A 54,749-nucleotide genomic window follows, 5' to 3' on the forward strand; every position below is an offset into this window, starting at 1 on the left:
GTGGGATGGTCGGCTGAAGGGCATAGAGGCAAGCGCAGCGCCATCGAGCGGGAGCAGCGTGTGGCGCCGAAACGCGACGATGGCCGCCTCCTCAGCCTCCGTGGGGACCGTCGAACGTGGCTCCTTTGGGCCGGTCTTGAGATCATCCACCGTCTGCCGTTTGCGCCACTTTGCAACCGTCCTGGGATTGATCCCCAGCTTCCGGCTCAGCGTCGCGCTCGAAGCTTGCGATCATTCGGGCAGGCCCTCGGACCGGTGGCGGGCCGCCCTCACTATTGCTGCTCTGACGGCGTGCGTGGTCGTGGCGCTTCCATGATGAACTTGTCCCAGAGGGCATCCTTCCGCTGTTGAGAAAGGATCGCACAATCAAACCGTAGGATCAAACAACTACGCGGCTTTTAACCATGCCTTAACCATCCGGCCTTAGCATTCCCCGAAACCTTGGGGAACAGAATGGTCGCCACCGCCTATACCGTCGCCTTCGAAGGCGTCGATGCCCGCCTGGTCGAGGTTCAGTGCTCCGTTGCGGCCGGTCTGCCGGGATTCTCGATCGTGGGCCTGCCCAACAAGGCGGTGTCCGAGGCGAAGGAGCGTGTCCGCGCGGCCTTTGGCGCAATGTCCATCGCCCTGCCCAGCAAGCGGCTGACTGTGAACCTCTCGCCCGCGGACCTGCCGAAGGAGGGGTCGCATTTCGATCTGCCCATCGCGCTGGCGATCCTGGCCGCGCTGAAGGTCGTCCCCCCCGAGGATGTCGCGCGCTGCGTCTCCCTGGGCGAGCTGTCGCTGGACGGACGGCTGGTCCCCGTGGCGGGCGCCCTGCCCGCTGCCGTCGCCGCGTCCGAGGATGACCGCAGCCTGATCTGTCCCGCCGCCTGCGGCCCCGAGGCGGCGTGGATCCAGACCGTTCCCGTCTTCGGCGCGACGACGCTGCGATCCGTCGTCGATCACTTGAGCGACCGCAAGCCGCTTTCCCCCGCCCAGCCCGGCATGCTGCGAGAGGACCCGGCGCGCGGATGCCTCTCCGAGGTGCGCGGCCAGGAACGCGCCAAGCGCGCGCTGGAAATCGCCGCCGCGGGGCGCCACCACCTGCTGATGGTCGGCCCGCCCGGCGCGGGCAAGTCGATGCTGGCGTCGCGCCTGCCGGGCCTCATGCCCCCGCTGACCCCGTCCGAGGCGCTGGCCACATCCATGATCCATTCGGTCGCGGGCATCCTGCCTGCGGGCGGCATCTCTCGTCAGCCGCCGTTCCTGGAACCGCATCACACCGCGTCCCCGGCGGCCATCGTGGGCGGCGGGCGGTCCGCGCGGCCCGGACAGATCAGCCTTGCCCATCACGGCGTCCTGTTCATGGACGAGCTGCCCGAATACCCCCGCCAGGTGCTGGAAAGCCTGCGCCAACCCATTGAGACGGGCGAGGTCATGGTCGCCCGCGCCGCCCGTCACGTCAGCTATCCCTGCCGGTTCCTGCTGGTGGCTGCCGCCAATCCCTGCCGCTGCGGGCACTTGGCGGATGCCGCGCGGGCCTGCCCCAAGGCCGCGACCTGCGGGCAGGATTACCTCTCGCGCATATCCGGCCCGCTGATGGACCGTTTCGACCTGCGGATCGAGGTTCCCGCAACGCGGATCGATGACCTGGAAGGCGGCGCGGATGGCGACAGTTCGGTCGTGATCGCGGATCGGGTCGCGCAGGCGCGGCTGGTCCAGGCGGAACGCTATGCCGCCGAGCCGGGCGTCTCGGTCAATGCCGAGGCCACAGGCGCGATCCTGGAACAGGTCGCGCGCCCGGATGCCGAGGGCCAGGCGCTGATCCGCAAGGCAGCCGACCGGCTGGGGCTGACGGCGCGCGGATACCACCGCATCCTGCGCACCGCGCGCACCATCGCGGATCTGGACGGCGCCGAGGCCGTCCGCACCCCGCATCTGGCCGAGGCCATCAGCTATCGCCTGCCATTCGCGGCAGGCTGAGGGCTCAGCGTTCGGACAGGCGACGCTCGATCGCCTCCCAGATCGCGGCGGATGCGTTGATCCCGTCGAAACGCTCCAGCTCTTGCAGGCCGGTCGGAGAGGTCACGTTGATCTCGGTCAGCCAGCCGTCGATCACGTCGATGCCGGTGAAGATCAGGCCCTTCTCGCGCAGGGTCGGGCCGATGATCTTGCAGATCTCGTATTCGCGCTCGGTCAGGCCGATCTTCTCGGCGCGGCCGCCGACATGCATGTTGGAACGTGCCTCGCCCTCTTGCGGGACGCGGTTGATCGCGCCGACGGGCTCGCCGTCGACCAGGATGATCCGCTTGTCGCCCTTGACCACGGCGGGCAGGTATTTCTGCGCGATCATCGGTTCGCGGTTGATGCCGGCAAAGGTCTCCAGCAGCGAGGACAGGTTCGGATCGCCGGGCTTGAGGTGGAACACGCCCGCGCCCCCGTTGCCATAAAGCGGCTTGACGATGATCTCTCCGTGGCGTTCGCGGAAGGCGCGGAAGGCTGCCGGATCGCGCGCGATCATGGTCGGCGGGGTCAGGTCGGGGAAGTCCAGGACCATCAGCTTCTCGGGGCAGTTGCGCACCCAGAACGGGTCGTTCACGACCAGCGTCTTCGGATGCACCCGGTCCAGAAGGTGGGTCGAGGTGACATAGGCCATGTCGAAGGGCGGGTCCTGCCGCAGCCAGACCACGTCGAACTCGGTCACGTCCACCTCGGCCCATTCGCCGAAGGTCACATGATCGCCCTGCTTGCGGCGCAGCGTGATCGGGCGACCGCGCGCGATCACGCGCCCCTGGTCATAGCGCAGCTGGTCGGCGGTGTACTGGAACAGACGGTGCCCGCGGGCCTCGGCCTCGAGGCCGATGCGGAAGGTGCTGTCGGCATCGATCGACACGGCCTCGACCGGGTCCATCTGAAGGGCGACGTAAAGGCTCATGCTGCGCTCCTGATCATTCGGGGTGACATTTGGCGCTCGGGCGGGCGGGATGCAAGATTGCGGGGTCAGAAAGCCGCGAACGCGTCGGGAAGGATCGCGACGCGGCCCGTGGCATCGACCAGCGCCGCGTCGAAGCGCATCTCGGTCGCAAGCGGCCTGCCGGTGGCGGCCAGGTATTCCTCGGCGGCGCCCATGATGCGGCGGGCCTGTGTGGGTCGGATGCGTTCGGCGGCGGCGTCATGGGTCGCGGCGGATTTCACCTCGACGAAGATCAGGGCCGCGTCCGCCTGCAGGATCAGGTCGATCTCTCCGCTGCGCCCGCGCCAGCGGCGGGCCAGCAGTTCGGCCCCCTGACCGCGATATTCGCGCAGCACCGCATCCTCGGCCATGGCGCCCGACAAGTTCGCGGTCGTCCCGCGCGCCGAGCGCATCATTCGTCGCGCGACAGGGCCAGAGCGCGCTGATAGACGTCGCGCTTGGCCATGCCCAGGCTATCGGCAACCTCCTTGGCGGCGTCCTTGACGGACATGCGGCCCATGCGGTCGCGCAGGGCGTCGTCCAGCGTCTCTTCGCTGATCTCGACCTCGCCGGGACGGTCGATCAGCATCACGACCTCACCCTTGAGGCTGTCCATGCGGGGATCCTGCGACAGGTCGGAGGCGGTGCCGCGGATGACCTCCTCGAACTTCTTGGTCAGCTCTCGCGCGATGACGATGGCGCGGTCGGGATCCTGCAAGGCCAGCTCGGCCAGGGTGCGCGACACGCGGCGCGGGCTTTCGTACAGGATCAGCGTCGCGTCGGTCGCCAGCCATGTCCGCAGCCATGTCCGACGCGCAGCCTCGGTCGAGGGCGGGAAGCCCAGGAACAGGAACCGGTCCGAGGGCAGCCCCGACAGGCTGAGCGCGGCCAGCGCGGCAGACGGCCCCGGCAGCGCATGGACCCGCGCGCCCGCCTCGGTCGCGTCCAGCGCCAGGCGGTATCCGGGATCGGCCACCAGCGGCGTCCCCGCGTCCGAACAATAGGCGACGCTTGCGCCTTCCTTCAGCGCGCCGATCAGCGCGGGACGCGCGCGCGCGCCGTTATGGTCGTGATAGGCGATCAGCCGCCGACCGCGCAGGGGGATGCCGTGGATCTCCATCAGGTGGCGCAGCACGCGCGTATCCTCGGCCGCAAGGATGTCAGCGCTGTTCAGCACGTCCAGCGCGCGCAGCGTGATGTCGCGCGCGGCTCCGATGGGCGTCGCGACCAGGTGCAGGCCGGGGTCGATGCGCGCGACCTCGATCCGGGCGGCGATGGGGCGGGCGCCTTCGGGCTGGGCTGAACGTTCCATGACATCTTTCCTTCGTCTTGGCCCCGCGTGGGTGCCGTGCCGTTGCCATCGGCACGCACCGGACATAGTCTGCGCCCGAGGACTTGCAAAACCAATAGTTCAACGGGGGAAGTTTCACATGTTCGCATCCACCACAAGCCGGACCGCCACGGGTGGGCTGCGCAGGGGCCTGACCCGCGCGGGCGCCGTGATCTCGGCCCTGTTCCTTGCCGCCTGCGAACCCGGCGCGATGACCGAACAGGCATCCGGCCCCGAAACCGGCCAGCTGATCGACCCGTCGCAGCCGGTGCGCGTGGCGCTGCTGGCCCCTGCGGGCACCGGCTCGGCCGACCTCGAATGGCTGGCGCGCAGCCTCAAGAACTCGGCCCGGATGGCGGCGGCGGATGCGCAGGGCGCCTCGATCGACCTGCGCATTTATGACACCGGCGCCTCGACCGAGGCCGCGGTGGCGCAGGCGAATGCCGCCGTCGATGCGGGCGCGCAGATCATCCTGGGCCCGCTGTTCGCCGAGGGCGCGAACGCGGTCGGCAACGCGATGGCCCCGCGCAACGTGAACGTGCTGACATTCTCGAACAACACGCAGGTCGCAGGCGGGAACGTCTTCATCCTGGGCAACAGCTTCGAGAATATCGCGGACCGCCTGGTCGGCTATGGCGTCAAGCAGGGTAAGCGCAACGTCCTGATCGTCGCCGAGGATGACGTCGCGGGCCAGCTGGGCGGCGCCGCGATCGAGACCGCCGCCGCGCGCAACGGCGCACGCGTCGCGGGCCGGATCAACCATCCGGTCTCGGTGACCGGGATCGACGCCGTGGTCCCGCGCGTGGCCGAGGCCGCGAAGTCGGGCAACGTGGATTCGGTCTTCATGACCGCGAACCACCAGGCCGTCCTGCCCTATCTGACCCAGCAGCTGGCCGATGCCGGCGTGCGTTCGCCCGTGACCCAGATGATGGGCCTGACCCGGTGGGACCAGCCCGCCAGCCGCCTTTCGGAAGCCCAGCTGGCCGAGGGCTGGTTCGCGATCCCCGACCAGGGCCTGATGCGCCAGTTCGAGGCCCGCTATGCCCAGACCCACGGCGAACAGCCCCATCCGCTGGCCTCGCTGTCCTATGACGGCGTGGCGGCCATCGCGTCGCTTGCACGCAGCGGGCGCCGCAACGCGCTGACCTCGACCTCGCTGACGCAGCGCGCGGGCTTTGCGGGCGTGGGCGGCATCTTCCGGCTGAAGGGCGACCGGACCATCCAGCGCGGCCTGTCGGTCGCGACCATCCGCAACGGCCAGCTGGTCGTGCTGGACCCCGCCCCGCAGACCGCGCGCGGCTTCGGGTCGTAACAACAGGACCAGACCGCCAAGATGACAGCCAAGCCCGACGCAGACGACGCCCCGGTTCCGACCGGGGCGTCCGACCTGTTCGACACCCCGACCGTCCTGTCCCGGCTGGATGCCGAGCTGGCGGATGTTCCCGAACCCAAGCAGATCCGCGCCCGCACGGTCGCGCTTCTGAGCCAGCTGCGCCAGGACGGCATGGCCCTGGTCGAGGCGGGCTTCCTGTCCCACCCCCGCGCCGCCCGAGAGACGGTGCGCGCCACGGCCGAGCTGACGGACGTGATCGTCACCGCCGTCCACCACGTCGCAACGACGTGCCTGCATCCCCTGCACACCCCCTCCGAGGCCGAGAAGCTGGCGATCCTTGCGGTCGGCGGCTATGGCCGCGCCGAGATGGCGCCCGCCTCGGATGTGGACCTGCTGTTCCTGACCCCCTGGAAGATCACCGCCTGGGCCGAGAGCGTGGTCGAATCCATGCTGTACATGCTGTGGGACCTGAAGCTGAAGATCGGCCATTCGATCCGCAGCGTGGACGACTGCCTGCGGCTGGGCGAAGGCGACATGACCATCCGCACCTCGCTGGTGGAGCACCGCCTGGTGACTGGCCACGCCCCCCTGGCCGAGGAACTGCGCCACCGCCTGTGGTCCGAGCTGTTCGAACGCACCATCCCCGAATTCATCGAGGCCAAGCTGGACGAACGCGCCGCGCGCCACACGCGCCAGGGCGGCCAGCGATACGTCCTCGAACCCAACGTCAAGGAGGGCAAGGGCGGCCTGCGCGACCTGCAGACCCTGTACTGGATCGCGAAATACATCCACCGCGTCGATCGCGCGGTCGAGCTGGTCGATCTGGGCGTCTTCTCGCGCGATGAGCACCTGGCCTTCTGGCAGGCCGAGGATTTCCTCTGGGCCGTGCGCTGCCACCTGCACCTGATCGCGGGCCGTCCGGTCGATGTGCTGTCCTTCGACATGCAGGTCGAGGTCGCCCGCCGCATGGGCTATGCCGACACCGCCGCGCGTCGGGGCGTCGAGTATTTCATGCAGGACTATTTCCGCCACGCGACCGGCGTGGGCGAGCTGACGCGCGTCTTCCTGACGGCGCTGGAAAACCAGCATGTCCGCACCGCGCCGATCTTTGGCAGGCTGTTCCGCAGGCGCCGCAAGATGCGCGCGGGCTTTGCTGACGTTCAGGGCCGCATCTCTTTCTCGACCGAGGCCGAGTTCCTGTCGGATCCGCTGAACCTGCTGCGCCTGTTCGAGGAGGCGCTGCGCACCGGCACCCTGATCCATCCCGACGCGATGCGCCTCGTGGCCGCGAACCTGCATCTGCTGGACGAGAAGGTGCAGGCCGATCCCGAGGCCATCTCGATCTTCATGGACATGCTGCTGAAGCACGGGAACCCCGAACGCGCCCTGCGTCGCATGAACGAGCTGGGCGTGCTGGCCGCCTTCATCCCGGAATTCGAACCGGTCGTGGCGATGATGCAGTTCAACGTCTATCACCACTATACCGTCGACGAACATTCGATCCAATGCGTCGCGGCCCTGGCCCAGATCGAGCGGGGCGAGCAGATCGAGGATCTGCCCCTGTCGTCGGAAATCATCGACGCAGGCGTGAACCGCCGCGTGCTGTACCTCGCCACGCTGCTGCACGACATCGGCAAGGGCCGGAACGAGGATCACTCGATCCTGGGCGCGCGCATCGCAAGGCGGGTCGCGGCGCGCTTCGGGTTCCAGCAGGACGATATCGACACGGTGGAATGGCTGGTGCGCAACCACCTGCTGATGTCCGACGTGGCGCAGAAGCGCGACATCGCCGACCCCCGCACGCTGCGCGACTTCGCCAAGGCGGTGAAGACGCGCAGGCGGCTGGACCTGCTGCTGGTGCTGACGGTCTGCGACATCCGCGGCGTCGGACCGGGGACCTGGAACAACTGGAAGGCCGCCCTGCTGCGCACGCTGCACCGCGAGACCGCGGCCGCGCTGGAAAACGGGCTGGAGGAGCTGAACCGCGACAAGCGCCTGGCCGAGGCCAAGCGTTCGCTCAAGCACATGCTGCTGGCCAAGGGCTGGGAGGCAAAGGCCATCCGCGCCGAGGCCGCCCGCCATTACGACGCCTATTGGCCGGGGCTGCCCACCCAGACCCACGCCGTCTTTGCGGAACTGCTGCGCGAGGTCGGCCCGGACGAGATCCGCATCGACCTGCAGGCCGATGCCGACCGCGACGCGACCCGCGCGGCCTTCGTGCTGGCCGACCATCCGGGCATCTTCTCGCGGCTGGCGGGGGCGCTGACCCTGACCGGGGCGAATGTCGTCGATGCGCGGACCTACACCACGCGCGACGGCTATGCGACGGCGGTCTTCTGGGTGCAGGATGCCGACGGCCATCCCTTTGCCGAGGATCGGCTGCCCAAGCTGCGCCAGACCATCCTGCGCACCCTGATGGGCGAGATCGTCGCCCGAGAGGCATTCGCCAGCCGCGACAAGCCCAAGAAGCGCAACCGGGAATTCAAGTTCCCGACCCATGTCACCTTCGACAACGAAGGCAGCGACATCTATACCATCATCGAGGTCGATACCCGCGACCGTCCGGGTCTGCTGTATGACCTGACGCGGACGCTGGCCTCGAACCACATCCAGATCGTCAGCGCAGTGATCGCCACCTATGGCGCGCAGGTCGTCGACAGCTTCTACGTCAAGGACATGTTCGGCCTGAAGCTGCACAGCGCGTCCAAGCGGGACGCCCTGGAAAAGAGACTGCGCGCCGCGATCATCGACGGCGTGAAACGGGCAGAGGCACCGAATACATGAAGACCGGACTTGTGCGCGGATTCCTGGCCGTGGGAATCTGGACGCTGATCTCGCGCGCATCGGGCTTCGTGCGCGACATCCTGATGGCCGCGTGGCTGGGCACGGGCGCCATGGCCGAGGCCTTCCTGATCGCGCTGTCGCTGCCCAACATGTTCCGCCGCTTCTTCGCCGAGGGCGCGTTCAACACCGCCTTCATCCCGATGTTCTCGAAGAAGCTCGAGGATCGGGACGAGGCGCAGCGCTTCGCGCAGCAGGCGTTCTCGGGGCTGTTCGCCGTGGTGCTGGTCCTGTCGGCGGTGGCGATGGTCCTGATGCCGGGGCTGGTGTGGCTGATGGCGTCGGGGTTCCAGGGGGACGAACGTTTCGACCTTGCGGTCGAATACGGGCGCATCACCTTCCCCTATATCCTGCTGATCTCGATGGCCTCGATGATCTCGGGGGTGCTGAACGCGAACGGGCGGTTCACGGCGGCAGCGGCCGCGCCCGTGCTGCTGAACCTGCTGTTCATCGTGGCGATGTATCTTGGCCGCTGGCAGGGCTGGGATCTGGGCCTGACGCTGGCATGGGCGACGCCCGTCACCGGCATCGCGCAACTGGCGCTGGTCTGGTGGGACGCGCACCGGACGGGCTGGACCTTCCGCCCGCGCCGCCCGCGCATGACCCCCGAGATGCGCCACCTGGTCGCCGTCGCCCTGCCCGCCGCCTTCGCGGGCGGCGTGGTGCAGATCAACCTGCTGATCGGGCGCCAGGTCGGGTCGCGGTTCGAGGGCGCGATCGGCTGGCTGTCCTATTCCGACCGGCTGTACCAGCTGCCGCTTGGCGTGGTCGGCGCGGCGGTCGCGGTCGTCCTGCTGCCCGAACTGGCGCGCAGGCTGCGCGCGGGCGATCACGCGGGCGGCCAGCAGGCGTTTTCCCGCGCGACCGAGTTCGGGCTGTTCCTCACCCTGCCCTCGGCCTTCGCGATCGCGGTGATCGCGGAGCCGATGGTCTCGACCCTGTTCGAACGCGGTGCCTTCAGCGCCTTCGACACGCAGCAGACAGCGGCGGCGCTGGTCGTCTATGCCCTCGGCCTGCCCGCCTTCGTGCTGCAGAAGATCCTGCAACCGCTGTATTTCGCGCGCGAGGATACGCGGACGCCCTTCCGCTTCGCCCTGTTTTCCATGGTGGTGAACGCGGCGGTGGCCTTCGGCCTGATGCCGCTGGTGGGATTCCTTGCGGCGGCACTGGGCACGACCATCGCGGCCTGGGTCATGGTGGGGCAGTTGTGGTGGGGCACCCGCGCGATGGGCCAGGCGGCCCGCGCGGATGCCAAGCTGGTCCGCGCCTTCCCCCGCCTTCTGGCCGCATCGGCGCTGATGGCGGGTGCGCTTTGGGTCATGCGCGCCTGGCTGGAGGCGGGTTCCCTGGGGCGCGCGGCGTCGCTTGCGATCCTCGTCTTCGGCGGCGCCGCGATCTATTTCGCGCTGGCCTTCGTCATCGCGGGCTATCGCCCGTCCGAGCTGAAGGCCGCGGTCCGGCGGGGTTAACGCCGCCGGATCTGCTGCAGGGCGCGGGCCATGCCGCCATCGACCAGCGCGAAGCTCAGCGCGAAGCCGGTGGCAAAGCCCGCAACCTCGGCGATCCAACCGAGGCCCGCGCCCCCGAAGACCAGCCCGAATGCCAGCTGGAAGACCAACAGCATGCCGATCAGCGAAAACGCCCGCATCCGGTTGGCGTTCACCGCGGCCAGCTTGGTCCACAGCAGGAAGGTGAACGCGCCCACAAGGCCATAGACCGCAGGGTAGCCCCCGATCAGCGGCGCGTTCTGCGGCCCCAACGCCGCCAGCAGCAGCGAATAGATGACCGCACCCCCGATGGCCGAACCGAAGAACAGCGCCACGACCGCCGCAGGGCGGAAGTTCCGCGCGACCAGGTTGCCAAGCGCAAGCGTGAAGACCGCGACGAACAGCGCATGCGTCAACGAGGCGTGCACGAAGGCATAGCTGAACAGGCGGTAGAACTCGGACGGGGCCTGCTGCAGGAATTGCGGTGCGCGCTGGATCAGCTCGGGCGGCAGGGCGGCCATACGGATGGCGGTCAGGCGCAGGCCCACCCCCTCGGCGCCGCCGATCAGCCCGATGCCGCCAAGCGCGAAGATCGCCTCGGTCGCGATGACGGGCAGGGTCAGCAGCCAGATCACCGGCGGCAAGGGGTTCAGCGGGGATTCGGTCAGTCCGGGACGCATTGAATTTCCTTGAAGGTTGCGGAAGGCCCAGCCAACGGCTAAGCCAGCGGCCAGGAAATTCCAAGGCAGGCCGGTCATGTCCGAACCCCAAAACAGCACCTTCCGCCCGCGCATCTTCTCGGGGATCCAGCCCTCGGGCGGGCTGACGCTCGGAAACTATCTTGGCGCGCTCAAGCGTTTCGCGGCCCTGCAGGGCGGCGAGGCCGAGACGATCTATTGCGTGGTGGACCTGCACGCCATCACGGTCTGGCAGGAACCCGAGCAGCTGCGGATGCGCATCCGCGAGGCTGCCGCGGCCTTCATGGCGGCGGGCGTCGATCCGGCGAAATCGGTCCTGTTCAACCAGAGCCAGGTCAGCGCGCATGCCGAAATGGCGTGGCTGTTCAACACGGTGGCCCGCGTCGGCTGGATGTACCGGATGACGCAGTTCAAGGACAAGGCCGGCAAGAACAGCGAGAACGCCTCGCTCGGGCTTCTGGCCTATCCGGCGCTGATGGCGGCCGACATCCTGACCTACCAGGCGACGGCGGTTCCCGTGGGCGAGGATCAGAAGCAGCACCTGGAACTGACGCGCGACATCGCCGCCAAGTTCAACCACGACTACAAGGTCGATCACTTCCCGATCACCCAGCCGCTGATCGAGGGCGTGGCCACGCGCGTCATGTCGCTGCGCGACGGGTCGAAGAAGATGTCGAAATCCGACCCCTCGGATGCCAGCCGGATCAACCTGACCGACGATGCGGATGCCATCGCGCAGAAGATCCGCAAGGCGCGGACCGATGCGGACCCCCTGCCCGGTTCGGCGGACGGGCTGAAGGACCGCCCCGAGGCGCGCAACCTGGTCAACATCTATGCCGCCCTGTCGGACGAGACGGTCGACCAGGTGCTGGCACGGTTCGAGGGTCAGGGCTTCGGCGCCTTCAAGCCCGCCCTGGCCGAGGTCGCGGTCGCGTCCATGGCGCCGATCACCAAGGCGATGTCGGATTACATGGCCGACCCGGCCGAGATCGACCGGGTTCTGGCCGACGGTGCCGACCGGGCCGAGGCCATCGCGCGTCCGATCCTGGACCGCACCAAGGACATCATGGGCCTTCTGCGCACGCGCTGAAGGCCCACGGGCCGCGACCGCTCAGCGGATCGTGGCCCGCCCCCGCCCCTCTCTCTTCGAGGCATAGAGCGCCTCGTCGGTCTGGTGCAGCAGATCGACCATGTCCTCGGTGTCGCCGGGACGCCAGATCACGACCCCAAGGCTGGCCGAAACGCGCAGCTCGCCCAGTTCGGGCGGCGACAGCGCCCTGATCGAGCCGATCAGCCGATCCGCGATCCGCCCTATATCGCCGTGATTCGTCATGCGTCGCAGGATCAGCACGAATTCGTCGCCCCCGATCCGCGCCGCGATATCGACCTTGCGCACGATGCCGCGCAGCACGACGCCGACATGGCGCAGTAGTTCGTCCCCCGCCTTGTGGCCCAGCCGGTCGTTCACCTGCTTGAAGTGATCCAGGTCCAGATGCACCAGCGCGAAGGCGCATTCCTCGGGGGACATGCCGACCTCGTGCGGACGCTTCAACGCGGCCTGCAGCGCAAGCTCCAACCCCCGGCGGTTCCCGAGGCCCGTCAACGGGTCGGTCTGCGCCTGCTGGATCGCAGCCTCTCGCGAGCGGGCCAGCTGGCTGTTGAAGCGCGCAAGCTCGCGCAGGACGCCAAGATTGGCCTCTTGCAGGAACAGGAACTCCATCGCCAGCTCCGAGGGCGCGAAATCGTCGTCCGTCAGGCCCGCCCTGCGGATCGCGGCCTTCAGATCCGCCCCAAACCCGAGGTTCAGAAGCATCGCCCCGCCTGCAAGCTCGACCGCATGGCCGCGCAGGACAAGGTCGTCGATCCCCGCGATGCGCAGGAACAGACGCTCTCCCGAGGCGACGGCATCGCTGCAGATCGCCAGCAGCGGACGGGTCTTGTCGCCACGCGCGGGCAGCAGCAGGTCCAGCCCCTGGGCCAATTGCGGCGCGATCTTGGACAGGGTCGGTCCAACCGACAGGACCGCCCCGTCGCGCGACACGACCAGATGCATCGGCAGCAGCGCCCCGAGCGAGGGCGCGGGCATCATCACCGGCATATTCATCGCGCCACCTCGGACGGTGCGACATCCAGCGAGAAGTCGCGGGCCTGCGCGAAGGACGTGTCCCAGACATCGACCCGGATCAGCGCCCCTTCCGTCGAGATCAGGCAGAGCGCCCCGTAATCGTCGGCCATCCCCCGCACGATACCGATCAGCAGATGCCGCCAGGCCGCATCCGGCGGCGACATGGTCAGGAAGATCGAATGACCGATGGCTTCGACCTGTATTGCCGGCAGATGCAGGTTCGGCAGCACCAGATGCGCCCGACCGGGCATCTCCTCCAGCCGCAGAAGGAAGTCGGTGAAATCACGCCCCGAGAAGCGCAGAAGGCGGCGGATGGCCTCGATCCGGGTCATCCATGCGCCCAGATCCTCCAGCATCTCGACCGTCGGCTTGACCAGCCGGAAAGCCGCGCGGTCCAGCATCCGCATGCCGTGGACGCGCCCCGGAACCGGATCGCTCTCCTCGGTCGTGGCCAGTTCGTCGGTGATCGTCCCGACAAGCCCCTCACCATAGGTCGCGCGAAGAAACTCCTCGACCGTGCGATTGATCAATGTGTCCATGCCCACCTCTTTTGGGCACAGCATTACCGCGCGCGGGTTAAGAAAAGGAAAAGCTCAGTCGGCTTCCCAGCCATAACTTCCCGGCCCCGAAAGAACGGTGCGGGCGGCCATGATGTCGCGCGGATCGCGCCCGATCCCTTCGGCGATCTCGAGCAGGCGGTCATCCTGTTCGACGATGTAATCCAGCAGGAACACGGCGATCTCGGGGCGCGAGGCGACCTGGCGCAGGGTCGAGGGTTCCAGCCCGCTGGTGCCCAGAAAGCCCGCAAGCTGCTCGGGGCGTTCGGCCAGCGCCAGAAGAATGTCCGTGGCAAGCTCCTGCGCGCCTTGCTGCGAAATAGCCATGTGCCGGTCCCCGATATGCGTCGATTGGTGAGGCGCGTGATGCGCGGAAATGATTTCTTAAGCTTTTCGGCGCAGAACATGAAGCAAGATAGGTAAGATTTTCAGGATCCAGAGATGACAGCACGCATCCTTGTGGCGGACGGATCGGCGACCGCACGCATCACGTTGAAGGTGCGTCTGGGTTCGGCCTGCCACGAGGTCGCGACCGCAGGCACCAGCGCCGAGGTTCTCGGCCTGCTGTCCCGAGGCTCGGTCGATCTGCTGATCCTGAATGGACCGCTTGCCGACATGAGCGCGGCCGCGGCATGCCAGTTGCTGCGCGGAACGCCCGCGACGGCCACCACGTCGATCGTCGTCATGGTGACCGGGCGCGAACGTCTGGCGGCGCTGTGCGCGGGGGCGACGGCGACGCTGGACCCCGCCGTCGAGGACGAGATCCTGCTGGCCCAGATCCGCCGTCTGCTGTCCGAGTCGCAGCAGGAAGGCCCGGTGAGCTTCGGCATGGCCGAGCTTCGGGCGCGCCCGAATTCCTGCGATGCGGCCTATGCGATCGTCACGGACGCCGGATCGCGCAACAGTTACGCGATCGCGCTGGACCTTGGCGCGGGCGAGGTGCTGGCAGACCCCTTCGCGGATGCGGGCGCGGCGGATGCCTCGGCCATCGCGCTGGACGGGCTGCTGGCACGCAAGTCGCGCAAGGACCGCAAGCGGGCAGAGACGCAGCGCCAGCTGGAGGAGGCAATCAAGGACCCGCTGACCGGTCTGTTTAATCGCCGCTATGCCGAACCGCGCATGCTGCAGATCGCGCGGAACGCCGCGCAGTCGGGGACTGGCTTCGCGATCCTTGCGCTGGATCTCGACCACTTCAAGTCGATCAACGACCAGCTGGGCCATGCGGCAGGCGATGCCGTTCTGGCCGAGGGGATCCGCGCCGCGATCTGTGGCCAGCCGATCCGCATCGGCGGGACGCGGCAGATCGGCGTCAGCCATGCGCATCCCCACGCGGCGCAGGATGCCGCCGGTGTTGTCACGGGCGTGATGCAGCGGGCGGATCTTGCGCTGATGGCGGCGAAGAAGGCCGGGCGGAACCGTGTCATCGCGTCGCATCCCGAACGCGCGGCCTGACGGAACCCGGACTGGTAAAGCGGGCGGCCAGGGCCTAGGTTCTTGGGACAGCCCACGGAGGTGCCAGGCATGGAAAGCACTGCGACATATCAGGATCGGCCCACGGGCCAGGCGATGACGCGCGGCGCCAAGCTGCGTTGCCCTGCCTGCGGCGAGGGACGGATGTTCACGAGCTATCTCAAGGTCGCGGACCACTGCCCCGATTGCGGCGAGGCGCTTCACCATCAGCGCGCCGATGACGGGCCGGCCTATCTGACGATCCTGCTGGTCTCGCACATCGCGGCGCCGATCCTGCTGGCATCCTATGTCGCATGGCGCCCAAGCGCGATCACCATGCTGATCGTCTTCAGCCTGGGAACGATCGTGTCGTCGCTGGTCCTGCTGCCGATCATCAAGGGCGGCTTCGTCGGCCTGCAATGGGCGCGGCGAATGCACGGGTTCGGCGAATGACCGACGCGCCCATCCGCCCCGCCGCGACCGTGCTGCTGCTGCGCCGCGACGGGTCCGAGCCGCGCGTCGTGATGGGGATGCGGGGTGCGAAGGCCGTGTTCATGCCGTCGAAATACGTCTTTCCCGGCGGTGCTGTCGATGCGACCGACGACGCGATCCCGCTTGCGTCGGGCCTTGCCCCTGCCTGCGCCGCCCGGCTGCGGGCCGAGGGTCAGAACCCCGACGCCATCGCGGCGGCAGCATTGCGCGAACTGGTCGAGGAAACCGGCCTCATGATCGGACGCCCCGGCGCACAGGCCACAACCCTTCCGGGATACGCCGATGCGGGCCTTCTGCCCGACGCCTCTGCGCTGACCTATTTCTTCCGCGCCATCACCCCACCCGGCAGGCCGCGCCGCTTCGACGCGCATTTCTTCCTTGCCGATGCGAACCGGCTGAGCGGCGATCCCGACGATTTCAGCGCCGCCTGCGACGAGCTTTCGCACCTGCACTGGGTCGCCCTGTCCGAGGCGCGGCAACTGGACCTGCCCTTCATCACCGAGGTGGTCCTGGCCGAACTGGCCTCGGTCGCGCGCGGTCTTGGCCCGGACGAGGCCATTCCCGGCCCGGCGACGGTTCCCTTCTTCGACAACCGGGGAACCGCCCCCGCCTTCCGCCAGATCGCCTAGCGTCCGGTAAAGTTCGGCTTGCGCTTCTGAAGGAACGCCCCGACCCCTTCGGTGAAGTCGCGGCTGTGCCCTGCCTTGCCCTGCAACTGCGCCTCGAGCGCGAGTTGTTCTTCCAGGTCGTTCCCGAAGCTTGCCGAAACCGCCTGCCTGATCGACAGGTAAGCACCCGTCGGCCCCTCGGACAGCTGGCGCGCGCGGTTGGCGACGACGGCCTCGAACTCCTCGTCGGGGACGGCCTGCCAGATCATGCCCCAATCGACCGCCTGCTGCGCCGAAACCGGTTCCGCGAACAGCATCGCACCCATCGCGCGCGCATGGCCGATCGCACGCGGGATATACCACGTGCCCCCCGCGTCGGGGATGAGGCCGATCCGCGTGAAGGCTTGGATGAAGCTGGCCGAGTTCGCGGCGATCACCACGTCGCAGACCAGCGCGACATTCGCCCCTGCCCCCGCGGCCACGCCGTTCACGGCGGCGATGACGGGCACGGCGCAGCCGGTGATCGCGCGCAGCATCGGCTCGTATTCCTCGCGCAGCGTCCGTTCCAGGTCGATCGCGGCACCGGCATCCGTCAGATCCTGCCCCGAGCAGAAGCCGCGCCCCTCGCCCGTCAGCACGACGCAGCGCACGCCCTCGGGCAGATCGCTCAGCGCGGCCGTGATCTCCTGGCGCATCGTCGCGTTCAGCGCGTTCATCATCTCAGGCCGGTTCATGACGACGCGCAGGACGGCGTCCTGGTGTTCAACCCGAATGGTCTGGAATTCCATCTGTTCCCCCCTTGGTTCAGGGGGATCATGGGCGGAAACCACGCCCCGCGAAAGCGCGACCCCGCGTCAGTCGCCGCGCATCAGATCTTCCAGCCGGCGACGCTCGGCCTCGTCCAGATCGTCGGGCATCGACTGGGTGCGGTCGCGCCCACGCAGAAAGCGCCAGGCTGCGAAGGCCGCGATCAGCGCCATGATCGGCCCCGCCAGCCACAGGACAAGGTTCGCGCCCGTCGCCCGGGGGCTGAACAGCACGAACTCTCCGAAGCGGTCCACAACGTGGTCGACCACCTGCGCGTCACTGTCGCCCGCGACCAGCCGTTCGCGCACATAGAGCCGCAGATCCCGGCTGATCGCGGCGTTCGAATCGTCGATATTCTCGCCCTGGCAGACCGGGCAGCGCAGATCGCGAGAGATCGCCCTTGCCCGTTCCTCCAGTCGCGGGTCGTCCAGAACCTCGTCGGGCTGGACGGCCATCGCCGGACCGCCAAGCAACAGCAGCAGAAGCAGCCCCCTCATGCGGATGCCCTCCGGGCGGCGGCCGCCACGCGATAGCGACGGTCGGACAGGCTGATCAGGCCGCCAAGCGCCATCAGGATCGCCCCGCCCCAGATCCAGTTCGCGAAGGGCTTGATATAGGACCGGACCGCCCAGCCGCCCTCGGGCTGTTCGTTCCCGATGACGACATAGAGGTCGCGGAAGAAGCCATAGTCGATCCCCGCCTCGGTCGTGGGCATGCCCTGCACCGGATAGACGCGCTTTTCGGGCCGCAGCGTGGCGACGCGGGAACCGCCGCGCGACACCTCGATCACGGCCATCTGCGACAGGTAGTTCGGGCCGCGAACCTGGTCGACCTGCCGAAGCGTCAGCTTATAGGAGCCAAGCGCGAAGGGCTCGTCGATCCTGGCGACGCGGATATCCTCGACCTCCCACGCCTGGATCAGGGCGACGGCGATGAAGGTGACGCCCAGACCCGCATGCGCGACGGCCTTGCCCCAGTCGGCGCGTGGCAGGCGGAACAGCCGCCGCCAGCCCGAATTGCCGGTACGCTGCCAAAGATCGACCGCGGATCCGGCGATCAGCCATGACCCGAGCGCCGCCCCGATCACCGCCAGCGCCGAATGCCCGGTGGACAGCGTGAAGACCAGCGCCGCGACTGCGGCAGACAGGATCGCGGCCCCCCGCAACGGGCGCAGGGTGCGTGCGATCCGCGCCCGCTTCCACGGCATGATTGCCCCGAAGGGCAACGCGATGGCCAGAACGATCATGAAGGGCGTGAACGCCTTGTCGAAGAAGGGCGGCCCGACGGACAGGACGCGGCCCCAGACCAGTTCCGCGACAAGGGGCCAGATCGTGCCGATGAAGACGACGAAGGCGCTGACGGCCAGCAGCACGTTGTTCAGCACCAGCGCCCCTTCGCGCGACAGGGGCGAGAACACGCCCTTGGCCGTCATCTGCGAGGCACGCGCCGCGAACAGCGTCAGCGCACCGCCGATGAACAGGACCAGGATGCCCAGGATGAAGACCCCGCGCTGCGGGTCGCTGGCAAAGCTGTGGACCGAGGTGATGACCCCCGACCGCACGATGAACGTCCCGATAAGCGAGAAGCCGAAGGCCATGATCGCCAGCAGGATCGTCCAGCTCTTGAGAGCCTCTCGCTTCTCGACGACGATGGCGGAATGCAGAAGCGCCGCCGACAGCAGCCAGGGCATGAAGCTGGCATTCTCGACCGGGTCCCAGAACCAGAAGCCGCCCCAGCCCAGCTCGTAATAGGCCCACCAAGACCCGAGCGCGATGCCGATGGTCAGGAACACCCATGCCGCCAGCGTCCAGGGACGCACCCACCGCGCCCATGCGGCATCGACGCTCCCCTCGATCAGCGCGGCGACGGCAAAGCTGAACGCCATCGAAAGCCCGACATACCCCAGATAGAGAAACGGCGGATGGAAGGCGAGGCCCGGGTCCTGCAGCAGCGGGTTCAGGTCGCGCCCGTCGAAAGGCGGATCGCCCAGGCGCCAGAACGGGTTCGACGTGAAGATGATGAAGGCGAGGAACGCCACGCTGATTGCACCCTGCACCGACAGCACCCTTGCGCGCAGCCGTGGCGGCAGGTTCGGACCGAAGATCGCCGCAGCCGCCCCGAACAGCGCGAGGATCAGCACCCACAGCAGCATCGACCCCTCGTGGTTCCCCCAGACACCGCTGATCTTGTACAGCATCGGCTTCGAGCTGTGGGAATTCTCGTAGACCAGCCGAAGCGAGAAGTCCGAGGTGACGAAGGCGACGGTCAGCGCGGTAAAGCTTGCCGCCAGCAGCAGAAGCTGCACGATCGCAGCCGATCGCGCCGTGTCCGCGACACCGGCCCAGCCGCGCGAAAGCCCCAGCATCGGCACCGTGCATTGAAAGATCGCGACCATGAACGCCATGATCAGCGACAGGTGGCCAAGCTCTGCGGTCATTCGACGGGTCCCCTTCTCGCGCCCGGGGACCATAGTTGCGGCGCGTCGCCTGCGAAAGACCCTGCGGCGACGCGCCCCGGTCACTTTCCTTGCGACCGCGCCCAGTCGCGCAGCGCGGCGTTGTCGGCAAAGTCGTCGGATGGCGCGGCGAAGGGCTGCGCGGTTTGCGGTTCGGGGGTTTCGGCGGTCGCAGGCACGGACCAGCCGCGATTGCGGAAGTGGTGCGCCTCTCGTGCGCCGAAATAGAACCCGACGATGGCGCCCATCAACCACCAGAGCGGCTCGGGAACGGCCTGAAGCCCCTGCATCCGCAGCCCGAAGCCCGCAGGCTCTATCATGGCATAGATGAACAGGCCCATCGTCCCCAGTGCCAGCAAGGGGCGCGGAAGGCGGTTCAACGCATTGACGAAACCGTCGAACCAGCCCTGTCGCGGGGCCGCGAACTCCTTGCCGTGCTGATCCAGCGCGCGGGCGAACGCCTCTTCGTCCAGTTCCATCCGGCGGGTGGCGTTGCGGGTGAACACCTCGGCCATTCCCGTGGCGGCGCTGCCCAATGCGCCGACGGCGGGGGCGACCCCGATGAAGCGGTCGATCATGCCCATGACGCGACCCTCGCCCGATGTTCGGCCTCGGTCAGGTGATAGCGGGCCGAGATGAACTCTTCGGCGCGCGTGATCCAGCCGCCCTTGCCGCCCGAATTGCTGCGCGCGTATTTGCGGCTGGCCGCCCGCTGATCCGCCAGTGCATAATAATAATTGCGCCGCGCGATCCCGTAGGCGTCGGCGATGTGGTCGGGGGCCACTGCCGCCGCGCCCGTGACCGCGGCGATGGTTCTGGGTCCGACGACCCCGTCATCGGCGGCGGCAAAGCCCATCCGGGTGACCAGCCGCTGCAGGATCTTCACCGCGTTGCTGCCCGCGTTCACATACATGTCGAACACGCTCGGCTGGACTGCGGCAGGCAGCTCGGCCAGGCGCGGCTTGTTGAAATAGTGCTGGACGAAGATCTGTTCGGCCTGCGCGCGCGTCAGGGCGCGGACATCCGCGGCATCCACCTTGCCGTCGCCCGTCAGGTCCATGCCGAGGCCCCGCATGGTGCCGATGGTCACGCCGTAATTCGTGGCCCCGCCCGGATCGTCCGGGTCGTTCACATATCCGCCCTCGCGTCGGACGATGTCCCGCGCGATCTGTTCGACTGTCTGCATGATGCGTCCCCGCTTGATCCCGAATGCCGGAATGCTGGGGAAACCGCGTTAACGGCCCGTTAACCGATCGCGCGTTGCACGGGTCAGGACGACGGCTCCTGATAGACGCCGGTCTCTTTCAACGTGTCGATGACCTCCCGCGGCATGTAGGTCTCGTCATGCTTGGCAAGGATCTCGCGGGCCTCGAAGCGCCCGTTGCGGAACCAGCCCTTGGCGATGGTTCCCTGCCCTTCGCCGAACAGATCGGGCCTCGGTTCGCGTCCGACATAGCTGACCGGGATCTCGGCGGCGCCATCCGTGATCACGAAGTCGAACGCCACACCCGCCCCGTCGCGGATCGAGCCGTCCTTGACCAGCCCGCCCAGCTGAAAGAACTCGTCCGCGTCGGGCGCGGCCTCGGCCACCTGGCTGGGCGAGCGATAGAGGTTGATGCCGTCGCTGAAACCGATCCCGATCAGGACCGACGCCGCCGTCAGCGCGACGGCAGCCGCCGCGACGATCTGGATACGGCGCTGTTTCTTCAACGATTTCATGGCGGCCCCTTATGCGGCTTCAAACTCGATCCGGCGGCGCAGGAACTGCGTGGCCTTGCCCGAGACGCGCACCGGATCGCCCGTGGTCAGGTAGCGCGAGCGCGTCCCCTCGCCCGTGAATTCCGGACGGCGCGCAAGATAGTCCGCAAGGCTGTCGGCCACCAGCCCCGCCTGGCTGTAGACCTGCACATCGGCCCCAAGCGCCTTCTGGAACGCGTCCTGCATCAGCGGGTAATGCGTGCAGCCCAGGATCGCGGCCTGCGGGTGCGGCATCCGGCGCATCAGCGCCTCGACATGGCTCGTGACCATCGCTTCGGCGAGGATCTCGTCGCCCATCTCGATCGCGTCGACCACGCCACCGCAGGGCTGCGCCTCGACATCGACACCGACGGCGCGGAAGGCAAGCTCGCGCTGGAAGGCGCGGCTTGCGACCGTGGCGGGGGTCGCGAACAGCGCGACATGCTTGACCGCGACCTCTCGTGGGGGGGAGTTGTCGCCCCATCGGCGTTCGGTCAGCGCCTCGATCATCGGGACAAAGACGCCCAGGACGCGCTTGTTCTCGGGCAGCCAGGTTTCCTGCATCCGCTTGAGCGCCGCCGCGCTTGCGGTGTTGCACGCCAGGATCACCAGGTCGCACCCTTCGGCCCACAGCCGTTCGACGCCGCGGCAGGTCAGATCGAAGATGTCGTCGGCGGTCCGCACCCCATAGGGCGCATGGGCGTTGTCGCCCAGATAGACCAGCGGCAGGTCGGGCAGCCGCGCGGCGATGGCCTGATGGACCGTCAGACCGCCAAGACCCGAATCGAAAACGCCTACCGCCATTGAAACTCTCCCGTTGCGCGTGGCGCCCTTCATAGGACGCCACGCGGCACTTGCAAACGGTTCGCCTTACTCGGCGGCTTCACGCATTGGTGCGCCGCCCGACCGGAACTGATCCAGCAGCTCGGCCCGGCGCTGCGCGGCCTCGGCTGCGGCCTTGGCCTTGACCGGGCCATAGCCCCGGACGGTCAGCGGAAGATCCGCCAGCTCGATCGCGATGGGCAGCGTGGCATCGGTCACGCCCGCGAAGATCTCGGCCATGTCGGCCTCGTATTCGCGGATCGCGCGGCGCTCCTCCCGCCGCTCGGACTGATATCCGAAGGGATCCAGCGGGGTGCCCCGCAGACCCTTCAGCGAGGCCAGCACCCGGAAGGCCCGCAGGATCCAAGGACCGAACTCGCGCTTCTTGGGCCGCCCGATGGCATCGGTGCCCGGCAGCATCGGCGGGGCAAGATGGAAGGTCAGGCGCGGCGCGTCCTCCCATTGTTCGGCGACGCGATCCGCGGTCTGCAGATGAAGACGCGCGACCTCGTATTCATCCTTGTACGCCAACAGCTTGTAGTAGCTTCTTGCGACGCTTTCGCGCAGTGCTTCGGGGGCCTTCCCGACCATAGCCCGATAGCGTTTCGCCAGCCGCCTGCCCTGATAGCCGACCAGCCGCTCGGCCCGATACTCGACCGGATCGGGCGGAAGCTCGGTCACCGTGGCGGGCGGGCGGACCTGGTCGGGGAAGGCCACGGCCCAACGCCCGATCTCGAACGCGCGCAGGTTCTCGTCGACCTTGGCGCCGTTCAGCCTGATGGCCTGTGCGATCGCATCATGGGTCAGCGGGATCAGGCCCTGCTGCCATGCGCCACCCAGCACCAGCATGTTGCTGTAGATCGAGTCCCCCAGCTTGCGCAGCGCAAGGTCGTTCGCGTCGAAGAACGCGACCCGATCCTTAAGTCGCGCCTGAAGCGACACCCGAAGCTGATCCGAGGGGATCTGGAAATCGCGGAAGCGCGTGAAATCGCCCGTGATGATCTCGTGGTCGTTCACCACGGCACCCGTGCGCCCCTGCGTCATCAGCCCAAGCGTCTTGGCGCCCGCGGACACAACAAGGTCGCCGCCGATGACGCAATCGGCCTCGCCGGTGGCCACGCGGATCGCGCTGATATCCTCGGGGCGGTCGGCAAGACGCAGGTGGATATGCACCGCGCCCCCCTTCTGGGCCAGGCCCGCCATCTCCATCATGCCCGCGCCCTTGCCGTCGATATGCGCGGCCTGCGCCAACACCGCGCCGATGGTCACGACGCCCGTGCCGCCCACGCCGGTGATGACGATGTTATGCGTCCCGTTGATCGCGGGAAGCACGGGTTCGGGAAGGTCCGGCAGGTCCAGCGCCTCGGCCTTGGGGCGGCGCAGCTTGCCGCCGCTGACCGAGACGAAGCTGGGGCAGAAGCCTTTCACGCAGCTGAAATCCTTGTTGCAGCTGGACTGGTCGATCTGCCGCTTGCGTCCCAGCTCGGTTTCCAGCGGCACGACCGACACGCAGTTCGACTGGACCGAACAATCGCCGCAGCCCTCGCAGACCTCGGGGTTGATCCAGACACGGCGGTCCGGGTCCGGGAAGGTGCCCTTCTTGCGACGGCGCCGCTTCTCGGCCGCGCAGGTCTGGATATAGAGGATCGCGCTGACGCCCTTCACGCCCTCCAGCTCTCGCTGGACGTTCATCATCTCGGCGCGTTCCTCGAAACGCATGCCGGACGGGAAGAGGCTGCGGTCGATCTCTTCCTTCTCGTCATAGACGGCGATGACGGGGTGCACGCCCATCGCCTGCAATTCCGCCGCGATCTGATGCGCGGACAGCCCGCCCTCGTTCGGCTGGCCGCCGGTCATCGCCACGGCGTCGTTATACAGGATCTTGTAGGTAATGTTGGTCCCGGCAGCCTGCGCCGCTCGGATCGCAAGGATCCCCGAATGGTTATAGGTTCCGTCCCCAAGATTCTGGAAAACATGATCTCTTTTGCTGAACGGCGCTTCGCCGATCCAGTTCGCGCCCTCGCCACCCATATGGGTGAAGCCCTCGGTGTCGCGTCCCATCCACTGCACCATGTAGTGGCAGCCGATCCCGGCATAGGCGCGGCTTCCCTCGGGCAGTTTGGTCGAGCTGTTATGCGGGCAGCCCGAACAGAACCACGGCGTGCGGGTCGCGACCTCGGGGGCGTTGTCCGCGCGACGCACCTCGACCAGGCGGGTCAGACCGGCACGGACATGCTCGGTCCCGCGCCCCTCCTCGATCAGGATGTTCCCGATCTTCTCGGCGATCATCACGGGGTCGAGCGCATAGCGCGTCGGGAACAGCTCCTCGCCCGTGCGGTCGTGCTTCCAGCCGTGGACGCGGCGCCCGCGACGCTTGTCGAAGATCGCCTCCTTCAGCTGCACCTCGATCAGCTTGCGCTTCTCCTCGACGCAGATGATCAGTTCCAGATCCTCGGACCATTCCTGGATGGACTTCATGTCCATCGGCCAGGTCTGCCCGACCTTGTAGGTGGTCAGGCCCAGCCGCTCGGCCTCGGCCTCGTCGATGCCCAGCAGCGACAGCGCGTGGACCAGGTCCAGCCAGTTCTTGCCTGCGGCGACGAAGCCGATCTTGGCGCCGGGCTTGCCCCAAACGCGCCTGTCGATGCGGTTCGCGCGGCTGAACGCCTCGGCGGCCCATCGCTTGTGGTCGATCATCCGCGCTTCCTGCAGCACGGGCGTATCGCCAAGCCGGATGTTCAGCCCGCCTTCGGGCAGCACGCGATCGGGCGTCACGAAGGACATGCGGTGCGGATCGCCATCGACGACGGCGGTCGCCTCGACCGTGTCCTTCATCGTCTTGAGGCCGGTCCACACGCCCGCATAGCGCGACAGCGCAAAGCCATAGAGGCCGTAATCCAGGATCTCCTGCACGCCTGCCGGCGACAGCACGGGGATATAGGCGTCGATCATCGCCCAGTCCGACTGGTGCAGCACGGTCGAGCTTTCGCCCGTATGGTCGTCGCCCATCGCCATGACGACGCCGCCATGTGGCGACGATCCCGCCATGTTGGCGTGCTTCATCACGTCGCCCGTGCGGTCCACGCCCGGACCCTTGCCGTACCACAGGCCGAAGACGCCGTCGAAGCGCCCCTCGCCGCGCAGTTCGGCCTGTTGCGCGCCCCAGATTGCCGTGGCGGCAAGATCCTCGTTCAGTCCCGGCTGGAACGTCACCCGGGCCTCGGCCAGACGCTTCCCCTCTCGCATCATGGCAAGGTCCACGCCCCCCAGGGGCGATCCGCGATACCCGGTGACCAACCCCGCCGTATTCAGCCCCGCGGCTTCGTCGCGTGCCGATTGCATGAGCATCAGCCGCACGAGTGCCTGCGTCCCGTTCAGCAGCACGTGACGTTTCGTCAGGTCGAAACGGTCCGAAAGTTTGAATTCCTGCTGGCTCATCCTGCTCTCCTCCCTCGCATGATGGCTTGCACCGGGGTCAGTATAGGTCAGCTTTGCTTACCAAAGAAGGAAAATCTTCACTTGACCTCGGGTTGCCTGTTTTGCAGGTGGGGGCTAGCCTTGCACTGGACGCATGGCTGACATGACGAGGCAGGAAACATGGACTGGGACAAGCTCAGAATCTTTCACGCGGTCGCCGATGCGGGCAGCCTGACCCATGCGGGCGACACGTTGCACCTGTCGCAATCCGCCGTCAGCCGCCAGATCCGCGCCCTGGAAGAGGCTTTGGGCACCACGCTGTTCCATCGCCACGCCCGCGGCCTGATCCTGACCGAACAGGGAGAGCTGCTGTTCCAGGCGACATCCTCGATGGCGCGCAAGCTCGAAAGCGCCTCGGCCCGCATCCGCGACAGCGAGGAGAATGTCTTCGGCGAGTTGAAGGTGACGACGCCTGTGGGCTTCGGCACCCTGTGGCTCGCCCCGCGGCTGGTCAAGCTCTATGAGAAATATCCCGACCTGCGCATCGACCTGCTGCTGGAGGAACGCGTCCTGGACCTGCCCATGCGAGAGGCCGACGTTGCCATCCGCATGAAGGAGCCCAGCCAGTCCGACCTGATCCGTCGCCGCCTGCTGAACATCCGCATGCGGCTCTATGCGACGCCGGAATATGTCGAACAGCACGGCAAGCCCGAGACGCTGGAGGAACTGACCAAGCATCGGCTGATCTGCCAGAAGCCCGACCAGCCGCAGGTCGCCTCGGGCGCCCGTCTGGTCGAAACGCTGATGGCGCAGAATGTCGGCTCGACGCTGACGGTCAACAACTACTTCGGGGTGCTGCAGGCGGTTCTGGCGAATCTGGGGATCGGGGTGCTGCCCGATTATCTGACCGCCGACCACCCCGAGCTGGTGCGCATCTTCCCCGATCTTGAATCGGGCGAAGTGCCGGTTTTCCTCGCCTATCCCGAGGAGCTGCGCCAGACGCGGCGCGTCGCCGTCTTCCGCGATTTCGTGCTGGAAGAGATCCAAGCCTATCGCCGCCACCAGTCCGAGGCTGGTCAATCGTAAGGCAACTGCCGAAATTTGGGGCAGTCTTTGCGCGAAAACCGCTGATCATGCGCGGTTTTCCACCCAAGGTTGCAGCTATTCTGCCACTGCATGGGTGATATGTTGCAGATGCAGCAAATCCGACCTTGCGAAGTTCACACACTGCACATAGATCGGGCTTCGAAGGCGATGTCAGGCTTACAAGCTCATCACCTTCTACCTCCCTGTTGGACTTAGGCCGGGCCTCGTGCCCGGCTTTTTTTGTCCCGCGTCAGGCGCCCCCTCGGCAGGGACTTCCCAAGGACCGTGACAAGCCCTACAAGGCGCGTGATTTCATGCGCAGGAAGGGCAATGGCATGCAGGAACCGACGATCACCCCCGAACTGATCGCCGCGCACGGGCTCAAACCCGAGGAATATGACAGCATCCTGCAGATCATCGGTCGCGAACCCAGCTTTACCGAGCTGGGGATCTTCAGCGCGATGTGGAACGAGCATTGCTCCTACAAGTCCTCGAAGAAATGGCTGCGCACGCTGCATACCGAGGGCCCGCAGGTCATCTGCGGCCCGGGCGAGAATGCGGGCATCGTCGATATCGGCGACGGGCAGGCCGTGGTCTTCAAGATGGAGAGCCACAACCACCCCAGCTATATCGAGCCGCACCAGGGCGCCGCGACCGGCGTTGGCGGCATCCTGCGCGACGTCTTCACCATGGGCGCCCGCCCCATCGCCGCGATGGACGCGCTGTCCTTCGGCATGCCGGACCATCCCAAGACCCCGCATCTGGTCAAGGGCGTGGTCGAGGGGATCGGCGCATATGGCAACGCCTTCGGCGTCCCGAACGTGGGCGGCGAGGTCCGCTTCCACCCCAGCTATAACGGCAACTGCCTGGTCAACGCCTTCGCGGCGGGCCTGGCGGATACGAACCGCATCTTCTACTCGGCGGCATCGGGCGTGGGCATGCCCGTCGTCTATCTGGGTGCCAAGACGGGCCGCGACGGCGTCGGCGGCGCGACCATGGCCAGCGCCGAATTCGACGACACGATCGAGGAAAAGCGCCCCACCGTTCAGGTCGGCGACCCCTTCACCGAGAAGAAGCTGCTCGAGGCCTGCCTGGAGCTGATGCAGACCGACAGCGTGATCTCGATCCAGGACATGGGCGCGGCGGGCCTGACCTGCTCGGCCGTGGAAATGGGCGACAAGGGCGGTCTGGGCATCAAGCTGATCCTGGACAACGTCCCGCAGCGCGAAGCCGCCATGACCGCCTACGAGATGATGCTGAGCGAGAGCCAGGAGCGCATGCTCATGGTCCTCAAGCCCGAGAAGGAGGCCGAGGCCCGCGCCATCTTCGAGAAGTGGGACCTGGACTTCGCCATCGTCGGCGAAACCATCGCCGAGGATCGATTCCTGATCGTCCACCGCGACCAGGTGATGGCCGACCTGCCGCTGTCCAAGCTGTCCTCCAGCGCGCCGGAATACGACCGCCCCTGGGTGGAAACGCCCGCCGCGGCCCCGGCCGAGGCCCTGCCCGCGATCGGTCCCATCGACGCGCTGCGCGCCCTGATCGGCAGCCCGAACCACGCCCACAAGGGTTGGGTCTGGGAACAGTACGACACGCAGGTCGGCGCCGATACCGTGCGCCGTCCGGGTCTGGGTGCCGGCGTCGTCCGCGTCCACGGCACGCAGAAGGCCATCGCCTTCACCAGCGACGTGACGCCCCGCTATGTCCGCGCGAACCCCTACGAGGGCGGCAAGCAGGCCGTGGCCGAAGCCTATCGCAACCTGTCCGCCGTGGGTGCGCTGCCGCTGGCCACGACCGACAACCTGAACTTCGGCAACCCCGAGAAGCCCGAGATCATGGGCCAGCTGGTCGGCGCCATCAAGGGCATCGGCGAGGCCTGCCGCGCGCTGGACTTCCCCATCGTGTCAGGCAACGTCTCGCTCTATAACGAGACCGACGGCAAGGGCATCCTGCCCACGCCCACCATCGGCGCGGTCGGCCTGATCGCGGACCTGTCCCAGATCATCGCGGGCCTGCCCGAGGATGGCGACGTGGCGCTGGTCATCGGCAAGACCGAAGGCCATCTTTCGCAGTCGGCCCTGGCATGGGAGGCATTCGGCCGCGAGGACGGCGACGCCCCGCATGTCGACCTGGCGACCGAGCGCAAGCATGGCGAGTTCCTGCGCGCGAACCGCAGCCACCTGCGCGCCGCGACCGACCTGTCCGAGGGCGGCCTGGCGCTGGCGGCCTTCGAGATGGCCGAGGGCGCGGGCATCGGTCTGCGGCTGACCAGCGATGACATCGCCCAGCTGTTCGGCGAGGATCAGGCCCGCTATCTCGTCGCCTGCGACGCGGATGGTGCCCAGGCGCTGATCGCTGCGGCGGCCGAGGCCGGCGTGCCCGTCGCGCAGGTCGGCACCTTCGGCGGCCAGGCCGTGCAGTTCGGCGACGACGCCGCCGATCTGGCCGATCTGTCCGCGACCTTCCGCAGCGCGTTCGCCACCGCGATCGCGGGCGACGTGCCCGATCACGCCTGATCCGTCGGGGGCCGCCACCCGCGGCCCCGACCATCCCCAAGAAGGAACGGCGCATGGCAAGGCTTCTCTGCATCTGGTTCGGCGCGGGCCTTCTGCGCCCCGCACCCGGCACCTGGGGTTCGCTGATCGCGGTCGCGATGGGCGTGATCCTGCACCGGATCGGTCATTTCCCGCTGCTGGCGCTGGCGACCGGACTGGTGATCCTGCTGGGCTTCTGGGCCGTGCGCGTCCACACCGCCGGAATGGACGATCCCGACCGCTCGGAAATCGTCGTCGACGAGGTCGCCGGCCAGTGGCTGGCGCTGATGGCGCCCTCGTTCGGGTTCTGGCATGCGGGCCTGCCCGCCGACAGCTTCCCCTATCCGGGCTGGCTGGCGGCCTTTGCCTTCTTCCGCCTGTTCGACATCTGGAAACCCTGGCTGGTCGGCCGCGCCGATCGCCGCCACGACGCGGCTGGCGTGATGATCGACGACCTGTGGGCGGGGATCTTCGCCGCAATCGCCACGATGGCGACCGCCGCCATCGCGCACGGGGTGCTGATGTGAGCCTCGCCTCGGATGCGCTTGATGCCGCGCGGGCCCGTGGCGTGATGATCGCCACCGCCGAAAGCTGCACCGGCGGCCTGATCTCGGGCGCATTGACCGAGATTCCGGGCAGCTCGGATACCTTCGACCGAGGCTTCGTCACCTATTCCAACGCGGCCAAGATGCAGATGCTGGGCGTGCGTCAGGATACGCTGGCGCGCCACGGCGCCGTCAGCGAAGAGGTCGCGGCCGAGATGGCCGAAGGCGCGCTTCGCAATTCGGATGCGGGTATCGCGGTTGCGGTGACCGGCATCGCAGGCCCCGGCGGGTCCGAGCACAAGCCTGAAGGCCGCGTCTGCTTCGGCATTACCGACAGCTTCGGGACGCGCACCCTGACCGAGGATTTCGGCGCGATCGGTCGCCAGGGCGTCCGCGCCGCAACCGTCGATCTTGCCCTGCGCCTGCTGATCGAGCGCGCTCAGCCCTGACCGCGAAGGATCGCGGCCAGCGCCTCGACCTCTGCGTCGGGGGTGTCCCATGCACAGACCAGCCTGACCGAGATCGGATCGATCCCTGCCGCCGTCTTGTCGGGCCAGGGATAGTACTCCGCCCCTGCCGCCATCGCGCGTTCATGGGTCGCCGCAGAGATCTCGGCAAAGACGGCGTTCGACTGCGCAGGGACCAGAAGGCGGCCGCCACCCTCGACCACGGCTGCGGCAAGGACCTGCGCCTTGGCGTTCGCGTCCGTCGCCAGCCTGCGCCACAGCCCATCACCCGCCAGCGCCAGCATCTGCGCCGCCAGGAAGCGGTTCTTCGAGAAGACATGCCCGGCCTGCTTGCGGCGATAATCGAACCCCTCGGCCAGGGCCGGATCGAAGAAGACGACCGCCTCGGCGGCCATCGCGCCGTTCTTGGTCCCGCCGAAGCACAGCGCGTCGACCCCTGCCCGCCAGGTCAGATCGGCGGGCGCGGCCCCAAGATGCGCCGCCGCGTTCGAGAAGCGCGCCCCGTCCATGTGCAGCGGCAGCCCTGCGGCATGCGTTTCTCGGGCCAGTTCCTGTACCTCGGGGATATCGTAGACGGTGCCCCACTCGGTCGCGTTGGTGATCGACACCATCGCGCTTCGACCCTCGTTCAGGCCGCCTGCGGCCCCCTGCTGAAGCGCGACATGCAGGATCTCGCGGTCCAGCTTGCCGTCAAGACCCGGCAGCGTCACCAGCTTGGCCCCATGAGAGAAGAATTCGGGCGCGGCGCATTCGCTGGTCTCGATATGGGCGTCGGCATGGCAGTAGATGCGCCCGAAGGACGGCGACAACTGCGCGCAGACCAGCGCATTCGCCGCCGTTCCGGTCGAGACGAAGCGCACGACGGCCTCGGGGGCCTCGAACAGGTCGCGGATGGCCTCGATCGCCTCGGCGGTGATGTCGTCCCCGCCATAGGGGCGCGCGGCACCGTCATTCGCGCGTTCCATCGCGCGGAACACGTCGGGATGGGCCGAGCGCACGTTGTCAGAGGCGAAATTCATGTCAGATCCTCGATGATGTGATCTTCCCAATCGTCCTCGTCCACGGAAAGTTCATTCACGGTCCAACCACGAACGCTCTCGCCCGCGCGATGGACGGCTTCGGGATCGCCCGAGATCAGGTGGTGCCAATCATGCAGCGGCTTGCCCTCGGACCGCAGGCGGTATGCGCAGGTGCCCGGAAGCCACCACGAGATCTCGTCCAGCTTGGCGGGGGTCAGCACCACGCAATCGGGCACGAAATCGTGCCGGTTGGGATAGGACGAGCATTGGCAGGTCTGGCCGTCCAGCAGCTTGCAGGCGACGCGGGTGAAGGCCAGCTCGTCCGTGTCCTCGAACTCGATCTTGTTCAGGCAGCATTTTCCGCAGCCGTCGCACAGCGCCTCCCATTCGGGGCGCGTCAGATCCTTGAGCGGAAGTTCCCAGAATTTCGGTCGCATCATTGCCCCGCCAGGATGGAGCGGGCGCGATCGGCATCATCCTCGATCTGGCGGACAAGCGCCTCCACGCCGTCGAAGGCCACCTCGTCACGCAGGAACTCGACCAGCGCCACCGACAGGTGCTGTCCATACAGATCGCCGTTGAAGTCGAAAAGATGCACTTCAAGGTTGGGAGTGTTCTTCCCGAACATCGGGCGCACCCCAAGCGAGGCCACGCCCGTCGCGGGCCCCTTGTCCGGGCCGGTCAGCACGTCCACCAGCACGGCATAGACGCCAAGCCGCGGCAAATGCAGCCCGTCCATCGCCATGTTCGCCGTGCGCCAGCCCAGTTCGCGGCCGCGCTTCTCGCCGTGGATGACCTCGCCGTCGATGCGGTGCCAGTGGCCAAGCATCCGCTCGGCCTTGCGGGTCTCGCCCTCGGTCAGCGCCTTGCGGATCGCGGTCGAGCTGTAGACCGCATCGCCGGACTGGATCAGCGGCTGGATCGTCACGCCAAAGCCCATCCGGCGGCCCAGTTCCTGCAGCATGGCGGCATCGCCCGCGCGTTTGGCGCCGAACTTGAAATCCGCGCCGACCGTCACATGCGCCACGCCCAACCCATCGACCAGAACGTCCCGCGCGAAGCCTTCGGGCGTCAGGCCCGCCAGCTCGGGTCCGAAGGGCAGCTCGTACAGGTGATCGACATGCAGGCGCGCCAGACGGTTCGCGCGGCTTTCCGCGTTCATCAGGCGGAACGGCGGCGCGTCGGGCTGGAACACCTCTCGCGGGTGGGGCTCGAAGGTCACGACCCCAAGCGGGCCGTCATGGGCCGCGCGCGCAGTGTCGATGACCGCGCGATGCCCCAGGTGAACGCCGTCGAAATTGCCCATCGCGACCGAGGCGCCCTTCGCGCCCGCAGCAATCGCGTGCCAATCGCGGTGGATATGCAAATGGGCCCCCTTCGGGGCCGCGCCCCGTCAGTCGAACTTGCGGCTTGGGGCCAGGACGACCGCCTCACCCTTCAGCACGACCGTATCGCCCACCAAACAGCGGGTTGCAAGCGTCACCCGCCGTTTCCAATGTTCGATCGACTGGACCGTCACCTCGGCCCGGACCGTGTCGCCGGGACGCACCGGCGCCATGAAGCGCAGCGTCTGCCCCAGGTAGACCGTGCCATGCCCCGGAAGCTGCTCCCCGATCACGGCCGAGATCAGCCCCGCCGTCAGCATGCCATGCGCGATCCGCCCCTCGAATATGGTGTCGCGGGCATAATCGTCGTCCAGATGCACGGGATTGCGGTCGGTCGAGACGGCGGCGAACATCTCGATGTCGTCGTCGGTAATCCGCTTCTGCAGGTACCGCGTCATCCCGATCTCGAGATCCTCGATGACGACGGTGCCGCGGGGAAGGTTATCAAGCATGGTGCCGCCCTTCTGACCAATATCGCGGCTTTCTGCATAGCAGCGAAACAATATTAGTTCAAGAATGACGTTGCACGTGGCATTTTATTGCTGACAGGCCCTGCGCGGAAACCGGCAGGGCCTGCAACGCTCAGCGAAGGCGCCCGATCGCGAAGGTCGGCTTGCGCCCCTGGCGCTTCAGCCAGTCCTCCAGCATGTCGCCCTGCGGGTTCTCGACATCGTCGCCGAACTCTTCGGCGGCAAGACCGCCCGTGACGAAGATGCTGTCGATGCCCTGATCCTCGGCGCCCTCGATATCGGTGAAGATCCCGTCACCGACCGCAAGGAAGCGCGCGTCGTCGCCCAGCCCGAGGATCTTGCGCGCGCGGTCATAGATCGGCGCATGCGGCTTGCCGAAATACAGCGCCGTGCCGCCCAGTTCCTCGTAGTATTTCGCCAGCGCGCCCGCGCAGTAGATGCGGCTGTCGCCCATGTCGACCACGATGTCGGGGTTGGCGCACAACATCGGCAGCCCGCGTTCCAGCGCATCGCGGAAGCGGTCGGCGTAATGCTCGGGGGTCTCGTTCTCTTCGTCGAAGGGACCCGAGGCGACGATGCCCTCGGCCTCGGACAGTTCGACCCGCGTGATGGCGGGCGCGTCCTCGAAGCCCTCGGGAATGTCGGTGAAGAAGCCGTCATCCTTGGGCTGACCGATATGCCAGACCTTCGTGCCGACAGCGCCCCGGAACAGGGCCTCCTGCGCGGCATCGCCCGAGCTGACGACGATGTCCCATGCATCGCGCGGCACGCCCATGCGGTCCAGCTGCGCGATCACGTATTGGTTCGGGCGGGGCGCGTTGGTCATCAGGCAGACCTTGCCGCCCGCCTGCCGATAGGCCCGAAGCGCCTCGACCGCGGCCTCGTAGGGCTGCTTGCCGTTGTGCAGGCAGCCCCAAAGATCGCAGAACAGCGCATCGTAGCTGGCCGAGATTTCGGCCAGCGAAGCGATGATGCGGGTCATCAGACGGCCAGGACCGGGATGATCTGCTTCTTGCGGCTGACGACGCCCGGAAGCACGACGGTATCGCCGGTCACGGTCACGCCGAAGCTGCGCTCGGCCACCGATTTCACGAACTCGTTCGGGACCAGAAGGGTCGCCTCTTCGCGCAGGATGTCCACGATGAACAGCAGAACCTCGTCGGCGCCGTCGGCAGCGGCGACGCCCGGCATGGCGGCCATCAGGCTGTCCTTGCGGTCCAGCAGGACCTGCGGCGCGGTGGTTTCCAGAACCGAGACGCGCAGCTGCTTGCCGCCCAGCTCGTATTCCTTGCTGTCCATCTTCAGCAGCGCGTCATCCGCGAATGCGCTGACATCCGACTTGGCGGCGAACATCTCGGCTGCGTATTCCGGGATGTCGATGCCCAGCTCGGCGGCCAGCTTCTCGGCCACGGCGCGGTCGTGATCGGTGGTGGTCGGGCTGCGGAATTCCAGCGTGTCGGACAGGATGCAGGTCAGCATCGCGCCCTTCACCCAATCGGGCGCACCGGCGACGGCATCGCCCATCAGGTCGTGCATGATCGTCGCGGTGCAGGCCAGCGGACGGATGGTGATGTTGATCGGGCTGCGCGTCTTGATGCCGCCGACCAGCATGTGGTGGTCGATGATCTCCAGCACGTCCGCATCGTTGATCGAGGCGGGCAGTTCGGCCGGGTTGTTCGTGTCCACGATGACGCATTTGTCGCCCGCGGCCACGTCCGAGATCATCGCGGGCTTCGGCAGGTCCCAACGCGACAGCATCCAGGCGGCCTCGGTGTTCGGCTCACCCTGCAGGACGGCTTCGGCCGGGGTCTTGCGGACCTCGTTCAGATACCAGGCCCAGACGATGGGCGAGCCGGTCGAATCGGTGTCGGGGGCCGTGTGGCCGAATACCTTGATCATATGCGCCTCGGGTTGTTGGCATTGCGTTTTCGCGTCGGGTTATAGGCCGCGCGGCAAGCGTTGTCCACGACCGGAACAACGCTTGCCGGACATGAAAAAGGGCGCCCGAAGGCGCCCCGTTCCGGTCGATGTCCGACGATCACGCGGCGCGCGACATCAGAACCTCTTCGACGCGCTTCTGCGCGCCACCTTCGTCCAGCCCGCCGACGGCCGCGACTTCGCGGGTCAGGCGGTCCAGCGCGGCCTCGTACAGCTGACGCTCGGAATAGGACTGTTCGCGCTGGTCGTCGCTGCGATGCAGGTCGCGCACGACCTCGGCGATCGACAGCAGATCGCCCGAGTTGATCTTCTGCTCGTATTCCTGCGCACGGCGCGACCACATCGCGCGCTTGACGCGGGCCTTGCCCTTCAGCGTCTCCAGCGCACGGTCGATCAGGTCGGGCGAGGCCAGCCCGCGCATCCCGATCTCGGCCGCGCGCGAGGTCGGCACGCGCAGGGTCATCTTGTCCTTGTCGAACGAGATGACGAACATCTCCAACCTCAGTCCGGCGACTTCCTGCTCTTCGATCGACACGATGCGACCGACCCCATGTGCCGGATAGACGACAAAATCATCGGGGCGGAATTCGTTCTTCTTGGATTTCGACATATGGCTTCCTCTGAATGCGCCCCTTTTCCGCAGGGCGCAAAAAACCGCAGGAGGCTGCCGCCACCTTCGGTCCATCCTATTTCATGTCTTGTTCCCTGGCCCGGCAGAGGGCTGGGATCGGCAGCATAGTCGCAGGCGGACGGGTTTAGCCCCCGTGCGACCTGCGCGATTGGTCATGTATAACACAAAAATGACGCCGAAAAAAGCGCTCTCGACGCATGAAGGGCACCCTGGCCACGAAGGGGCGGGTGCGAACCGTCACCTTGGCGCGGGGATCAGTCCCCTTCGCCCGGTGCCTCCGAGAAGTATTTCTCGAGCTTGCCTTCCACGCCGTCCATCTCGGCGGCCTGCGGCATCGGGTCCTTCTTCTGGGTCAGGACCGGCCATTGCTCGGAATACTTGCGGTTGAACTCGACCCACTGCTCCATGTCCGGCTCGGTATCGGGGCGGATCGCATCGGCGGGGCATTCGGGTTCGCAGACGCCGCAATCGATGCATTCGTCGGGATGGATGACCAGCGTGTTCTCACCCTCGTAGAAGCAGTCGACGGGACATACCTCCACGCAATCGGTGTATTTGCACATGATGCAGTTGTCAGTCACGACGTAGGTCATGTCACGCTCCGTTGGGTCCGGGGCGCTGATTACGCCTGTGCCTGATCGCTTGCAAGACCGGGGTGGCGAAAAGACGCGTCCTGCGCCTCGGCATAGAGGGCCTGCGCCTCGGAGGCCGGGCCGCGGCGGTCGCCCAGTGCCAGCACCGTAAGCGTCCGGACGCGGCCATGCGCCGACAGGGTCAGCACGTCGCCGGGACGGACGGCCTTGCCGGGCTTGCGGCAAGGCTGGCCGTTGATGCGCAGCCCGCCCCCTTCGATCCGTCCGGCCGCAAGGCCGCGCGTCTTGAAGAGGCGGGCGTGGAAAAGCCACTTGTCCAGCCTAAGGCCGGGCTGCGCATCCAACTTACTTCTGGTCCTTCAGCTGCGCGAGGATCGCGAAGGGGCTGTCGGGATCGGCCTTCTTCTCGGGGCGCGAGGAATAGGTCTTGGGCGCCTGCGATGCAGGCTTGCCGCCCTTGCCCTTGCGCGCGGGCTTGCCGCCCTGCCCTTCGCGACGTTCGCCGCGCGGTGCGCCGTCCTTCTGGCCGCGACGGCCCTGACCCTGCGGACGATCGCCTTGCGGACGGCGGTTGCCGCGCGGCTTGGGCGCCCAACGGAAGGTATAGAAGACCTCGTTCTCGACCTCGGCGGGGGCTTCCTCGGCCTCGCCTTCGGCTGCACGCTTCTCGGCCTGCTCGGCCTCCCATTTCGCGCGGGTCTCGGCGGCAAGCACCGATTCCTCTTCGGTCATGGGGGCATCGCCCTGTGCCGGGGCCTCGGTGACCGGGGCCGCCTTGGCCTTGGGACGCTCGCCCTTCTCGGCGGCATAGCCCAGGCCCTGCATCAGGCCCGCGAACTGTTCCAGCGTCATGCCCGTGATCGACAGCATGTCGGGGTTCGCCTCGAAGCCGCCGCGCGTGTCCTGCGCGCGCAGCAGGTCTGCCAGACGCTCCAGCATGTCGATGCGGATCGCACGCTCGCCCGCGGGGCGATAGCCCGACAGCGTGTAGACGGTGTCGGCCAGGTCCGGCAGATGCGGAATCGTGACCAGGCCCGGCGGGGGGCTTTCGGGGAATTCGGCAAGCCCCTCGTGCAGCGACCACAGCACCAGGCGCAGGCGCGTCGGCGCGGGCTTCAGCAGCGCGGGCATGAAGATGGTGAACTGGCCGAAGCGGACGCCGTGCTTGCGCAGCTGGCCGCGGGCCTCCTGGTCCAGCTCCTTGACCTCGTTGGCGACGCCGTCGCGCGGCAGGACGCCCAGGGCCTCGACCATGCGGAACGCGAAGCCGCGCGCCAGGCCGGTCAGGGCCTCGTCCTTGCTCATGACCAGAAGCGGCTCGAACAGGGCCGCGACCTTGCGGTCGATGAAATGCTGCAGGCGGCGGCGCACCTTCTCGGCGATGTCGGCACCGGCCTCGTCATCGACGAATGCCTCGACGCCGGGGTTCAGCGGGTCCGACCCGCGGACCAGCTTGCCCACAGCCGCGTCGCCCCACATGAGGCCGCCCTGCTCGGTAAAGTCCATCTCGGTGTCGGGCGCGTTGTAGAAGCGGTCCGCGCGCAGGTGGAATTCCGGGCGCAGCGCCTCGTAGCTTGCGCGGTTCAGCATCTTCGCCTCGTCCGCCGTCGCGGTCTGGTCGGGGCGGAAGCGGAAGCCTTCCAGCCGGCCGGCGAATTCGCCCTCGACCGACACTTCGCCCTTATCGTTCACTTCGGCCACAAGGCTCTCCTTCTGCTTGAGCCGGCGCAGAAGCACTGATGTGCGCCGGTCCACAAATCGTTGCGTCAGCGCCGCGTGCAGCGCATCTGACAGGCGGTCTTCTACAGCGCGAGTTTCCGCGCGCCAATGCTTTTCGTCCTGAACCCAGCCGCTTCTTTGCGCGACATAGGTCCATGTGCGAATATACGCCAATCTCTTGGATATGGCGTCGATATCGCCATGCGTCCGGTCGATCCGGCGAATGGCCTTTTCCAGCCACTCGGCGGGAATCGTTCCTTCCTGCAGGAAACCGAAGATCCGCTGCAGCAGCGTGGCATGTTCCATCGACGAGATGCCGCGGAAATCGGGCACCCGGCAGACATCCCACAGCAGCTTCACGTCGCGGCCGTTCTGCACGCGGTCGCGGATCTCGGGGATCTCTCGCAGGATCTTCAGCGCGCCCAGGTCGTCGGCCTCGCGGCCCCGGACCAGGATCTCGTGCTCGGGCGAGGTCTCGAGGCTGGCGACCAGCCGGTCCATCGTCCCGAATTCCAGCTTGGGGTTGCGCCACATCAGCCGCTGGATGGGGGCGAAGCGGTGGTTCTCCAGCGCCTCGATCAGGCCGTCGTCCAGGATGCGCGCCTCGCCCGTCACGCCGAAGGTGCCGGATTCGGTGTGGCGCCCCGCGCGACCGGCGATCTGGCCCAGCTCGTGCGGGAACAGTTCGCGCACGCGGCGACCGTCGAACTTGTGCGTCGCGCTGAAGGCGACATGCCGGATGTCGAGGTTCAGGCCCATGCCGATGGCATCGGTCGCGACAAGGTAATCGACCTCTCCGGCCTGGTACATCTCGACCTGGGCGTTGCGCGTGCGGGGGGACAGCGCACCCATCACGACCGCGCAGCCGCCCTTCTGGCGGCGGATCAGTTCGGCGGTGGCATAGACGTCGTCCACGCTGAAACCCACGACCGCGCTGCGCGCGGGCATGCGCGACAGCTTCTTCGACCCCGCCCAGGACAGGGTCGAGAAACGCTCTCGCCGGACGAATTGCGCCTCGGGGACCAGTGCGGCGATCGCGGGGCGCATGGTGTCGCTGCCAAGGAACATCGTCTCCTGCAGGCCGCGCATGTGCAGCAGGCGGTCGGTGAAGACGTGGCCGCGTTCGGGATCGGCACACAGCTGGATCTCGTCGATGGCGACGAAATCGGCGCCGATCTGGGGCATGGCCTCGGTCGTGGCGACCCAGTACTGCACGCGGTCGGGAACGATCCGTTCCTCGCCCGTGACCAGCGCCACGACGGACGGGCCGCGCGCGGCGACGATGCGGTCATAGACCTCGCGCGCAAGCAGCCGCAGCGGCAGGCCGATCACGCCGGTCCTGTGCGCCAGCATCCGTGTGATGGCGTGATGGGTCTTGCCCGTGTTCGTGGGGCCGAGAATGGCGGTGATCCGCCCGCGGGTCATCATGTTCATGCCCTCAGATATCGGTGCCGATGCGCGCGCGTTCCAGACGTGCGACGCCATCGATCGCTTCCTGCTGGTGGGGGTGGATCGCAAGGCTTGCGCGATAGGCGTCCAGCGCGCGGTCCTCCTGGCCCAGCTCCTCGAGCATCGCGCCCAGCTGCGTCAGGGCGATGAAGTGGCGCGGTTCCAGTTCCAGCGTGCGCCCCAGGTCGGCCAGCGCGGGTCCGACCTGATCGGATGCCGCGAACGCCGCAGCCCGCGCCTGATAGGCCGCGGCGAAATCGGGCGCATGGTCGATCAGCGCGGTCAGGTGCCCGATGGCCGCCGGAAGGTCGCCCTGATCCAGCGCGGCCTCGCCCCGCTGCAGCAGGACGTCCATCGAGGCCGATCCGGAACGGGACCATTCGCGCAGGATGTCGGCCTCGGCGATGCGCCAGCCCTCGCCCGTGGGGCGGGCCAGCCGGTCGAACGCGTCGGCCAGCGGATCGGCCGCTGCGGGCGTCGTCAGGGTTGCAAGAACGATGAAAATCGTCAGAACTCGATGACGCAGTGCCGCGACGGCATTATGGAAAACGTTACGATCCGCGCTCATAACGGCAGCTGTAACCCAGCCCGCATGTCGGGCGCCAGACCAAGCGCGCTGAAAGGAAGAAAATGAGCGATGTTGTGACCAAGGCCGTCGAGAAACTGGGCCAGAAGATCGACAGCTTCGATTCGACCGCGAAATTCGTGATCGAGGACGAAGGCGCGATCATGATCGACGAGGCCGGCGTGCGCGAAGGCGACGAAGAGGCCGACGTCACCCTGACCGCCACGCGCGACGTGTTCGAGGGCATCCTGAACGGCGACGTGAACCCCGCGACCGCTTTCATGACCGGCAAGCTGAAGATCGACGGCTCGATGGGCGTCGCGATGGCCCTGGGCCAGAAGCTGTCCTGAACCATGCAGCCCGCACCCTTCAACCGCCTGGATGGCAGCCCCGAGGTTCCGGCAAGGGCCTTCTGGCTGCAGGCGGATGACGGGGTGCGGCTTCGCATGGCCCATTGGCCCTGCGAGACGGCGGCCCGGGGCAGCATCCTGCTGTTCCCCGGCCGCACCGAATATGTCGAGAAATACGGAACCGTCGCCGCGCGGCTGAATGCCGAGGGCTACGACGTCATCGCCATCGACTGGCGCGGCCAGGGCATGTCCGACCGGCTGCAGTCCGATCCGCGCCCCGGCCATGTCGGCGAATTCGCCGATTACCAGCGCGACGTGGTCGAACTGGTCGTCGCCGCCGAGGAGCTGGAGCTGCCGAAGCCCTGGCACCTGCTGGGCCATTCGATGGGCGGCTGCATCGGGCTTGCCGCGCTGGAAGCCGGGCTGCCGGTCCGGACCGCGGTCTTCTCGGCCCCGATGTGGGGGATCAACCTGCGCCGGTTCCATACCGGCATCGCGACGGGCATCGCCTATCTGGCCGGACGGTTGGGTCGCGGCGGGCTGGCCGCCCCCGGCAGCGGCGGCGGAGCATCGACCTATCCCCTGGACGAAAGCTTCAACGCGAACCTGCTGACCCATGACGTGGACGAATGGTCGCGGCTGCTGCGCCAATGCGCGGCTTGGCCGGACCTGACCATCGGCGGCGCCAGCTTCGACTGGGTGGGCAAGGCGCTGAACGAATGCGCGCGCTTGTCGCGCATCCCCTCGCCCGCGATCCCCATGACCGTCTCGCTGGGGTCCGAGGAGAAGATCGTCTCGTATCAGGCCATCCGCGACCGCGCCGCGAACTGGCCGGACGGGCGCCTACTGATGATCGAGGGCGCCCGCCACGAGGTGATGATGGAAACCCCCGACCTGAAGGAGATCTTCTGGCAGGGGGCACTGGAACGCTTCGCCGGGGTCTAGCTCGGCTCTTCCTGCTTCACTTCGCGTTCGGACGGGGTCGCCACGCTTGGCAGGCGCATCCGCACGCGCTTGATGCGACGGGGGTCGGCATCGACCACCTCGAACTCGGCGCCGGAATCGTGGGTGATTACCTCTCCGCGCAGGGGCACGCGACCGGTCAGCATGAAGATCAGGCCGCCAAGCGTGTCCACCTCTTCCTCGACCTCGCTGTCGAGAAGCTTCATCCCGGTTTCTTCCTCGACATCGCCAAGGCCGGCCTTCGCCTGGAACAGCCACTGCCCGGTCTTCTCGTGGACCCAGAGACCGGCTTCCTCCTCGTCATGCTCGTCCTCGATCTCGCCGATGACCTGTTCGATCAGATCCTCGATGGTCACAAGGCCGTCCACCCCGCCATATTCGTCGATCACCAGCGCCATGTGGCTGCGCTTCTGCTGCATCTGCTGCAACAGCACGCCGATCGGCATCGAGGGCGGCACGTACAGAAGCGGGCGCAGCATCGGGCGCAGCGTGAACTTGCCGCCCTGCCCGAAGCCGTGCTTCAGCGCCAGATCCTTGAGGTGGATCAGCCCGAGGGGGCTGTCCAGCGTCCCGCGGAACACCGGAATGCGCGAGAAGCCATGTTCCCGGAACATCGTGACCAGGTCGTCCAGCGTCACGTTCAGCGGCGCGGCGATGATCTCGACCTTGGGGATCGCGACATCGTCGACGCGCATCCGGCGCAGGTTCATCAGGCCGGGCGCGCGGTTGCCGGGGCTGTCCGCGTCGACGTCGCCGTCCTCATCCTCTTCGGCCCCGTTGAAGGCGGCAAAGAAACGACCGAAGAATCCGCGCGAGTTGCGGTCTTCGCCCTCTTCGTCGTCTTCGGGTAATCGGGCCTCGGAATTCATGGCAGGTTCTCCCTGTAGGGGTCTGGAATATCGAGCGCTTCAAGGATCAGGCGCTCGGCCTGTTCCATCCGCTCGGCGTCGGGGTCGTTCTCGTGGTCGTAGCCCAGCAGATGCAGGGTCGCATGGACCAGAAGATGCTGGACGTGATCGGCGAAGGGCTTGCCCTGGTCGCGGGCCTCGGCCTCGCAGGTCTCGAAGGCGATGGCGATGTCGCCAAGCTCTTCCTCGTCGGGCAGTTCGGGCATCTCGCCGGGTTCGTGGGGGACATGCTCGACCCCCGGCCAGGACAGCACGTTGGTCGCGCGGGGCTTGCCCCGGAAATCGGCGTTCAGCGCGGCGATGCGGGCGTCGTCGCAGCCCATGACCACGACTTCGCCGCCGATCTCGTGCCATTCCAGCGCGGCGGTGACGGCGCGGGCCGCAAGGGCTTCAAGCCCCGCGGCCTCCCATCGTTCGTCCTCGATGACGCAATCGGCCGTAATCTGGTCAGGCATCGTTTCGCATTGCTCGGCGGGGGACATATTGCCCACGCCCTTCCTCTTTGCCGCCGGCAAGCGCCGTGGCTTCCTCGGCGTCATACGCCTTGATGATGCGCGCGACAAGCGGGTGACGCACGACGTCATCCGCCGTGAAGTAGCTGAAGCTGATCCCGTTCACGCCCTTGAGGATGCGTTCCGCGTCCACAAGGCCCGATTCCATGCCGCGCGGCAGGTCGATCTGGGTGCGGTCGCCGGTGATGACCATGCGCGACCCTTCGCCCAGACGGGTCAGGAACATCTTCATCTGCATGCTGCTGGCGTTCTGCGCCTCGTCCAGCACGACGAAGGCGCGGGCCAGGGTGCGACCGCGCATGAAGGCCAGCGGCGCGATCTCGATGCGCTTCTCCTCGACCAGCTTCTGCATCTGCTTGGCCGGAAGGAAGTCGTTCAGCGCATCATAGAGCGGCTGCATGTAGGGATCGACCTTCTCCTTCATGTCGCCGGGAAGGAAGCCCAGCCGCTCGCCCGCCTCGACGGCGGGGCGCGACAGGATAATCTTGTCGACATGGCCGCCGATCAGCATGGTGACGCCGACCGCGACGGCAAGATAGGTCTTGCCGGTGCCCGCGGGCCCGATGCCGAAAGCCAGTTCGTTCTGGAACAGCGACCGGACATAGGCCTTCTGCGCATCCGTGCGCGGCTCGACCGATTTCTTGCGGGTACGCAGCTCGTAATTTCCCTGCGCGAACATCTCCAGCTGCTCGTCGGGGCTGACCTCGGGGCTGGGTTCGACACCCATGCGCAGCGCGGCCTCGACCTCGGCCAGGCTGACGGGCTTGTGCTGTTCCAGACGGGCATAGAGGCCGTTCAGAAGCTGCGCGGCCTCGGCCTGGGCCTCGGGGCCGCCCACGACGGCCAGCTGGTTGCCACGGCGCAGGATATGCACGCCAAGCGCCTCTTCGATACGTGCAAGATGCCGGTCATTGGCACCGCACAGGTCGATCAGCAGCCGGTTGTCGGGGAATTCCAGCAGGGTTTCCGCGGCGGGTGTGGTGACGGGGGGCGTCGGCGAAAGGCCCAAATCTCTCTCCTGCTCAGGCGATTTACCCAATGTTGGCAATCGGGAAGGATTCTTGCAAGGGCATGCGGACATGCCATTTGATGAAACGGCAGGCAGCCGCGCGGGGTTGCATCACGCCTGCAGAAAGGCCGCAAGCGCCGGGGCCGTGTCCATTTCCGAAACCGGACCGTCATGGACGATACGTCCCGCTTGCAAAAGCGCCACGCGGTCGCCAATCTTGCGCACGGAAGCCATGTCGTGGGTGATGGTGATCGCCGTCGCCCCCTGATCGCGGACGATGTCGCGGATCAGCGCGTCGATTTCCCGCGCACGGATCGGGTCCAGCCCGGTCGTCGGCTCGTCGAAGAAGATCACCTTCGGATCGTCGGCAATGGCGCGGGCAAGCCCTGCCCGCTTGGCCATGCCGCCCGACAGCTGCGCGGGCATCAGGTCCGCGGTTTCAGGCGGGAGGCCGACGCGGGCCAGCTTCTCCAGCGCGATGGCGCGCGCGCGGGATGCGGGCATCCGGCGGCGCAGGCGAAAGGCGACGTTCTGCCAGACCGGAAGGCTGTCGAACAGCGCAGCACCCTGGAACAGCATCCCGAAGCCCGCCAGGAACTCGGGCATGCGGCGCGCATCCAGCGGCTGGCCGTTCCATGTCACCTGCCCCGCATCGGGATGTTCGAGGCCAAGGATGCAGCGCAGAAGCACGGATTTGCCTGTGCCGGACTGGCCGATGACACACAGGCTCTGGCCCGCTTCGACATGCATATCGACGCCGCGAAGGACCGGTTTCGCGCCGAAGGACTTGGTCAGGCCGCGGATCCCGATCATTCGAAGAAGATCCCCGTCAGCACGAAATTCGCCGCCAGGATACCGACGGCGGCGGCGACGACGGCACCGGTCGTGGCACGCCCGACCCCTGCCGCGCCCCTGCCCGCGCGCATCCCGAACCAGCATCCCGACAGCGCGACGATCAGCCCGAAGGCCGCCCCCTTCAGCAGCCCGGACGCGATGTCCCACGACTGAAGATAGGCCCAGCTGTCCGCGACATAGCGCGACGACACGAACCCGAGCGAGTTCGTCCCGACCAGCCAGCCGCCCATGATCCCGATGATGTCGCCCACCGCGACCAGCACCGGGACCGAGATGATCGCCGCCCACAGGCGCGGTGTCACCAGCCAGCGCAGCGGATCCGTCGAAAGGGTCACCAGCGCGTCGATCTGCTCGGTGACGCGCATGGTCCCGATTTCGGCCGCGATGCTGCTGGCGACGCGGGCGGCAACCATCAGGCCGCCCAGCACGGGGCCAAGCTCGCGCACCATGCCGATGGCGACGATGGCCGGGACGACATCGGTGGCCTGGAAACGCTCGCCCCCGGAATGGATCTGCAGGGCCAGCGCCGCGCCGGTGAACAGCGCGGTCAGCCCCACCACGGGCAGCGACAGCCAGCCGATCTGGACGATCTGGCGCCCCAGCTCGGGCAGACCCGAGGGGCGCAGACCCAGCAGGCCGCGCAGGGCGAACAGGGCGACCGCCCCGATGCCGCGCAGCGTGGCGATCGCGTGGCGTCCGATCAGCCGGACTGGGTTCACAGATAGGTCCGCTGGTAACGCTGGCGCAGCGCCGTCAGGATCTCGTATCCGATGGTGCCCGCGTGATCGGCGACCGTGTCGATGGGCTGTTCGGGACAGATCAGGTCCAGCCGGTCTGTAACGCTGTCCAGCGCGGTCACATCCACCGTGATCAGGTCCATCGAGACGCGCCCGACGATGGGGCACGCGACGCCGCCCGCAAAGACCGACGCCCCGCTGGAGGACAATGCACGCAGGATGCCATCGGCATAGCCAGCATCGACCGTCGCGATCCGACTGTCGCGTTCGGCATGCCACGTCGCGCCATAGCCGACCATCTCGCCCGCCTTCACGTCGCGCGTCTGGATCACGCGCAGCGACAGGCGCACGACCGGACGCGCATCGGCGAAGGGCATGCCGCCATAGAGCCCGACGCCGGGCCGGACCAGGTCGAAATGGTAATCCGGTCCCAGCAGGATGCCGCCCGTCGCCGCCAGCGAACGCGGCACGCCGCAGCCATCCGTCATCTCGCGGAAGGCCTTCAGCTGCGCGGCATTGGCGGGGTGGTCGGGCTCATCGGCGCAGGCAAGGTGGGACATGATGAAGGCGGGACCGGCGGCCAGCGCCTCGTCGCGGATGGCGGCCCATTCGGCGGCCTCCATCCCCAGGCGGTTCATGCCGCTGTCCAGCTGGATCGCGAAGGGCCTGCCCGGACGCATGGCGCGGTCGCGGAAGAACTGCTCGGGGCTGTTCAGGACGGGCACCAGGCCGGTCAGGTCCTCGCCCTCCATGTGTCCCGACAGGATGTTGATCACCGCGTCGTCGGGCAGAAGCGGACGCAGCGCGCGCCCCTCGGAGGCCAGCGCCACGAAGAAGTCGCGCACGCCGCTGTCATACAGCGCGGGGGCGACCTTCGCGGCCCCCAGCCCGTATGCGTCGGCCTTGACGACGGCTGCGGCCCGTGCACCGGGCGCCTTGGCGGCCAGTGCGGCGTGATTGGCCAGGATGGCCTGAATGTCGATCTGCAAACCCATGCGCGATTGACTGCCCCCCTTGCCCTGCCGCGTCAAGTGGTTCCGGCATGCGCCATTTGCACCTTTGCGATTTGCGATCCGCCCTGCCCGCATAGTTTGCAAATTTTCCCGATTTTCCTTGGCGGCCCAACCGGTTCGGGGCTACCGTCGCGATGTCGGACCAAGAGGAGCTTCCATGAAGGACATTCTTGAAGAGCTTGAACGCCGCCGCGAACAGGCGCGGCTTGGCGGCGGCCAGCGCCGGATCGACGCGCAGCATGCCCGCGGCAAGCTGACCGCGCGCGAACGGATCGAATTGCTGGTCGACGAGGACAGCTTCGAAGAGTTCGACATGTTCGTGGCCCACCGCTCGACCGATTTCGGGATGCAGGACGACCGCCCCTATGGCGACGGCGTCGTGACGGGCTGGGGCACGATCAACGGGCGCATGGTCTATGTGTTCAGCCAGGATTTCACCGTCTTCGGCGGGTCGCTGTCGGAAACCCATGCGCAGAAGATCTGCAAGATCATGGACATGGCGATGCAGAACGGCGCGCCGGTCATCGGCATCAACGACAGCGGGGGGGCGCGCATCCAGGAAGGCGTCGCCAGCCTTGCGGGCTATGCCGAGGTGTTCCAGCGCAACGTCATGGCCTCGGGCGTGGTCCCGCAGATCAGCGTCATCATGGGCCCCTGCGCGGGCGGCGCGGTCTATTCCCCCGCCATGACCGACTTCATCTTCATGGTGCAGGACACGTCCTACATGTTCGTGACCGGCCCCGACGTGGTCAAGACCGTCACCAACGAGGTCGTCACCGCCGAGGAACTGGGCGGCGCATCCACGCATACCAGGAAATCCTCGGTCGCGGATGGCGCGTTCCAGAACGACGTCGAGGCCCTGTCCGAGATCCGCCGCCTGTTCGACTTCCTGCCGCTGAACAACCGCGAGAAGGCGCCCACGCGCCCCTTCTTCGACGATCCGTCGCGGATCGAGCCCAGCCTGGACACGCTGATCCCCGACAACCCGAACCAGCCCTACGACATGAAGGAGCTGATCGTGAAGCTGGCGGACGAGGGCGACTTCTACGAGATCCAGAAGGATTTCGCCGCCAACATCGTCATCGGCTTCGTCCGGATCGAGGGGCAGACCGTCGGGGTGGTCGCGAACCAGCCGATGGTGCTGGCGGGCTGCCTGGACATCGACAGTTCGCGCAAGGCCGCGCGCTTCGTCCGCTTCTGCGACGCGTTCGAGATCCCGATCCTGACGCTGGTCGATGTTCCGGGCTTCTTGCCGGGAACGGCCCAGGAATATGGCGGCGTCATCAAGCATGGGGCGAAGCTTCTGTTCGCCTATGGCGAGGCGACGGTGCCGAAGGTGACGGTCATCACGCGCAAGGCCTATGGCGGGGCCTATGACGTGATGTCATCCAAGCACCTGCGGGGCGATTTCAACTATGCCTGGCCCACGGCGGAAATCGCGGTGATGGGCGCCAAGGGTGCGGTCGAGATCCTCTATCGCAGCGAGCTGGGCGACAAGGACAAGATCGCGGCGCGCACGAAGGATTACGAGGACCGCTTCGCCAACCCCTTCGTCGCCGCCGAGAAGGGCTTCATCGACGAGGTGATCCAGCCGCGTTCGACCCGCAAACGCGTCGCCCGCGCCTTTGCCGCGCTGCGTGGCAAGCAGCTGGCGAACCCGTGGAAGAAGCACGACAACATCCCGCTGTGACGAACGATGACCGGGTCCATGCACAACCTCGTGAATGATGCAGCCGCGCCACAGGGGGGCACGGTTCTGACGCGCCCCGCGCGCGGCTCCTGTCTGGGGTGGCCGGGCGGCGGTATGATCCTGCGCAGGCAGCTCCGGCATCGGAGCGGTCTCAAACCGAGCAGCCGGACGCAACAACGTCCGCCTTACAGGAGCATGAATTCATGTCGAAGCGAATCGTTCTCGGCCTCGTCCTGGTGTCGGCCTTCGCCGCTTGCCAGCGCCAGCAGCCCGAAGTCTATGTCCCGACCGCGCCGGCAGCACCCGCTGCCGTCAACCCGGTCACGACCGAGCCGGTCTACCAGGGCAAGTTCGGCTGATCCGAACCGCCTGATCCAGACGTGCGGGCGGTCACCCTGCCCGCGCGCAGCCGCCCCTCACCACCAATCCGAAGGGGCGAAGCCATGCTGAAGCATCGCGGATTTCCCGGGCGCCTGCCCGGTACCGATTTCCAGTTCACCATCCGACGCGAGAACCGCAAGAAGGGCGCGACGCCCATCCAGCGACGAGAGCGCTTCAAGGACCGCAAGCCAGCCGACAAGAAGGCCGATGCGGGCTTCCTGTCCGCGCTGATCGCCAATTTCGGCGAGGAGCCGTTCGAGCGCGGCAACCTGGACGCCGGACGCCTGTCCTGGCTGATCGGCCGAGAGGTCAAGCCCGTGGGCGAGTTCGACCCCGCCGATTACGACCAGCTGCTGCAGGTCGACATGGCCGCAGCCGAGGCCGCCTTCCCCGAGTTGTTCGCCAAGGACGCGCCCGCCTTCGACTGGGACGATGTCGATTGGGACGACGACGACTTCGAGGACGAGGACTGATGCGCGGAGCGGCGCCCATCTGCCCGTCGTCACGGGCATGTCAGTTTGACGCGGGCAGCCGCCATGCGATAGTTACTCCATGCTGGAATTCAACTGCCCCGGAAAGGGGCCCCATCACAGGCAAACCAAAATGCAGAAAACCTTCGCTCTCCGCCTCGCCGGTCTGGCTCTCGTCGCAGCTGGCCTGTCGGCATGCTCGCCCGGTTACGGCGTGTCGGCCGACACGCAGCGCGCAGCCGGTGGCGCCGTTGCAGGTGCCGTCATCGCCAAGGCCCTGGACGAAGACATCGCGACCGGCGCGGCCCTGGGTGGCGCTGCGGGCGCACTGTGCGACGACGCCGGCGTCTGCCAGCGCCGCTACTGATAGGCGCGCCTGCGCCGAACCGAAAAGGCACGGCCCGCGTTCAGGGCCTGCCAAGTCATTCATAGGATCAGACACATGTCCAAGCTGTTTGCCGTCGCAATCGTCGGCGCGACCCTCGTTGCGGGCTGCACCCAGAACATCAACCCGACCGACACCGATCGCGCGCTCATCGGCGCTGGCGTCGGCGCGACCATCGCGCATGTCGGCGGCACGAATGTCGTCAAGGGCGCTGCCATCGGCGGCGCAGCAGGCGCGCTCTGCAACGACGTCCGTCTGTGCGAGTGATGCTCTGACCGCGCGCGCAGGTCGCGCGCGCCACACCTGATTGCCACCGTCCGCGGGTTTCCCCCGCGGGCGGTTTTTTCATGCCGCAAGGCCGGGGGGGCCATGTTCAAGAAGATCCTGATCGCGAACCGTGGGGAAATCGCCTGCCGCGTCATCAAGACCGCGCGCAAGCTGGGCATCGCAACCGTGGCCGTCTATTCCGACGCTGATCGCAACGCGCTGCATGTGCGCATGGCCGACGAGGCGGTGCATATCGGCCCGCCCCCGGCGAACCAGTCCTATATCGTGATCGACAAGATCATGGACGCCGTCCGCCAGACCGGCGCCGAGGCCGTCCACCCCGGATACGGCTTCCTGTCCGAGAACCGCAAGTTCGCCGAGGCGCTGGAGGCCGAGGGCATCGCCTTCATCGGCCCGCCCTCGGGCGCGATCGAGGCGATGGGCGACAAGATCACCTCGAAGAAGATCGCCGCCGAGGCCGGCGTCAGCACGGTGCCCGGCTATATGGGCCTGATCGCGGATGCCGAGGAGGCCGTGCGCATCAGCGACCAGATCGGCTATCCCGTGATGATCAAGGCCAGCGCGGGCGGCGGCGGCAAGGGCATGCGGATCGCGTGGAACGCCGACGAGGCCCGCGAGGGGTTCCAGTCCTCGAAGAACGAGGCCGCGAACAGTTTCGGCGACGATCGCATCTTCATCGAAAAGTTCGTGACCCAGCCCCGCCATATCGAGATCCAGGTCCTTGCGGACCAGCACGGCACCGCGGTCTATCTGCACGAACGCGAATGTTCGATCCAGCGGCGCAACCAGAAGGTCATCGAAGAGGCCCCCTCGCCCTTCCTGGACGAGGAGACGCGCCGCGCGATGGGCGAACAGGCCGTGGCCCTTGCCAAGGCCGTCGATTACACCAGCGCGGGCACCGTCGAATTCATCGTGGACGGGCAGAAGAACTTCTACTTCCTGGAAATGAACACGCGCCTTCAGGTCGAACACCCGGTCACCGAGCTGATCACCGGCGTCGATCTGGTCGAGCAGATGATCCGCGTCGCGGCGGGCGAAGCCCTGCCCTTCGCGCAGGACGACCTGAAGATCGACGGCTGGGCCATCGAAAGCCGCCTCTATGCCGAGGATCCCTATCGCAACTTCCTGCCCTCGATCGGGCGGCTGACGCGTTATCGCCCCCCCGAGGAGGTCGCGGCAGGCCCGATGGTCGCCCAGCACAAGTGGCTGGCGCAGGGCACCGCGATGGGCAGCAGCGCCGTGCGCAACGATACCGGCGTCTTCGAGGGCGGCGAGATCAGCATGTTCTACGACCCGATGATCGCCAAGCTGTGCACCTGGGCCCCCACGCGCGGCGAGGCCATCGAGGCCATGCGCGTTGCGCTGGACCGCTTCGAGGTCGAGGGGATCGGCCACAACCTGCCCTTCCTGTCGGCGGTGATGGACCACCCGCGCTTCGTCTCGGGCAAGATCACGACCGCCTTCATCGCCGAGGAATATCCCGAAGGGTTCGAGGGCGCGACCCTGCCCGAGGACGAGCTGCACCGCGTCGCCGCAGCCGCCGCCGCGATGCACCGCGTGTCCGAAATCCGCCGCAGCCGGATCAGCGGCCGCCTGGGCAACCATGAACGCCATGTGGGCGAGAACTGGGTCGTCACGCTGGACGGGCAGGAATTCCCCGTCCGCATCGCCGCCGACCGCGACGGCTCCAGCGTCGAGATCGCGGGCAAGACCATGCGCATCGAGAGCGACTGGCGCCCCGGAAGCAGCCTTGCGGTGCTGGATGTCGATGGCCGCCCCTTGGTGCTGAAGGTGGACCGGATCGCCGCCGGGATGCGGCTGCGCACGCGCGGTGCCGACATCAAGGCGCATGTCCGCCGCCCCCGCGCGGCCGAGCTTGCGCGCCTGATGCCGGTCAAGACGCCGCCCGACACCTCGAAGCTGCTGCTGTGCCCGATGCCCGGCCTTGTCGTCAGCATCGGTGTCGCCCCCGGCGACGAGGTGCAGGAGGGTCAGGCCCTTGCCACCGTCGAGGCGATGAAGATGGAGAACATCCTGCGCGCCGAGCGCAAGGGCGTGGTCAAGGCCGTGAATGCCGCCGCCGGCGACAGCCTCAAGGTCGACGACATCATCATGGAGTTCGAATGACGCTGTGCCTGCCCCTGCCCGGCTTCGACCCGTCCTGCAAGGCAGGCGACGGGCTGGCGGGGGTGCCCCCTCTGGACCTGTGGCTCAGCCCGCAATTGCAGCAGGCGCTGGTCGCGGGGGCGTTCCTGGCACTTGGCTGGCAGGTGGTCGCGTTCCAGAACCGCCGCCGCGACGACCGGCTGCGTGCCAAGCGCGAGGAAGACCTCCAGCGCGCCCTCCTGGCCGAGATCCGCGCCCATGTCGTGTCGCTGGAACAGCAGACCCCAGAGCCCGAGGATGCCGCGATCCTGATCGAGCGTGTCGCCTCGGGTGATCTGCTGCCGACCGTTCCCCAACATTCCAACGACCGGATCTTCGCCGCCGTCATCGACGAGATCCACATCCTGCCCGCGCCGGTGATCGACCCCATCGTGATCTATTACCGGCTGCTGTAGATCATGGAGGCGCTGGCCGCCGACCTTCGCCGCATCGCGCGCCGCGACAACCAGCGGGCCGCGCAGATGATGGCGGATTACCTGTCACTGATGGAAGAGACCCGCGACACCGGGCTTCACGCCATGCGCGTGCTGACCGAATGCCTGCGCGGCGGCCCCAAGGCGGTCGAGCGGATGTACGAGGAAGAGGCCCGCAACCTGTCGCGGGACCTGCCGGGCGATCTGGCGGAAATGCGCGTCAGTAACCGATCTTCGGACCCGAGAGGCCGGTGATGGGACGCAACCCGATGGCACGCACGATCTCGTTTGCGCGGCTTGCGACCGGCGACTTGACCTTGGGTTCGGGGCGGATGACCTGCTGCTCGGACGCGGCAGGGCGGCGGGGCGCCTTGGGGGCGGTCCGTTCGGTGCGGTCTGCGCGCAGTGCTGGCATGGCGTCATCCTCCGTTCGGGGCGAATTGCCCGTCATCCCCCATGATATAGGGTTCGGCAGGCAAATCCACAAGTTTCACGCCTATCGCAGCGGTCGCCCGCGCCCGATCTCCTGCCTGCGCAGGGGCAGCCGGTCGATGGCGCGACCGATCTCGCGGACGTCCCAGGGACTGGGGCGGCGGATCTTCACCTGCCCGTCCTTGTCGATCAGCACCAGCGAGAAGCCGCGCGGGCGCAGGTCCTGCCGCCAGATGCTGGCCGCCGACGGATCGCTGTCGGTGATCACCACGACGTCGCGATCGACCAGCTGGCGCGCATCGCGGCGCAGCGCCTCGACCTGCTCGACGAAGGCCGGATCGCCAGGCGTGTCGGCAAAGACAACGACGGGACGCGCGTTCCACAGGAAATCCGCAGGCTCGGCGCTGGCCGCATCCATGATGCGCAGCTGTTCAGCGGGGGCGTTTTCGGTCGCGTCGTCCTGCGCCGAGATCGGCGGCAGGCGGGCGGGATTGCGCTGCGGCACGCTGTCGCGGTCTGCCCCCGTTTCGGGCAACGGCCCGTCGCGGGACGGGCCCATCGCGGCGACCGCCATCGCAAAAATCAGGAAAATCAACTTCATCGGCACCTCGTCATGTCCTGAATATAGGGCAGGACGCTTCCCGGGAAAGGATGCGACATGACAAAACCGACATTGCAGGACTGGCGCGCACTGGCCGAGAAAGAGCTGAAGGGCCGCGATCCCGACAGCCTGACCTGGGACACGCTGGAAGGCATCGCGGTCAAGCCGCTCTATACGCAGGCCGATACCGACGGGCTGGATCACATGAACAGCCTGCCGGGCATCGCGCCCTTCACGCGCGGGCCACGCGCCACGATGTATGCGGGCCGCCCCTGGACGATCCGGCAATATGCGGGCTTTTCCACGGCCGAGGAATCGAACGCCTTCTATCGCCGCAACCTTGCGGCGGGTCAGCAGGGCGTCTCGGTCGCCTTCGACCTGGCCACCCATCGCGGCTATGACAGCGACCATCCGCGGGTCGAGGGCGATGTCGGCAAGGCGGGTGTCGCCATCGACAGCGTCGAGGACATGAAGATCCTGTTCGACGGCATCCCGCTGGACAAGGTCAGCGTCAGCATGACCATGAACGGCGCCGTGATCCCGATCCTTGCGAATTTCATCGTCGCGGGCGAGGAACAGGGCCACGACAAGTCGGTCCTGTCCGGCACCATCCAGAACGACATCCTGAAAGAGTTCATGGTGCGGAACACCTATATCTATCCGCCCGAGCCCTCGATGCGGATCATTTCCGACATCATCGAATTCACCAGTTCCGAGATGCCTCGCTTCAACAGCATCTCGATCTCGGGCTATCACATGCAAGAGGCCGGGGCGAACCTGGTGCAGGAGCTTGCCTATACGCTGGCCGACGGGCGCGAATATGTGCGCGCGGCCATCGCGGCGGGCATGGATGTCGATGCCTTCGCGGGGCGGCTGTCCTTCTTCTTCGCCATCGGCATGAACTTCTTCATGGAGATCGCCAAGCTGCGCGCCGCGCGCCTGCTGTGGCACCGCATCATGGACGAATTCGGCGCGAAGAAGCCGGGGTCCAAGATGCTGCGCACCCATTGCCAGACCTCGGGCGTCAGCTTGCAGGAACAGGACCCCTACAACAACGTGGTCCGCACGGCCTACGAGGCGATGTCGGCGGCCCTTGGCGGCACGCAGTCGCTGCACACCAACGCGCTGGACGAGGCCATCGCCCTGCCCACCGATTTCAGCGCCCGCATCGCGCGGAACACGCAGCTGATCCTGCAAGAGGAAACCGGCATCACAAATGTCGTCGATCCGCTGGCGGGCAGCTACTATATCGAAAGCCTGACCGCCGAACTGGCCGAGAAGGCATGGGCCCTGATCGAAGAGGTCGAGGAGATGGGCGGCATGACCAAGGCCGTCGCCTCGGGCATGCCCAAGCTGCGGATCGAGGAAACGGCGGCGCGGCGACAGGCCCTGATCGACCGGGGCGAGGATGTGATCGTCGGCGTCAACAAGTACCGCAAGGACAAGGAAGACCCGATCGACATTCTGGACGTGGACAACGTCAAGGTCCGCGCCAGCCAGATCGCGCGGCTTGAACATATCCGTTCCACCCGCAACGAGGCCGCCTGCCAGGCGGCGCTGGACGAACTTGCCCGCCGCGCCACGCAGGGCGGCAACCTGCTGGCCGCCGCCGTCGAGGCAGCCCGCGCACGCGCAACCGTAGGGGAGATCAGCATGGCGATGGAAAAGGAATTCGGGCGTCACCGCGCCGAGGTCAAGACGCTGGCCGGTGTCTATGGCGCGGCCTACGAGGGCGACGAGGGCTTTGCCCAGATCCAGCGCGACGTGGAAACCTTCGCCGAGGAGGAAGGCCGCCGTCCCCGGATGCTGGTCGTCAAGATGGGCCAGGACGGCCACGACCGCGGCGCCAAGGTGATCGCGACCGCCTTCGCCGATATCGGCTTCGACGTCGATGTCGGCCCGCTGTTCCAGACCCCCGAGGAGGCCGCGCAGGATGCCGTGGACAACGACGTGCATGTCGTGGGCATCAGCAGCCAGGCCGCCGGGCACAAGACCTTGGCGCCAAAGCTGATCGAGGCGCTGAAGGCGCAGGGTGCGGGTGACATCCTTGTGATCTGCGGCGGCGTCATCCCGCAGCAGGAT

57 protein-coding genes and 1 pseudogene (1 of these 58 running past the window's edge) are annotated in these 54,749 nt (G+C 67.2%); 23 read left to right on the plus strand and 35 right to left on the minus strand.

The window, feature by feature from the left end:
• Positions 1-330 (minus strand): annotated as a pseudogene (locus tag F804_RS17625) (hypothetical protein); the annotation flags it as partial.
• Between the two features lie 123 nt (positions 331-453).
• On the opposite strand from F804_RS17625, the gene F804_RS0104895 reads away from it, so the two are divergent.
• Complete coding sequence (locus tag F804_RS0104895; RefSeq protein WP_022706633.1) at positions 454-1,965, plus strand: YifB family Mg chelatase-like AAA ATPase; 1,512 nt, start codon at positions 454-456, stop codon at positions 1,963-1,965.
• Between the two features lie 4 nt (positions 1,966-1,969).
• Here the strand turns inward: F804_RS0104895 and gshB are convergent, their stop codons facing one another.
• The 3 genes from gshB to rsmI all read right to left on the minus strand — a co-directional run bounded on the left by gshB (position 1,970) and on the right by rsmI (position 4,247).
• Positions 1,970-2,917, minus strand: a complete 948-nt coding sequence (gene gshB, locus F804_RS0104900) for a glutathione synthase (RefSeq protein WP_022706634.1) — start codon at positions 2,915-2,917, stop codon at positions 1,970-1,972.
• 65 nt (positions 2,918-2,982) lie between these two features.
• On the minus strand, positions 2,983-3,348 hold the full coding sequence (locus tag F804_RS0104905) for a YraN family protein (protein WP_028725630.1): 366 nt from the start codon (positions 3,346-3,348) through the stop codon (positions 2,983-2,985).
• On the minus strand, positions 3,348-4,247 hold the full coding sequence (gene rsmI / locus F804_RS0104910; protein ID WP_022706636.1) for a 16S rRNA (cytidine(1402)-2'-O)-methyltransferase: 900 nt from the start codon (positions 4,245-4,247) through the stop codon (positions 3,348-3,350). Before rsmI ends, F804_RS0104905 begins: the two co-directional genes overlap by 1 nt.
• 118 nt (positions 4,248-4,365) lie before the next feature.
• On the opposite strand from rsmI, the gene F804_RS0104915 reads away from it, so the two are divergent.
• From F804_RS0104915 to murJ, 3 genes are read left to right on the plus strand one after another with little or no spacing between them, the layout of a single operon-like run.
• Positions 4,366-5,577 carry a penicillin-binding protein activator gene (locus F804_RS0104915; RefSeq protein WP_022706637.1) on the plus strand — a complete coding sequence of 404 codons (1,212 nt, stop codon included), beginning with the start codon at positions 4,366-4,368 and terminating at the stop codon, positions 5,575-5,577.
• Positions 5,578-5,598: 21 nt separating this feature from the next.
• On the plus strand, positions 5,599-8,382 hold the full coding sequence (locus F804_RS0104920; protein ID WP_022706638.1) for a [protein-PII] uridylyltransferase: 2,784 nt from the start codon (positions 5,599-5,601) through the stop codon (positions 8,380-8,382).
• Positions 8,379-9,908, plus strand: coding sequence for a murein biosynthesis integral membrane protein MurJ (gene murJ / locus F804_RS0104925; protein ID WP_022706639.1), 1,530 nt, complete (start codon positions 8,379-8,381; stop codon positions 9,906-9,908). The genes F804_RS0104920 and murJ overlap by 4 nt, the downstream gene beginning before the upstream one ends.
• Here the strand turns inward: murJ and F804_RS0104930 are convergent.
• The gene (locus F804_RS0104930; protein WP_022706640.1) at positions 9,905-10,606 is read right to left on the minus strand and encodes a rhomboid family intramembrane serine protease; all 702 of its coding nucleotides are present in this window, start codon (positions 10,604-10,606) and stop codon (positions 9,905-9,907) included. The genes murJ and F804_RS0104930 overlap by 4 nt on opposite strands.
• Positions 10,607-10,682: 76 nt before the next feature.
• Here F804_RS0104930 and trpS point away from each other — a divergent pair, with 76 nt between their 5' ends.
• Positions 10,683-11,714: a tryptophan--tRNA ligase gene (trpS, locus tag F804_RS0104935; RefSeq protein ID WP_022706641.1), complete on the plus strand. Its 1,032-nt coding sequence runs from the start codon at positions 10,683-10,685 to the stop codon at positions 11,712-11,714.
• A 21-nt stretch (positions 11,715-11,735) separates the two neighbouring features.
• On the opposite strand, the gene F804_RS0104940 is transcribed toward trpS, so the two are convergent.
• Genes F804_RS0104940 through F804_RS15675 form a run of 3 tightly spaced genes read right to left on the minus strand, consistent with a single transcriptional unit; the run spans position 11,736 to position 13,633 of the window.
• Positions 11,736-12,728, minus strand: coding sequence for a GGDEF domain-containing protein (locus tag F804_RS0104940; protein ID WP_022706642.1), 993 nt, complete (start codon positions 12,726-12,728; stop codon positions 11,736-11,738).
• On the minus strand, positions 12,725-13,288 hold the full coding sequence (locus F804_RS0104945; RefSeq protein WP_022706643.1) for a heme NO-binding domain-containing protein: 564 nt from the start codon (positions 13,286-13,288) through the stop codon (positions 12,725-12,727). The genes F804_RS0104940 and F804_RS0104945 overlap by 4 nt, the downstream gene beginning before the upstream one ends.
• 54 nt (positions 13,289-13,342) lie before the next feature.
• Positions 13,343-13,633 carry a DUF3572 domain-containing protein gene (locus F804_RS15675; RefSeq protein ID WP_022706644.1) on the minus strand — a complete coding sequence of 97 codons (291 nt, stop codon included), beginning with the start codon at positions 13,631-13,633 and terminating at the stop codon, positions 13,343-13,345.
• 114 nt (positions 13,634-13,747) lie between these two features.
• Between F804_RS15675 and F804_RS15680 the strand changes: the two genes are divergently transcribed.
• The 3 genes from F804_RS15680 to F804_RS0104965 all read left to right on the plus strand — a co-directional run bounded on the left by F804_RS15680 (position 13,748) and on the right by F804_RS0104965 (position 15,876).
• A complete protein-coding gene (locus tag F804_RS15680) occupies positions 13,748-14,758 on the plus strand; it encodes a diguanylate cyclase (protein WP_022706645.1) in 1,011 nt (336 codons plus the stop codon).
• A gap of 69 nt (positions 14,759-14,827) precedes the next feature.
• On the plus strand, positions 14,828-15,208 hold the full coding sequence (locus F804_RS0104960; protein WP_022706646.1) for a DUF983 domain-containing protein: 381 nt from the start codon (positions 14,828-14,830) through the stop codon (positions 15,206-15,208).
• Positions 15,205-15,876, plus strand: a complete 672-nt coding sequence (locus F804_RS0104965; RefSeq protein ID WP_022706647.1) for an NUDIX hydrolase — start codon at positions 15,205-15,207, stop codon at positions 15,874-15,876. The genes F804_RS0104960 and F804_RS0104965 overlap by 4 nt, the downstream gene beginning before the upstream one ends.
• On the opposite strand, the gene F804_RS0104970 is transcribed toward F804_RS0104965, so the two are convergent.
• From F804_RS0104970 to F804_RS0105005, 8 genes are all read right to left on the minus strand, one after another.
• Positions 15,873-16,643, minus strand: a complete 771-nt coding sequence (locus tag F804_RS0104970) for an enoyl-CoA hydratase-related protein (RefSeq protein WP_022706648.1) — start codon at positions 16,641-16,643, stop codon at positions 15,873-15,875. The two genes, F804_RS0104965 and F804_RS0104970, sit on opposite strands and share 4 nt — an antisense overlap.
• Before the next feature lie 66 nt (positions 16,644-16,709).
• Positions 16,710-17,159, minus strand: a complete 450-nt coding sequence (locus F804_RS0104975; protein WP_022706649.1) for a cytochrome c-type biogenesis protein — start codon at positions 17,157-17,159, stop codon at positions 16,710-16,712.
• A complete protein-coding gene (locus tag F804_RS0104980) occupies positions 17,156-19,099 on the minus strand; it encodes a heme lyase CcmF/NrfE family subunit (RefSeq protein WP_022706650.1) in 1,944 nt (647 codons plus the stop codon). Before F804_RS0104980 ends, F804_RS0104975 begins: the two co-directional genes overlap by 4 nt.
• A gap of 80 nt (positions 19,100-19,179) precedes the next feature.
• Positions 19,180-19,701 carry a holin family protein gene (locus F804_RS0104985; protein ID WP_022706651.1) on the minus strand — a complete coding sequence of 174 codons (522 nt, stop codon included), beginning with the start codon at positions 19,699-19,701 and terminating at the stop codon, positions 19,180-19,182.
• On the minus strand, positions 19,692-20,303 hold the full coding sequence (locus F804_RS0104990; RefSeq protein ID WP_022706652.1) for a holin-associated N-acetylmuramidase: 612 nt from the start codon (positions 20,301-20,303) through the stop codon (positions 19,692-19,694). Before F804_RS0104990 ends, F804_RS0104985 begins: the two co-directional genes overlap by 10 nt.
• 83 nt (positions 20,304-20,386) lie before the next feature.
• A complete protein-coding gene (gene ccmE, locus F804_RS0104995) occupies positions 20,387-20,836 on the minus strand; it encodes a cytochrome c maturation protein CcmE (protein ID WP_022706653.1) in 450 nt (149 codons plus the stop codon).
• Positions 20,837-20,845: 9 nt separating this feature from the next.
• Positions 20,846-21,658, minus strand: coding sequence for a glutamate racemase (locus F804_RS0105000; protein ID WP_022706654.1), 813 nt, complete (start codon positions 21,656-21,658; stop codon positions 20,846-20,848).
• 66 nt (positions 21,659-21,724) lie between these two features.
• Positions 21,725-25,114 carry an indolepyruvate ferredoxin oxidoreductase family protein gene (locus F804_RS0105005; protein ID WP_022706655.1) on the minus strand — a complete coding sequence of 1,130 codons (3,390 nt, stop codon included), beginning with the start codon at positions 25,112-25,114 and terminating at the stop codon, positions 21,725-21,727.
• A 159-nt stretch (positions 25,115-25,273) separates the two neighbouring features.
• Here F804_RS0105005 and F804_RS0105010 point away from each other — a divergent pair, with 159 nt between their 5' ends.
• The 4 genes from F804_RS0105010 to F804_RS0105025 all read left to right on the plus strand — a co-directional run bounded on the left by F804_RS0105010 (position 25,274) and on the right by F804_RS0105025 (position 29,707).
• A complete protein-coding gene (locus F804_RS0105010; RefSeq protein ID WP_022706656.1) occupies positions 25,274-26,179 on the plus strand; it encodes a LysR family transcriptional regulator in 906 nt (301 codons plus the stop codon).
• A 335-nt stretch (positions 26,180-26,514) separates the two neighbouring features.
• Complete coding sequence (gene purL / locus F804_RS0105015) at positions 26,515-28,695, plus strand: phosphoribosylformylglycinamidine synthase subunit PurL (protein ID WP_028725633.1); 2,181 nt, start codon at positions 26,515-26,517, stop codon at positions 28,693-28,695.
• Between the two features lie 53 nt (positions 28,696-28,748).
• Positions 28,749-29,240, plus strand: a complete 492-nt coding sequence (locus F804_RS0105020) for a phosphatidylglycerophosphatase A family protein (RefSeq protein ID WP_022706658.1) — start codon at positions 28,749-28,751, stop codon at positions 29,238-29,240.
• Positions 29,237-29,707, plus strand: coding sequence for a CinA family protein (locus F804_RS0105025; protein WP_022706659.1), 471 nt, complete (start codon positions 29,237-29,239; stop codon positions 29,705-29,707). Before F804_RS0105020 ends, F804_RS0105025 begins: the two co-directional genes overlap by 4 nt.
• Here the strand turns inward: F804_RS0105025 and F804_RS0105030 are convergent.
• The 11 genes from F804_RS0105030 to F804_RS15690 all read right to left on the minus strand — a co-directional run bounded on the left by F804_RS0105030 (position 29,698) and on the right by F804_RS15690 (position 39,497).
• Positions 29,698-30,744: a threonine aldolase family protein gene (locus F804_RS0105030; protein WP_022706660.1), complete on the minus strand. Its 1,047-nt coding sequence runs from the start codon at positions 30,742-30,744 to the stop codon at positions 29,698-29,700. The genes F804_RS0105025 and F804_RS0105030 overlap by 10 nt on opposite strands.
• A complete protein-coding gene (locus F804_RS0105035; protein ID WP_028725634.1) occupies positions 30,741-31,181 on the minus strand; it encodes a YcgN family cysteine cluster protein in 441 nt (146 codons plus the stop codon). Before F804_RS0105035 ends, F804_RS0105030 begins: the two co-directional genes overlap by 4 nt.
• Positions 31,181-32,110, minus strand: coding sequence for a bifunctional riboflavin kinase/FAD synthetase (locus tag F804_RS0105040; protein WP_022706662.1), 930 nt, complete (start codon positions 32,108-32,110; stop codon positions 31,181-31,183). The genes F804_RS0105035 and F804_RS0105040 overlap by 1 nt, the downstream gene beginning before the upstream one ends.
• Positions 32,111-32,137: 27 nt before the next feature.
• The gene (locus F804_RS0105045; protein WP_022706663.1) at positions 32,138-32,581 is read right to left on the minus strand and encodes a MaoC family dehydratase; all 444 of its coding nucleotides are present in this window, start codon (positions 32,579-32,581) and stop codon (positions 32,138-32,140) included.
• A gap of 130 nt (positions 32,582-32,711) precedes the next feature.
• Positions 32,712-33,581: a TIGR01459 family HAD-type hydrolase gene (locus tag F804_RS0105050; RefSeq protein ID WP_022706664.1), complete on the minus strand. Its 870-nt coding sequence runs from the start codon at positions 33,579-33,581 to the stop codon at positions 32,712-32,714.
• Positions 33,581-34,498 carry a manganese-dependent inorganic pyrophosphatase gene (locus tag F804_RS0105055; RefSeq protein WP_022706665.1) on the minus strand — a complete coding sequence of 306 codons (918 nt, stop codon included), beginning with the start codon at positions 34,496-34,498 and terminating at the stop codon, positions 33,581-33,583. The genes F804_RS0105050 and F804_RS0105055 overlap by 1 nt, the downstream gene beginning before the upstream one ends.
• 139 nt (positions 34,499-34,637) lie before the next feature.
• The gene (locus tag F804_RS0105060) at positions 34,638-35,147 is read right to left on the minus strand and encodes a CarD family transcriptional regulator (RefSeq protein ID WP_022706666.1); all 510 of its coding nucleotides are present in this window, start codon (positions 35,145-35,147) and stop codon (positions 34,638-34,640) included.
• A 275-nt stretch (positions 35,148-35,422) separates the two neighbouring features.
• On the minus strand, positions 35,423-35,761 hold the full coding sequence (fdxA, locus tag F804_RS0105065; RefSeq protein WP_022706667.1) for a ferredoxin FdxA: 339 nt from the start codon (positions 35,759-35,761) through the stop codon (positions 35,423-35,425).
• Positions 35,762-35,790: 29 nt separating this feature from the next.
• Positions 35,791-36,105 carry an RNA-binding S4 domain-containing protein gene (locus tag F804_RS15685; RefSeq protein ID WP_022706668.1) on the minus strand — a complete coding sequence of 105 codons (315 nt, stop codon included), beginning with the start codon at positions 36,103-36,105 and terminating at the stop codon, positions 35,791-35,793.
• Position 36,106: 1 nt separating this feature from the next.
• On the minus strand, positions 36,107-38,908 hold the full coding sequence (locus F804_RS0105075; RefSeq protein ID WP_028725636.1) for a helicase-related protein: 2,802 nt from the start codon (positions 38,906-38,908) through the stop codon (positions 36,107-36,109).
• A gap of 10 nt (positions 38,909-38,918) precedes the next feature.
• On the minus strand, positions 38,919-39,497 hold the full coding sequence (locus F804_RS15690; RefSeq protein ID WP_022706670.1) for a tetratricopeptide repeat protein: 579 nt from the start codon (positions 39,495-39,497) through the stop codon (positions 38,919-38,921).
• 62 nt (positions 39,498-39,559) lie between these two features.
• Between F804_RS15690 and F804_RS0105085 the strand changes: the two genes are divergently transcribed.
• Together F804_RS0105085 and F804_RS15695 are read left to right on the plus strand one after the other, a co-directional pair.
• Positions 39,560-39,844 (plus strand): SCP2 sterol-binding domain-containing protein, encoded by a 285-nt coding sequence (locus tag F804_RS0105085; protein WP_022706671.1) that lies wholly within the window; start codon positions 39,560-39,562, stop codon positions 39,842-39,844.
• Positions 39,845-39,847: 3 nt separating this feature from the next.
• Complete coding sequence (locus F804_RS15695) at positions 39,848-40,789, plus strand: alpha/beta fold hydrolase (RefSeq protein ID WP_022706672.1); 942 nt, start codon at positions 39,848-39,850, stop codon at positions 40,787-40,789.
• Here F804_RS15695 and F804_RS0105095 read toward each other — a convergent pair.
• From F804_RS0105095 to alr, 6 genes are all read right to left on the minus strand, one after another.
• Positions 40,786-41,676, minus strand: a complete 891-nt coding sequence (locus F804_RS0105095; RefSeq protein WP_022706673.1) for a transporter associated domain-containing protein — start codon at positions 41,674-41,676, stop codon at positions 40,786-40,788. The two genes, F804_RS15695 and F804_RS0105095, sit on opposite strands and share 4 nt — an antisense overlap.
• Complete coding sequence (ybeY, locus tag F804_RS0105100) at positions 41,673-42,170, minus strand: rRNA maturation RNase YbeY (RefSeq protein WP_028725637.1); 498 nt, start codon at positions 42,168-42,170, stop codon at positions 41,673-41,675. Before ybeY ends, F804_RS0105095 begins: the two co-directional genes overlap by 4 nt.
• Positions 42,163-43,236: a PhoH family protein gene (locus tag F804_RS0105105; protein WP_022706675.1), complete on the minus strand. Its 1,074-nt coding sequence runs from the start codon at positions 43,234-43,236 to the stop codon at positions 42,163-42,165. The genes ybeY and F804_RS0105105 overlap by 8 nt, the downstream gene beginning before the upstream one ends.
• A 111-nt stretch (positions 43,237-43,347) precedes the next feature.
• On the minus strand, positions 43,348-44,049 hold the full coding sequence (locus F804_RS0105110; protein WP_022706676.1) for an ABC transporter ATP-binding protein: 702 nt from the start codon (positions 44,047-44,049) through the stop codon (positions 43,348-43,350).
• Entirely contained in the window at positions 44,046-44,810 is a 765-nt protein-coding gene (locus tag F804_RS0105115; protein ID WP_022706677.1) for an MlaE family ABC transporter permease, read from the minus strand. The genes F804_RS0105110 and F804_RS0105115 overlap by 4 nt, the downstream gene beginning before the upstream one ends.
• Positions 44,807-45,823, minus strand: a complete 1,017-nt coding sequence (gene alr / locus F804_RS0105120; RefSeq protein ID WP_022706678.1) for an alanine racemase — start codon at positions 45,821-45,823, stop codon at positions 44,807-44,809. Before alr ends, F804_RS0105115 begins: the two co-directional genes overlap by 4 nt.
• Before the next feature lie 175 nt (positions 45,824-45,998).
• Here alr and F804_RS0105125 point away from each other — a divergent pair, with 175 nt between their 5' ends.
• From F804_RS0105125 to F804_RS0105160, 8 genes are all read left to right on the plus strand, one after another.
• Positions 45,999-47,531 (plus strand): acyl-CoA carboxylase subunit beta, encoded by a 1,533-nt coding sequence (locus F804_RS0105125; protein ID WP_022706679.1) that lies wholly within the window; start codon positions 45,999-46,001, stop codon positions 47,529-47,531.
• 203 nt (positions 47,532-47,734) lie between these two features.
• Positions 47,735-47,890: a hypothetical protein gene (locus F804_RS17325; protein ID WP_022706680.1), complete on the plus strand. Its 156-nt coding sequence runs from the start codon at positions 47,735-47,737 to the stop codon at positions 47,888-47,890.
• 84 nt (positions 47,891-47,974) lie between these two features.
• Entirely contained in the window at positions 47,975-48,385 is a 411-nt protein-coding gene (locus tag F804_RS0105135; RefSeq protein WP_022706681.1) for a hypothetical protein, read from the plus strand.
• A gap of 79 nt (positions 48,386-48,464) precedes the next feature.
• On the plus strand, positions 48,465-48,749 hold the full coding sequence (locus F804_RS0105140; protein ID WP_245540317.1) for a hypothetical protein: 285 nt from the start codon (positions 48,465-48,467) through the stop codon (positions 48,747-48,749).
• 75 nt (positions 48,750-48,824) lie between these two features.
• Positions 48,825-49,034, plus strand: coding sequence for a hypothetical protein (locus tag F804_RS0105145; protein WP_022706683.1), 210 nt, complete (start codon positions 48,825-48,827; stop codon positions 49,032-49,034).
• A gap of 102 nt (positions 49,035-49,136) precedes the next feature.
• A complete protein-coding gene (locus F804_RS0105150; RefSeq protein WP_022706684.1) occupies positions 49,137-51,182 on the plus strand; it encodes an acetyl-CoA carboxylase biotin carboxylase subunit in 2,046 nt (681 codons plus the stop codon).
• Complete coding sequence (locus tag F804_RS0105155; RefSeq protein ID WP_022706685.1) at positions 51,179-51,616, plus strand: hypothetical protein; 438 nt, start codon at positions 51,179-51,181, stop codon at positions 51,614-51,616. The genes F804_RS0105150 and F804_RS0105155 overlap by 4 nt, the downstream gene beginning before the upstream one ends.
• A 3-nt stretch (positions 51,617-51,619) precedes the next feature.
• Entirely contained in the window at positions 51,620-51,889 is a 270-nt protein-coding gene (locus tag F804_RS0105160) for a hypothetical protein (RefSeq protein WP_022706686.1), read from the plus strand.
• On the opposite strand, the gene F804_RS0105165 is transcribed toward F804_RS0105160, so the two are convergent.
• Together F804_RS0105165 and F804_RS0105170 are read right to left on the minus strand one after the other, a co-directional pair.
• The gene (locus F804_RS0105165) at positions 51,855-52,049 is read right to left on the minus strand and encodes a hypothetical protein (RefSeq protein WP_022706687.1); all 195 of its coding nucleotides are present in this window, start codon (positions 52,047-52,049) and stop codon (positions 51,855-51,857) included. The genes F804_RS0105160 and F804_RS0105165 overlap by 35 nt on opposite strands.
• Positions 52,050-52,130: 81 nt before the next feature.
• Entirely contained in the window at positions 52,131-52,667 is a 537-nt protein-coding gene (locus F804_RS0105170) for a DUF4174 domain-containing protein (protein ID WP_022706688.1), read from the minus strand.
• Between the two features lie 57 nt (positions 52,668-52,724).
• On the opposite strand from F804_RS0105170, the gene scpA reads away from it, so the two are divergent.
• A protein-coding gene (gene scpA / locus F804_RS0105175; protein ID WP_028725640.1) for a methylmalonyl-CoA mutase crosses the window boundary here: on the plus strand, positions 52,725-54,749 show its 5' portion. Its footprint extends 111 nt past the window's final position; 2,025 of the gene's 2,136 nt are visible here — the first part of the coding sequence; its start codon is at positions 52,725-52,727; its stop codon lies off the right edge, out of view.

This window comes from Paracoccus zeaxanthinifaciens ATCC 21588, from assembly GCF_000420145.1.
GTDB classification, from domain to species: Bacteria; Pseudomonadota; Alphaproteobacteria; order Rhodobacterales; family Rhodobacteraceae; genus Paracoccus; species Paracoccus zeaxanthinifaciens.

Excerpts from the sequence above, each read along its gene's own strand:
- F804_RS0104895 (WP_022706633.1), top strand. The coding sequence starts at position 454 with ATGGTCGCCACCGCCTATACCGTCGCCTTCGAAGGCGTCGATGCCCGC.
- gshB (WP_022706634.1), bottom strand. The coding sequence starts at position 2,917 with ATGAGCCTTTACGTCGCCCTTCAGATGGACCCGGTCGAGGCCGTGTCG.
- F804_RS0104905 (WP_028725630.1), bottom strand. The coding sequence starts at position 3,348 with ATGCGCTCGGCGCGCGGGACGACCGCGAACTTGTCGGGCGCCATGGCC.
- rsmI (WP_022706636.1), bottom strand. The coding sequence starts at position 4,247 with ATGGAACGTTCAGCCCAGCCCGAAGGCGCCCGCCCCATCGCCGCCCGG.
- F804_RS0104915 (WP_022706637.1), top strand. The coding sequence starts at position 4,366 with ATGTTCGCATCCACCACAAGCCGGACCGCCACGGGTGGGCTGCGCAGG.
- F804_RS0104920 (WP_022706638.1), top strand. The coding sequence starts at position 5,599 with ATGACAGCCAAGCCCGACGCAGACGACGCCCCGGTTCCGACCGGGGCG.
- murJ (WP_022706639.1), top strand. The coding sequence starts at position 8,379 with ATGAAGACCGGACTTGTGCGCGGATTCCTGGCCGTGGGAATCTGGACG.
- F804_RS0104930 (WP_022706640.1), bottom strand. The coding sequence starts at position 10,606 with ATGCGTCCCGGACTGACCGAATCCCCGCTGAACCCCTTGCCGCCGGTG.
- trpS (WP_022706641.1), top strand. The coding sequence starts at position 10,683 with ATGTCCGAACCCCAAAACAGCACCTTCCGCCCGCGCATCTTCTCGGGG.
- F804_RS0104940 (WP_022706642.1), bottom strand. The coding sequence starts at position 12,728 with ATGAATATGCCGGTGATGATGCCCGCGCCCTCGCTCGGGGCGCTGCTG.
- F804_RS0104945 (WP_022706643.1), bottom strand. The coding sequence starts at position 13,288 with ATGGACACATTGATCAATCGCACGGTCGAGGAGTTTCTTCGCGCGACC.
- F804_RS15675 (WP_022706644.1), bottom strand. The coding sequence starts at position 13,633 with ATGGCTATTTCGCAGCAAGGCGCGCAGGAGCTTGCCACGGACATTCTT.
- F804_RS15680 (WP_022706645.1), top strand. The coding sequence starts at position 13,748 with ATGACAGCACGCATCCTTGTGGCGGACGGATCGGCGACCGCACGCATC.
- F804_RS0104960 (WP_022706646.1), top strand. The coding sequence starts at position 14,828 with ATGGAAAGCACTGCGACATATCAGGATCGGCCCACGGGCCAGGCGATG.
- F804_RS0104965 (WP_022706647.1), top strand. The coding sequence starts at position 15,205 with ATGACCGACGCGCCCATCCGCCCCGCCGCGACCGTGCTGCTGCTGCGC.
- F804_RS0104970 (WP_022706648.1), bottom strand. The coding sequence starts at position 16,643 with ATGGAATTCCAGACCATTCGGGTTGAACACCAGGACGCCGTCCTGCGC.
- F804_RS0104975 (WP_022706649.1), bottom strand. The coding sequence starts at position 17,159 with ATGAGGGGGCTGCTTCTGCTGCTGTTGCTTGGCGGTCCGGCGATGGCC.
- F804_RS0104980 (WP_022706650.1), bottom strand. The coding sequence starts at position 19,099 with ATGACCGCAGAGCTTGGCCACCTGTCGCTGATCATGGCGTTCATGGTC.
- F804_RS0104985 (WP_022706651.1), bottom strand. The coding sequence starts at position 19,701 with ATGGGCATGATCGACCGCTTCATCGGGGTCGCCCCCGCCGTCGGCGCA.
- F804_RS0104990 (WP_022706652.1), bottom strand. The coding sequence starts at position 20,303 with ATGCAGACAGTCGAACAGATCGCGCGGGACATCGTCCGACGCGAGGGC.
- ccmE (WP_022706653.1), bottom strand. The coding sequence starts at position 20,836 with ATGAAATCGTTGAAGAAACAGCGCCGTATCCAGATCGTCGCGGCGGCT.
- F804_RS0105000 (WP_022706654.1), bottom strand. The coding sequence starts at position 21,658 with ATGGCGGTAGGCGTTTTCGATTCGGGTCTTGGCGGTCTGACGGTCCAT.
- F804_RS0105005 (WP_022706655.1), bottom strand. The coding sequence starts at position 25,114 with ATGAGCCAGCAGGAATTCAAACTTTCGGACCGTTTCGACCTGACGAAA.
- F804_RS0105010 (WP_022706656.1), top strand. The coding sequence starts at position 25,274 with ATGGACTGGGACAAGCTCAGAATCTTTCACGCGGTCGCCGATGCGGGC.
- purL (WP_028725633.1), top strand. The coding sequence starts at position 26,515 with ATGCAGGAACCGACGATCACCCCCGAACTGATCGCCGCGCACGGGCTC.
- F804_RS0105020 (WP_022706658.1), top strand. The coding sequence starts at position 28,749 with ATGGCAAGGCTTCTCTGCATCTGGTTCGGCGCGGGCCTTCTGCGCCCC.
- F804_RS0105030 (WP_022706660.1), bottom strand. The coding sequence starts at position 30,744 with ATGAATTTCGCCTCTGACAACGTGCGCTCGGCCCATCCCGACGTGTTC.
- F804_RS0105035 (WP_028725634.1), bottom strand. The coding sequence starts at position 31,181 with ATGCGACCGAAATTCTGGGAACTTCCGCTCAAGGATCTGACGCGCCCC.
- F804_RS0105045 (WP_022706663.1), bottom strand. The coding sequence starts at position 32,581 with ATGCTTGATAACCTTCCCCGCGGCACCGTCGTCATCGAGGATCTCGAG.
- F804_RS0105050 (WP_022706664.1), bottom strand. The coding sequence starts at position 33,581 with ATGACCCGCATCATCGCTTCGCTGGCCGAAATCTCGGCCAGCTACGAT.
- F804_RS0105055 (WP_022706665.1), bottom strand. The coding sequence starts at position 34,498 with ATGATCAAGGTATTCGGCCACACGGCCCCCGACACCGATTCGACCGGC.
- F804_RS0105060 (WP_022706666.1), bottom strand. The coding sequence starts at position 35,147 with ATGTCGAAATCCAAGAAGAACGAATTCCGCCCCGATGATTTTGTCGTC.
- fdxA (WP_022706667.1), bottom strand. The coding sequence starts at position 35,761 with ATGACCTACGTCGTGACTGACAACTGCATCATGTGCAAATACACCGAT.
- F804_RS0105075 (WP_028725636.1), bottom strand. The coding sequence starts at position 38,908 with ATGATGACCCGCGGGCGGATCACCGCCATTCTCGGCCCCACGAACACG.
- F804_RS15690 (WP_022706670.1), bottom strand. The coding sequence starts at position 39,497 with ATGAGCGCGGATCGTAACGTTTTCCATAATGCCGTCGCGGCACTGCGT.
- F804_RS0105085 (WP_022706671.1), top strand. The coding sequence starts at position 39,560 with ATGAGCGATGTTGTGACCAAGGCCGTCGAGAAACTGGGCCAGAAGATC.
- F804_RS15695 (WP_022706672.1), top strand. The coding sequence starts at position 39,848 with ATGCAGCCCGCACCCTTCAACCGCCTGGATGGCAGCCCCGAGGTTCCG.
- F804_RS0105095 (WP_022706673.1), bottom strand. The coding sequence starts at position 41,676 with ATGAATTCCGAGGCCCGATTACCCGAAGACGACGAAGAGGGCGAAGAC.
- ybeY (WP_028725637.1), bottom strand. The coding sequence starts at position 42,170 with ATGCCTGACCAGATTACGGCCGATTGCGTCATCGAGGACGAACGATGG.
- F804_RS0105110 (WP_022706676.1), bottom strand. The coding sequence starts at position 44,049 with ATGATCGGGATCCGCGGCCTGACCAAGTCCTTCGGCGCGAAACCGGTC.
- alr (WP_022706678.1), bottom strand. The coding sequence starts at position 45,823 with ATGGGTTTGCAGATCGACATTCAGGCCATCCTGGCCAATCACGCCGCA.
- F804_RS0105125 (WP_022706679.1), top strand. The coding sequence starts at position 45,999 with ATGAAGGACATTCTTGAAGAGCTTGAACGCCGCCGCGAACAGGCGCGG.
- F804_RS17325 (WP_022706680.1), top strand. The coding sequence starts at position 47,735 with ATGTCGAAGCGAATCGTTCTCGGCCTCGTCCTGGTGTCGGCCTTCGCC.
- F804_RS0105135 (WP_022706681.1), top strand. The coding sequence starts at position 47,975 with ATGCTGAAGCATCGCGGATTTCCCGGGCGCCTGCCCGGTACCGATTTC.
- F804_RS0105140 (WP_245540317.1), top strand. The coding sequence starts at position 48,465 with ATGCTGGAATTCAACTGCCCCGGAAAGGGGCCCCATCACAGGCAAACC.
- F804_RS0105145 (WP_022706683.1), top strand. The coding sequence starts at position 48,825 with ATGTCCAAGCTGTTTGCCGTCGCAATCGTCGGCGCGACCCTCGTTGCG.
- F804_RS0105150 (WP_022706684.1), top strand. The coding sequence starts at position 49,137 with ATGTTCAAGAAGATCCTGATCGCGAACCGTGGGGAAATCGCCTGCCGC.
- F804_RS0105155 (WP_022706685.1), top strand. The coding sequence starts at position 51,179 with ATGACGCTGTGCCTGCCCCTGCCCGGCTTCGACCCGTCCTGCAAGGCA.
- F804_RS0105160 (WP_022706686.1), top strand. The coding sequence starts at position 51,620 with ATGGAGGCGCTGGCCGCCGACCTTCGCCGCATCGCGCGCCGCGACAAC.
- F804_RS0105165 (WP_022706687.1), bottom strand. The coding sequence starts at position 52,049 with ATGCCAGCACTGCGCGCAGACCGCACCGAACGGACCGCCCCCAAGGCG.
- F804_RS0105170 (WP_022706688.1), bottom strand. The coding sequence starts at position 52,667 with ATGAAGTTGATTTTCCTGATTTTTGCGATGGCGGTCGCCGCGATGGGC.